Annotated in this window: 55 protein-coding genes (2 of these 55 cut by a window edge); 27 read left to right on the plus strand and 28 right to left on the minus strand. The window is 65.9% G+C overall.

What is annotated here, in order from left to right:
* The 3 genes from E2481_RS10440 to E2481_RS10450 form a co-directional block, all read left to right on the plus strand.
* Nucleotides 1-264 carry the 3' portion of a dihydrolipoamide acetyltransferase family protein gene (locus E2481_RS10440; RefSeq protein ID WP_136717079.1) on the plus strand. Its footprint begins 1,284 nt before the window's first position, so the window shows 264 of its 1,548 coding nt (coding positions 1,285-1,548); its start codon lies beyond the left edge, outside the window; it ends in the stop codon at nucleotides 262-264.
* Nucleotides 265-390: 126 nt separating this feature from the next.
* Nucleotides 391-675, plus strand: a complete 285-nt coding sequence (locus E2481_RS10445) for a HalOD1 output domain-containing protein (RefSeq protein ID WP_136717080.1) — start codon at nucleotides 391-393, stop codon at nucleotides 673-675.
* A 381-nt stretch (nucleotides 676-1,056) separates the two neighbouring features.
* Entirely contained in the window at nucleotides 1,057-1,875 is an 819-nt protein-coding gene (locus E2481_RS10450) for a TrmB family transcriptional regulator (RefSeq protein ID WP_136717081.1), read from the plus strand.
* A gap of 15 nt (nucleotides 1,876-1,890) precedes the next feature.
* Here E2481_RS10450 and E2481_RS10455 read toward each other — a convergent pair whose 3' ends face one another.
* Nucleotides 1,891-2,124: a YgaP family membrane protein gene (locus tag E2481_RS10455; RefSeq protein ID WP_136717082.1), complete on the minus strand. Its 234-nt coding sequence runs from the start codon at nucleotides 2,122-2,124 to the stop codon at nucleotides 1,891-1,893.
* A gap of 190 nt (nucleotides 2,125-2,314) precedes the next feature.
* Between E2481_RS10455 and E2481_RS10460 the strand changes: the two genes are divergently transcribed.
* The 11 genes from E2481_RS10460 to E2481_RS10510 all read left to right on the plus strand — a co-directional run bounded on the left by E2481_RS10460 (nucleotide 2,315) and on the right by E2481_RS10510 (nucleotide 16,116).
* Nucleotides 2,315-2,782 carry a hypothetical protein gene (locus tag E2481_RS10460; protein ID WP_136717083.1) on the plus strand — a complete coding sequence of 156 codons (468 nt, stop codon included), beginning with the start codon at nucleotides 2,315-2,317 and terminating at the stop codon, nucleotides 2,780-2,782.
* A gap of 43 nt (nucleotides 2,783-2,825) precedes the next feature.
* Nucleotides 2,826-4,250: a dihydrolipoyl dehydrogenase gene (lpdA, locus tag E2481_RS10465; protein WP_136717084.1), complete on the plus strand. Its 1,425-nt coding sequence runs from the start codon at nucleotides 2,826-2,828 to the stop codon at nucleotides 4,248-4,250.
* Nucleotides 4,251-4,592: 342 nt separating this feature from the next.
* Nucleotides 4,593-5,219 (plus strand): hypothetical protein, encoded by a 627-nt coding sequence (locus E2481_RS10470; protein ID WP_136717085.1) that lies wholly within the window; start codon nucleotides 4,593-4,595, stop codon nucleotides 5,217-5,219.
* Nucleotides 5,220-5,266: 47 nt separating this feature from the next.
* Nucleotides 5,267-6,073, plus strand: a complete 807-nt coding sequence (pheA, locus tag E2481_RS10475) for a prephenate dehydratase (RefSeq protein WP_136717086.1) — start codon at nucleotides 5,267-5,269, stop codon at nucleotides 6,071-6,073.
* Between the two features lie 96 nt (nucleotides 6,074-6,169).
* Complete coding sequence (locus E2481_RS10480; protein ID WP_136717087.1) at nucleotides 6,170-6,598, plus strand: Hsp20/alpha crystallin family protein; 429 nt, start codon at nucleotides 6,170-6,172, stop codon at nucleotides 6,596-6,598.
* Between the two features lie 45 nt (nucleotides 6,599-6,643).
* On the plus strand, nucleotides 6,644-7,138 hold the full coding sequence (locus E2481_RS10485; protein ID WP_136717088.1) for a peroxiredoxin: 495 nt from the start codon (nucleotides 6,644-6,646) through the stop codon (nucleotides 7,136-7,138).
* A 199-nt stretch (nucleotides 7,139-7,337) separates the two neighbouring features.
* Nucleotides 7,338-10,541 (plus strand): PAS domain S-box protein, encoded by a 3,204-nt coding sequence (locus tag E2481_RS10490; RefSeq protein WP_169302418.1) that lies wholly within the window; start codon nucleotides 7,338-7,340, stop codon nucleotides 10,539-10,541.
* A 49-nt stretch (nucleotides 10,542-10,590) separates the two neighbouring features.
* On the plus strand, nucleotides 10,591-10,995 hold the full coding sequence (locus E2481_RS10495) for a DUF7344 domain-containing protein (protein ID WP_136717090.1): 405 nt from the start codon (nucleotides 10,591-10,593) through the stop codon (nucleotides 10,993-10,995).
* Between the two features lie 154 nt (nucleotides 10,996-11,149).
* Complete coding sequence (gene leuS / locus E2481_RS10500; protein WP_136717091.1) at nucleotides 11,150-14,098, plus strand: leucine--tRNA ligase; 2,949 nt, start codon at nucleotides 11,150-11,152, stop codon at nucleotides 14,096-14,098.
* 231 nt (nucleotides 14,099-14,329) lie between these two features.
* Entirely contained in the window at nucleotides 14,330-15,799 is a 1,470-nt protein-coding gene (locus E2481_RS10505; RefSeq protein WP_136717092.1) for a methyl-accepting chemotaxis protein, read from the plus strand.
* A gap of 101 nt (nucleotides 15,800-15,900) precedes the next feature.
* Complete coding sequence (locus E2481_RS10510) at nucleotides 15,901-16,116, plus strand: DUF7535 family protein (protein ID WP_136717093.1); 216 nt, start codon at nucleotides 15,901-15,903, stop codon at nucleotides 16,114-16,116.
* Here the strand turns inward: E2481_RS10510 and E2481_RS10515 are convergent.
* Nucleotides 16,113-17,105, minus strand: a complete 993-nt coding sequence (locus E2481_RS10515; RefSeq protein ID WP_136717094.1) for an ornithine cyclodeaminase family protein — start codon at nucleotides 17,103-17,105, stop codon at nucleotides 16,113-16,115. The two genes, E2481_RS10510 and E2481_RS10515, sit on opposite strands and share 4 nt — an antisense overlap.
* A 176-nt stretch (nucleotides 17,106-17,281) precedes the next feature.
* Here E2481_RS10515 and E2481_RS10520 point away from each other — a divergent pair, with 176 nt between their 5' ends.
* Complete coding sequence (locus E2481_RS10520; RefSeq protein WP_136717095.1) at nucleotides 17,282-18,751, plus strand: sensor histidine kinase; 1,470 nt, start codon at nucleotides 17,282-17,284, stop codon at nucleotides 18,749-18,751.
* Between the two features lie 277 nt (nucleotides 18,752-19,028).
* Here E2481_RS10520 and hisG read toward each other — a convergent pair whose 3' ends face one another.
* The 5 genes from hisG to E2481_RS10545 all read right to left on the minus strand — a co-directional run bounded on the left by hisG (nucleotide 19,029) and on the right by E2481_RS10545 (nucleotide 23,123).
* Nucleotides 19,029-19,877, minus strand: coding sequence for an ATP phosphoribosyltransferase (gene hisG, locus E2481_RS10525; RefSeq protein ID WP_136717096.1), 849 nt, complete (start codon nucleotides 19,875-19,877; stop codon nucleotides 19,029-19,031).
* Between the two features lie 66 nt (nucleotides 19,878-19,943).
* Nucleotides 19,944-20,936, minus strand: a complete 993-nt coding sequence (locus E2481_RS10530; RefSeq protein ID WP_136717097.1) for a CapA family protein — start codon at nucleotides 20,934-20,936, stop codon at nucleotides 19,944-19,946.
* A 73-nt stretch (nucleotides 20,937-21,009) separates the two neighbouring features.
* Nucleotides 21,010-21,399, minus strand: coding sequence for a helix-turn-helix domain-containing protein (locus E2481_RS10535; protein WP_136717098.1), 390 nt, complete (start codon nucleotides 21,397-21,399; stop codon nucleotides 21,010-21,012).
* Nucleotides 21,400-21,437: 38 nt separating this feature from the next.
* On the minus strand, nucleotides 21,438-22,466 hold the full coding sequence (rtcA, locus tag E2481_RS10540; RefSeq protein ID WP_136717099.1) for an RNA 3'-terminal phosphate cyclase: 1,029 nt from the start codon (nucleotides 22,464-22,466) through the stop codon (nucleotides 21,438-21,440).
* Between the two features lie 48 nt (nucleotides 22,467-22,514).
* Nucleotides 22,515-23,123 carry a stage II sporulation protein M gene (locus E2481_RS10545; RefSeq protein ID WP_136717100.1) on the minus strand — a complete coding sequence of 203 codons (609 nt, stop codon included), beginning with the start codon at nucleotides 23,121-23,123 and terminating at the stop codon, nucleotides 22,515-22,517.
* Between the two features lie 143 nt (nucleotides 23,124-23,266).
* Between E2481_RS10545 and E2481_RS10550 the strand changes: the two genes are divergently transcribed.
* From E2481_RS10550 to E2481_RS10560, 3 genes are all read left to right on the plus strand, one after another.
* The gene (locus E2481_RS10550; protein WP_136717101.1) at nucleotides 23,267-24,304 is read left to right on the plus strand and encodes a PAS domain-containing sensor histidine kinase; all 1,038 of its coding nucleotides are present in this window, start codon (nucleotides 23,267-23,269) and stop codon (nucleotides 24,302-24,304) included.
* Nucleotides 24,305-24,414: 110 nt separating this feature from the next.
* On the plus strand, nucleotides 24,415-24,792 hold the full coding sequence (locus E2481_RS10555; protein WP_250137792.1) for a CBS domain-containing protein: 378 nt from the start codon (nucleotides 24,415-24,417) through the stop codon (nucleotides 24,790-24,792).
* A gap of 211 nt (nucleotides 24,793-25,003) precedes the next feature.
* Nucleotides 25,004-25,465 (plus strand): hypothetical protein, encoded by a 462-nt coding sequence (locus tag E2481_RS10560; RefSeq protein ID WP_136717102.1) that lies wholly within the window; start codon nucleotides 25,004-25,006, stop codon nucleotides 25,463-25,465.
* 208 nt (nucleotides 25,466-25,673) lie between these two features.
* Here the strand turns inward: E2481_RS10560 and argF are convergent, their stop codons facing one another.
* From argF to E2481_RS10620, 12 genes are all read right to left on the minus strand, one after another.
* Nucleotides 25,674-26,564 (minus strand): ornithine carbamoyltransferase, encoded by an 891-nt coding sequence (argF, locus tag E2481_RS10565; protein WP_136717103.1) that lies wholly within the window; start codon nucleotides 26,562-26,564, stop codon nucleotides 25,674-25,676.
* Between the two features lies 1 nt (nucleotide 26,565).
* Entirely contained in the window at nucleotides 26,566-27,651 is a 1,086-nt protein-coding gene (locus tag E2481_RS10570) for a [LysW]-lysine hydrolase (protein WP_136717104.1), read from the minus strand.
* Nucleotides 27,648-28,787: an aspartate aminotransferase family protein gene (locus tag E2481_RS10575; RefSeq protein ID WP_136717105.1), complete on the minus strand. Its 1,140-nt coding sequence runs from the start codon at nucleotides 28,785-28,787 to the stop codon at nucleotides 27,648-27,650. Before E2481_RS10575 ends, E2481_RS10570 begins: the two co-directional genes overlap by 4 nt.
* Entirely contained in the window at nucleotides 28,784-29,677 is an 894-nt protein-coding gene (locus E2481_RS10580) for an acetylglutamate/acetylaminoadipate kinase (protein ID WP_136717106.1), read from the minus strand. Before E2481_RS10580 ends, E2481_RS10575 begins: the two co-directional genes overlap by 4 nt.
* 18 nt (nucleotides 29,678-29,695) lie before the next feature.
* On the minus strand, nucleotides 29,696-30,751 hold the full coding sequence (argC, locus tag E2481_RS10585) for an N-acetyl-gamma-glutamyl-phosphate reductase (protein WP_136717107.1): 1,056 nt from the start codon (nucleotides 30,749-30,751) through the stop codon (nucleotides 29,696-29,698).
* A complete protein-coding gene (gene lysX, locus E2481_RS10590; RefSeq protein WP_136717108.1) occupies nucleotides 30,751-31,611 on the minus strand; it encodes a lysine biosynthesis protein LysX in 861 nt (286 codons plus the stop codon). Before lysX ends, argC begins: the two co-directional genes overlap by 1 nt.
* Before the next feature lie 104 nt (nucleotides 31,612-31,715).
* Nucleotides 31,716-31,880, minus strand: a complete 165-nt coding sequence (gene lysW / locus E2481_RS10595) for a lysine biosynthesis protein LysW (RefSeq protein ID WP_136717109.1) — start codon at nucleotides 31,878-31,880, stop codon at nucleotides 31,716-31,718.
* Between the two features lie 197 nt (nucleotides 31,881-32,077).
* Entirely contained in the window at nucleotides 32,078-33,625 is a 1,548-nt protein-coding gene (gene argH, locus E2481_RS10600) for an argininosuccinate lyase (protein WP_136717110.1), read from the minus strand.
* A gap of 3 nt (nucleotides 33,626-33,628) precedes the next feature.
* The gene (locus tag E2481_RS10605) at nucleotides 33,629-34,876 is read right to left on the minus strand and encodes an argininosuccinate synthase (protein ID WP_136717111.1); all 1,248 of its coding nucleotides are present in this window, start codon (nucleotides 34,874-34,876) and stop codon (nucleotides 33,629-33,631) included.
* A 246-nt stretch (nucleotides 34,877-35,122) separates the two neighbouring features.
* Nucleotides 35,123-35,794 (minus strand): DUF7345 domain-containing protein, encoded by a 672-nt coding sequence (locus tag E2481_RS10610; protein WP_169302419.1) that lies wholly within the window; start codon nucleotides 35,792-35,794, stop codon nucleotides 35,123-35,125.
* A 111-nt stretch (nucleotides 35,795-35,905) separates the two neighbouring features.
* A complete protein-coding gene (locus tag E2481_RS10615; RefSeq protein WP_136717113.1) occupies nucleotides 35,906-36,754 on the minus strand; it encodes a hypothetical protein in 849 nt (282 codons plus the stop codon).
* Nucleotides 36,755-36,909: 155 nt separating this feature from the next.
* The gene (locus E2481_RS10620; RefSeq protein ID WP_136717114.1) at nucleotides 36,910-38,007 is read right to left on the minus strand and encodes a helix-turn-helix transcriptional regulator; all 1,098 of its coding nucleotides are present in this window, start codon (nucleotides 38,005-38,007) and stop codon (nucleotides 36,910-36,912) included.
* Between the two features lie 88 nt (nucleotides 38,008-38,095).
* On the opposite strand from E2481_RS10620, the gene E2481_RS10625 reads away from it, so the two are divergent.
* From E2481_RS10625 to E2481_RS10635, 3 genes are all read left to right on the plus strand, one after another.
* Nucleotides 38,096-38,278, plus strand: a complete 183-nt coding sequence (locus E2481_RS10625) for a DUF7554 family protein (RefSeq protein WP_136717115.1) — start codon at nucleotides 38,096-38,098, stop codon at nucleotides 38,276-38,278.
* A gap of 112 nt (nucleotides 38,279-38,390) precedes the next feature.
* Complete coding sequence (locus E2481_RS10630; protein WP_136717116.1) at nucleotides 38,391-38,576, plus strand: hypothetical protein; 186 nt, start codon at nucleotides 38,391-38,393, stop codon at nucleotides 38,574-38,576.
* A gap of 50 nt (nucleotides 38,577-38,626) precedes the next feature.
* Nucleotides 38,627-39,133 (plus strand): 2'-5' RNA ligase family protein, encoded by a 507-nt coding sequence (locus E2481_RS10635; RefSeq protein ID WP_136717117.1) that lies wholly within the window; start codon nucleotides 38,627-38,629, stop codon nucleotides 39,131-39,133.
* Here E2481_RS10635 and E2481_RS10640 read toward each other — a convergent pair.
* The 3 genes from E2481_RS10640 to E2481_RS10650 form a co-directional block, all read right to left on the minus strand.
* Nucleotides 39,112-41,721 carry a PAS domain S-box protein gene (locus E2481_RS10640; RefSeq protein WP_136717118.1) on the minus strand — a complete coding sequence of 870 codons (2,610 nt, stop codon included), beginning with the start codon at nucleotides 41,719-41,721 and terminating at the stop codon, nucleotides 39,112-39,114. The genes E2481_RS10635 and E2481_RS10640 overlap by 22 nt on opposite strands.
* Nucleotides 41,722-41,803: 82 nt before the next feature.
* On the minus strand, nucleotides 41,804-43,633 hold the full coding sequence (locus E2481_RS10645) for a PAS domain S-box protein (protein ID WP_169302420.1): 1,830 nt from the start codon (nucleotides 43,631-43,633) through the stop codon (nucleotides 41,804-41,806).
* Nucleotides 43,634-43,752: 119 nt separating this feature from the next.
* Nucleotides 43,753-45,951, minus strand: a complete 2,199-nt coding sequence (locus tag E2481_RS10650) for an ATP-dependent DNA helicase (protein WP_136717120.1) — start codon at nucleotides 45,949-45,951, stop codon at nucleotides 43,753-43,755.
* 107 nt (nucleotides 45,952-46,058) lie between these two features.
* Here E2481_RS10650 and E2481_RS10655 point away from each other — a divergent pair, with 107 nt between their 5' ends.
* Entirely contained in the window at nucleotides 46,059-47,255 is a 1,197-nt protein-coding gene (locus tag E2481_RS10655; RefSeq protein ID WP_136717121.1) for a hypothetical protein, read from the plus strand.
* Here E2481_RS10655 and E2481_RS10660 read toward each other — a convergent pair.
* On the minus strand, nucleotides 47,252-48,202 hold the full coding sequence (locus E2481_RS10660; RefSeq protein WP_136717122.1) for a cation diffusion facilitator family transporter: 951 nt from the start codon (nucleotides 48,200-48,202) through the stop codon (nucleotides 47,252-47,254). The genes E2481_RS10655 and E2481_RS10660 overlap by 4 nt on opposite strands.
* A gap of 112 nt (nucleotides 48,203-48,314) precedes the next feature.
* Here E2481_RS10660 and E2481_RS10665 point away from each other — a divergent pair, with 112 nt between their 5' ends.
* From E2481_RS10665 to E2481_RS10680, 5 genes are all read left to right on the plus strand, one after another.
* Nucleotides 48,315-48,824 (plus strand): metallophosphoesterase, encoded by a 510-nt coding sequence (locus tag E2481_RS10665; protein ID WP_136717123.1) that lies wholly within the window; start codon nucleotides 48,315-48,317, stop codon nucleotides 48,822-48,824.
* 289 nt (nucleotides 48,825-49,113) lie between these two features.
* Nucleotides 49,114-49,278: a DUF6757 family protein gene (locus E2481_RS18700; protein ID WP_169302421.1), complete on the plus strand. Its 165-nt coding sequence runs from the start codon at nucleotides 49,114-49,116 to the stop codon at nucleotides 49,276-49,278.
* Between the two features lie 152 nt (nucleotides 49,279-49,430).
* Nucleotides 49,431-49,898 (plus strand): cupin domain-containing protein, encoded by a 468-nt coding sequence (locus tag E2481_RS10670; protein ID WP_136717124.1) that lies wholly within the window; start codon nucleotides 49,431-49,433, stop codon nucleotides 49,896-49,898.
* Between the two features lie 226 nt (nucleotides 49,899-50,124).
* Nucleotides 50,125-51,387: a HEAT repeat domain-containing protein gene (locus E2481_RS10675; protein WP_136717125.1), complete on the plus strand. Its 1,263-nt coding sequence runs from the start codon at nucleotides 50,125-50,127 to the stop codon at nucleotides 51,385-51,387.
* 2 nt (nucleotides 51,388-51,389) lie between these two features.
* Complete coding sequence (locus E2481_RS10680) at nucleotides 51,390-52,214, plus strand: DUF7504 family protein (RefSeq protein WP_136717126.1); 825 nt, start codon at nucleotides 51,390-51,392, stop codon at nucleotides 52,212-52,214.
* A 19-nt stretch (nucleotides 52,215-52,233) separates the two neighbouring features.
* Here the strand turns inward: E2481_RS10680 and E2481_RS10685 are convergent, their stop codons facing one another.
* The 5 genes in view from E2481_RS10685 to E2481_RS10705 are tightly spaced (at most 58 nt apart) and all read right to left on the minus strand, a layout consistent with a single transcriptional unit that may run on beyond the window.
* On the minus strand, nucleotides 52,234-52,953 hold the full coding sequence (locus tag E2481_RS10685) for a type 1 glutamine amidotransferase (RefSeq protein ID WP_136717127.1): 720 nt from the start codon (nucleotides 52,951-52,953) through the stop codon (nucleotides 52,234-52,236).
* 58 nt (nucleotides 52,954-53,011) lie between these two features.
* Nucleotides 53,012-54,274, minus strand: coding sequence for an outer membrane protein assembly factor BamB family protein (locus E2481_RS10690; RefSeq protein WP_136717128.1), 1,263 nt, complete (start codon nucleotides 54,272-54,274; stop codon nucleotides 53,012-53,014).
* A complete protein-coding gene (locus E2481_RS10695) occupies nucleotides 54,271-55,476 on the minus strand; it encodes an outer membrane protein assembly factor BamB family protein (RefSeq protein WP_136717129.1) in 1,206 nt (401 codons plus the stop codon). Before E2481_RS10695 ends, E2481_RS10690 begins: the two co-directional genes overlap by 4 nt.
* Before the next feature lie 7 nt (nucleotides 55,477-55,483).
* The gene (locus E2481_RS10700) at nucleotides 55,484-56,005 is read right to left on the minus strand and encodes a PH domain-containing protein (RefSeq protein ID WP_136717130.1); all 522 of its coding nucleotides are present in this window, start codon (nucleotides 56,003-56,005) and stop codon (nucleotides 55,484-55,486) included.
* A 1-nt stretch (nucleotide 56,006) separates the two neighbouring features.
* Nucleotides 56,007-56,178, minus strand: the end of a protein-coding gene (locus E2481_RS10705) for a hypothetical protein (RefSeq protein ID WP_136717131.1). Its footprint extends 626 nt past the window's final position; the window shows 172 of its 798 coding nt (coding positions 627-798); its start codon lies beyond the right edge, outside the window — the gene reads right to left on this strand; it ends in the stop codon at nucleotides 56,007-56,009.

Genomic DNA, 56,178 nt, shown 5'->3' on the forward strand with positions numbered 1-56,178 from the left:
GGCGGCACCTTCACGATCACCAACTTCGGGGCCATCGGCGGCGAGTACGCCACGCCGATCATCAACTACCCCGAGACTGCGATCCTGGGCCTCGGAGCCATCAAAGAGCGTCCGTGGGTAGTCGATGGGGAAGTCGAAGCCCGCCACGTCATGACGCTCTCGCTGTCCATCGACCACCGTGTCATCGACGGCGCGGAGGCCGCCCGCTTTACCAACACGCTTAAAGAATATCTGGCGAATCCGACGTTGCTATTGCTCGAATGACTCCTGTCGTAACGGGAATAAAACAGGCCACAGAGCGGCTATAACGGTTGTTACTCACATAATAAAAATTCGAAAGGACGTGAATATACTAACGGTTTATCAGATGTGGTAACCTCGGTGTAGCTAATGACTACCGAACAGCCGAGGACTGTACAATACGACTGGGAGGCGACGGAACCGAGCACCGCCATCGTAGAGACCGTCGCTGCTGTCAAGGGAGACGAAGCGAGTGAGATGAGGCCGCTGTTCACGACGATCGATCCGGACGCGGTCGATTCACTGATCGCGACCGACAACGACGCTCAGCGCTCCGAGGTCAGCGTCTCGCTGACTCTGGCCGGGTGTGAGGTGACGGTGTGGGGGCACGGCAAAATCTGTATTTTGGAGTCCGTGTCCGAATCTACGCGGTGAGCGAGGTCGGTTCTCGGCCGAATCCTGTTCGCACGTCACTCTCAGAGCGAGGTCCGGAAACCGAACGGTGAAGCGGGAGTCGGTAGCGACGAGCGAACTGAGTTGTAAACGGTGAGGAGACAGATTTGTCACGACACATGTTGGTAAATCCTCAAGAACGACCCAGTAAATCCACCGTGAGGGTGGACCGGCGCGCAACAGTGGGTGGTTGGGACACTCAACGATTGCGCGCCATGAGCGCGTTTACCCTCCCACAGTATAGTGCTTGTGTGATTAACTGAGTTACAGCGAAGTGGGGGTCGTGGAAACGTCACTGTCTTTTGGATAGGGTTCGTATTTCTCAGGAACTGTCGGGTTCTGCCCGACAGATGGTTGGGACACATGCACACGGACGAGACACAGGAAGAAGCCGTCGAGATGCTTCAGCAACTCGGGCTGAAGGAGTACGAAGCGAAGTGCTTCGTCGCACTGTCGCGCGTACCGAAAGCGACGGCGAAAGAAATCAGCACTGTTGCCGACGTACCCCGGACGCGGGTGTACGACGCGAACCGTATCCTCGAAGCCAAGGGCCTGGTGGAGGTGCAACACACCAACCCACAGCAGTTCCGGGCCGTCCCTATCGAGGAGGCCATGGCGACGCTCCGAGACGGGTTCGAATCCCGGATGGAGACGCTCCAGCAGACCCTCGAAGACATCGAACCGGCCGAGATGGAGGGCGAGTCGCTGGGCAACGAAGTGTGGTCGCTCACGGGCCAGCAGGCCATCCAGAACCGGACCCAGCAACTCATCGACGACGGGACCGGCGAGGTGGTGCTGGTCGTCGGGTCCGAAGAGGTACTCTCCGACCCACTGTTCGACTCCCTCCGCGAGGCCGTCGACCGAAACCTCTCCGTCTTCGTCGGGACGCTGACGTCGGAGCTTCAGGCACACGTCGAACGCGAAGTGCCCGACGCGACCGTGTTCGTCTCCGGGTTGGAGTGGTTACGCGGCGGCGGACCCAGCAGCCACGGCGCAGACGACACCGCCATCGGTCGACTCCTGCTGGTCGACCGCCAGGCCATCCTCGTCAGCTCGATCGACCCCGAGAACGCCGAGGAACACGTCGTCTTCGGCCGCGGCTTCGGGAACGGACTCGTGGTCATCATCCGCCGACTCATGTCGACGGGCCTGTTCGAGGGGCTCCAGAAAGCCGACGACTGACCCGGCGCGACCGACTCAGCTGACCGGGCAGGTGTCGATGCCCAGCAGCGAGTTGAGCGGGCATTTCTGCGTCAGCGCCGTTCCGAGGAACACGACGCCGATCAGCAGTGCGATCACGGCCAGTGCCGTACCGACGGTCCCTTCGGCGAGCGTCAACATGCCGGCCAGCGCTGCGATACCCAGGACCAGCAAGATCGGTCCGGCGACGAGTCGTGCGATTCGGTCGTATCCCCCAACGTTCTTGTCCATGATTGTGCCTCGTGTACACGATAGTGTGCATGAAACGTAAAGCTGTCTGCCATTCGCAGCTTCTGAGAGCGCGAGATTGCGACTCGTTGCCAACACTCGGGCCAGACAGCGTTCCAGGTCGTCGTCACTGCCCGTTTCGCAGACGGAACGGATCGGTACTGTTTAGCGTATTGTCACGAATGAATTTGGCATGCCCTCTCCACTGGACGCGCGCCGACTCGTCGAGGAGAGCGTCCCTGCTGGGGTCGCCCTGGTGTTCTGGAGTCTGCTGGCTGCAGTCCCTCGGGACTGGATCGCCCTCGGACTCAGACTCGCCGGCGTCGTCATGGCGCTTTCGTACGTCGTCGTCCGCGCCGTCGCGATCGCCGACTCACTCTCCGACGACGGGCAACCGGTCGACCCCGGCCCCGTCCTGCGAGAGAACGTCCCGGTCGCGCTGGCTGCCGGCGGCTGGTTCCTGGCGGCGATCATCAGCGGCGTCTTCTCGGGACTCCTCGCATCGTTGTTACAGGTCCCGTGGTTTCGGGAGATCTTCGATGCACTCTCGTTCGCACTCGCTGCTACCGGCGTCCTGACTGTCGTCTTCTACGCCGTTGCGGTCGGTACCATCCGGCTTCGCGGGCAGTCCGAGTCGACGAGTCAGCCGGTGGCGGAGTGACCAACCCGCACACTCAAAGCCCCGGCACTCGATTGGCTCGTGTATGGTCGTCGGCGACATCGCAACCGGGACGGACGTACTCGTCGTCGGCGCGGGGCCGGGCGGGTACACCGCCGCCATCCGCGCCGCACAGCTCGATCTGGACGTGACGCTCGTCGAAAAGGACGCCTACGGCGGGGCCTGCCTCAATCACGGCTGCATTCCCTCGAAGGCACTCATCTCGGCGACGGACCGCGCCCAGCAGGCCCGCGAGGGCGAGCACATGGGGGTCCACGCCGACCCCGCCATCGACATGGCGGGGATGGTCGCCTGGAAGGACGAGGTGGTCGACCAACTCACCAGCGGCGTCGAAAAACTCTGCAAGGGCAACGGCGTCAACCTCATCGAGGGCACCGCCGAGTTCGCCGACGAGCACACGGCCCGCATCGCCCACAGCGGGGAGGGCCAGGGCGCGGAATCCGTCGAGTTCGAACACGCTATCATCGCCACCGGGAGCCGTCCGATCGAACTCCCTGGCTTCGAGTTCGACGGCGAGCGGATCCTCTCCTCGCGGGAGGCGCTGGCGATGGACCGGGTCCCCGACCGGTTCCTCGTCGTCGGCGCGGGGTACATCGGGATGGAACTGGCGACGGTGTACGCCAAGGCCGGCAGCGACGTGACCGTCGTGGAGGCGCTCGACGGGGCGCTGCCGGGCTACGAGGCCGACGTGACACGCGTCGTCCGCAAGCGCGCCGAGGAGTTAGGCATCGACTTCCAGTTCGGTCAGAAAGCCGCCGAGTGGACCGAAACCGACGACGGCCTCACCGTCGTCACCGAGAGCGAGGACGGGACCGACGCCGAGTTCGACGCCGACGCCGCGCTCGTGGCGGTCGGTCGCCGACCAGTGACGGACACGCTCGCGATCGAGGACGCAGGCATCGAGACCGACGAGCGGGGGTTCATACGGACGGACGACCGCGCCCGCACCGACCAGGCGCACGTCTTCGCCATCGGCGACGTGGCCGGCGAGCCGATGCTCGCGCACAAAGCGATGGCCGAGGGCCACGTCGCCGCCGAGGTCATCGCCGGCGAACCCGCGGCGCTGGACCACCAGGCGATCCCGGCGGCGGTCTTTACCGACCCGGAAATCGGGACCGTCGGACTGACCGAGAGCGAGGCCGAAGCGGAGGGGTTCGAGCCGGTGGTCGGCGAGTTCCCGCTGCGGGCCAGCGGACGCGCGCTCACGATGGACGAGACCGAGGGGTTCGTCCGAATCGTCGCCGACGCCGACAGCGAGTTCATCCTCGGGGCCCAGATCGTCGCCCCCGAGGCCTCCGAGTTGATCGCCGAAGTCGGCCTGGCCATCGAGATGGGCGCGACCCTGGAGGACGTTATCGGGACGGTCCACACCCATCCCACCCTCGCGGAGGCCGTCATGGAGGCCGCCGCGAACGCCCGCGGGCAGGCCATCCACACGCTGAACCGGTGAGTACGTCACACGAGAGTGGACACGGTCTTCCAGCCAGTGGGGGCGAACCTCGCTTCCAAGGGTAACTGAGCGTTCTTGGCCGTCGATATCGTACCGCACGGACTGTCCCGACGCGGACGCCGACGGGACCGACGCGGACCCGACGCCCATTCGGAGGGCTAATCCGTTCGCGACTCCGTGCCGGTCGTGGCCAGATCGTTGCGGTATTCATCCGGGTATTTACCTCTCGAATCCACCTCCGTGCGGGTAAGCGAACGTTTCGCTGTCGGGTGGTTTGGTGTGGCGCGACGACCAGAAGAAATATACACCTAATTTGGAAAGAGCGGGGTAACTTGGTCGAGCATGACAATGGAAGAGGAGCACACTGACGACCGAATCGCCGATGCCGTCCTTTCGGGGTCGGCCTACGAGCGGCTTCGACTGCAGCGGCCGACGTACTTCACGCAGTCGGTGCCGAAAAAGCTGACCTGGCAGAGCGTCCTGCTGGGAGGGTTGGCCCTGCTGTTGCCGCTGTATCTGCTCTTCCCGGCGACCGTCGCGGAGTACCTCCCGACGACCGATCCCGTCCTGGCCTCGCCGAAGGTCATCGTGCTCGGACTGGTCGGGGCCGGCATCGAACTGTTCGCGGCGACGCTGCTCGTGGGAGTGACGCTGTTTCGCCTCCGTCACCATCCGCTGTCGGAGCCCCAGGCGCGAACGGTCCTCAACGTCGAGGACTTCGCGTCCTACGTGGGCTTTGGAACGGGCGGGATGGCCATCGCCATCACGCTCCTGTATTTCGCCCTCGGGCTGGCAGGCGGGGACGCCATCGCGAGTTACGTGACGACGATGGACGGCATCAACCCGTTCGTCGACTCCGGACTCGGACTCTCGGTCGCCGAACTCGCGGTGGTGTCCTTTCTGGGCTGTCTCGGTCTCCTCGGCGCGGGTCGGTACCTCCGACGGCGGCTGGTCGCACTGACGGCGTAGCAGCGACACCGCGGCGCTTTTCACGGCCTGGGGAGTTACCCGAAGGCATGGAGACACTCACGCTCGGTCCGGCTGGGACCTACTCCCATCGGGCGGCCACGGCCGTCTCCGACGACGTGGCCTTCACCGAATCGGTGACCTCGATCGTCGAGTCGGTCGCCGACGGGGAGTACGACCGCGGGGTCGTCCCCGTCGAGAACAGCATCGAGGGCAGCGTCACGGAGTCGCTCGATGCCTTCACGGAGCACGACATCGCCGTCGTCCGGGAACTCATCACGCCCATCCGCCACGCCTTGCTCGCCCAGGACGAGGAGTTCGACCTGGTCGTCAGTCACGCGCAGGCGCTGGCCCAGTGCCGGGGCTATCTCGACGAGAACTACCCCGAGGTGGCCATCGAGGCGGTCGCCTCGACCGCACGAGGTGTCGAGCGCGCACGCGAAGACCCGTCGGTCGCGGGCATCGGCCACCCGGACACGGCCGGTGACACCCTGAACGTCGTCGCCGAGGACATCCAGGATCAGGCCTCGAACGCGACGCGGTTCGTCGTCGTCGCGCCCGCCGCCGAACGCTCCGAGGCCGGCGGGAAGACCTCCCTCATCGTCTACCCGAACGTCGACTACCCCGGCCTGCTGCTGGAACTGCTCGAACCCTTCGCCGACCGGGACATCAACATGACCCGCGTCGAGTCCCGACCCAGCGGCGAGCGCCTGGGCGACTACGTCTTCCACATCGACATCGCCGCCGGCCTCTACGAGGAACGGACCCAGGCGGCACTGGCCGACATCGAAGCCATCGCCGAGAAGGGATGGGTCCGCCGACTCGGCTCCTACGACACCGAACACGTCGTCAACTGATCTGACCGGGCGGTGACCTGTCGGGAACGCCACCTACGTACAGCATTTTACCGTCCCCGTGGTAGCCACGGGTGGGACAGTCTCCCGTGAACCGTCATGAACCGACAGAACCCTTTCAGTGAGATCGAACGGATGTTCGACCAGCTCAGCCGCCAGATCGGCGAGTTCGAACCCCAGGGCGAGACTGGGGGCACCATCGCCATCGACGTGGCGGACACCGGCGACGCCTTCGAGGTAACCGCCGACATGCCGAGCTTCGAGAGCGACGATATCCAGGTCACACTCCCCGACGCGCGGACGGTCCGGATCGACGCCAGCCGCACGTCCGAAACCGAGACCGAAGAGGGGGACGACGAGATGCGATACATCCGCCAGGAGCGCCGCGAGCAGTCGATCAGTCGGTCGATTCCGCTCCCCGAGGACGTCGACGAGGCCGAGGCGTCGGCCGACTTCGACAACGGCGTCCTGACGATCCACCTGCCCAAGATGACCGGTGGCGACAGCACGAACATCCCCCTGAGCTGACGGCGAACCCGAACCGTGTTCCGGGCCGCCCGCGAACACCCGGCCATGCTCGCGGCAGGCGACCCCGCACCCGACGTAACGGCACGGAACCAGCACGGCGACCCCGCACCCGACGTAACGGCACGGAACCAGCACGGCGACCCCGTCGCTCCCGCCTTCGCGGAGCCGACGGTCCTGTACTTCTACCCCGAGGACGGGACGCCCGGCTGTACGACGGAGGCCCAGCAGTTCGAGCGCGAACGGGACGCCTACGCCGACGCCGGCGTGACGGTCTACGGCGTCTCGACGGACTCAGTCGAGTCCCACCGGGCCTTCGCCGAGGCCGAGGACATCGGGTTCGACCTGCTGGCCGACCCCGACGGCGAGGTCGCCGACGCGTTCGGCGTCGACCGAACCGCCCCCGCTGATTCGGCGCCCCGGACCACGTTCGTCCTCGAATCGGGCACCGTCCACCGCGTCTACACCGGCGTGAGCCCGGACGGACACGCCCGCGACGTGTTGCTGGACCTCCTCGACGACCAAATCGTATCGCTCGACTAACGATCGGTTTCGACGCGGCGGCCGAGAACTCCGGGCCGTCCTCGACGCGGAGACTGTCGATCCGGACAGCCACGCCGAGACGGTGCTGTCGACGCTTCGGGACTGCTTCGGGACGGACCGCCACCCGGGACTGATGGACGAGACGAATATACTATCAACTGACAACTATTTATTGTTGGAGAGTGAACAGGCGAACGAAATGACGCTGGAGCCGGATGGTGGGCCGTCGGGTGGGGCCGACGGAACTGGCGAACTGGACGGGAACGGAGGTGAGGAGTCGACAGCACACGGCCAGCCCCGGTATCAACTCGACGGCGACGGGCGGTTCGTCGACGTCAGTCCCGGGTTCGCGTCCCTCGTGGGGTGGGATCGCGAGTCGCTGCGTGGGGAACACGTCTCGACGGTGCTCGCCGACGGGGAGGCCGAGCGCTACGAGGTCGCCGTGGGGAGACTTCGAGAGGCCGGGCCGCTGTCCGAGATCGAACTGGCGGTGACGCTTCGGGGGTCGACGGGCGACCGACTGCCGTGTACGCTACAGTTCACGGGACTGGCCGGCGACGGGAGCGGCTGGGCGACTCTCACAACGGTGACGCCGCAGCCGTCGGGGAGCGATGGGGCGGCCAGCGAGTACGTGCGCGCACTCGGCGACGTGCTGGGGGGTGACGCGGACGTGGGCGTGTTCCTGGTCGACGAGTCCGCGACGGTTCAGTGGGCCAACGACACGGTTGCGGACTTTTTCGGCCTCGATCGCGAGCACCTGCTGGGCGCGGACAAGCGACGGCTCGTCCGCGACCGGCTCGGCGAGTCGGTCGCCGACCGTGAGGCGTTCGTCGAGACGGCACTGGACACGTACGACCACGACGAGAGGGCCGTCAGCTCCGAGTGTCGGATCGAAGTGGGACCCGACCGATCGGAGCGGTGGGTCGAACTCCACAGTCAGCCCGTCACGGACGGTCCGTTCGCCGGGGGCCGCATCGAACTCTACTGCGACATCACCGAGCGGAAACGCCGCGAGAAGACGCTCCTAGAGTACGAGTCGATCGTCGAGAACGTCCGGGATTTCGCGTTCACCATCGACGCCGACGGCCGGGTCTCCTACGTCAGTTCTCACATCGAGGACATGATGGATATCACCCCGGAGGGGTTCCGCGGGGAGCCGGTCGAGGTGGCGACTCGCAGGGTGTTCGCGGACGAGCGGGACCTGGAGACGTATCTGGCACTCGTCGACGACCTGCTCGCCGGGGAGCGCTCGGAGGGACGGGTCGAAGCCGCGCTGGCGACACCGACCGACGAGGACCGGATCGTCGACATTCGCCTGTATTCGGTCAGCCGGGGCGGCGAGGTCGAACTGCTCGTCGGGATGGTCCGGGATATCACGACGAAGGCCAGACAGCAGACCGAACTCGAGTACGAGCGGGACCTGTTCGAACAGTTGGTTCAGACTGCCCCGGTCGGCATCACGGTCCACTCTGCCGACGGGGAGATCGTCCGGGCGAACGAACGCGCCGAGACGGTGCTCGGACTGGACACCGAGGACCTGCTGGGTGTGGGGAGTGCGGACCTCGACTGCACGTTCGTCGAGGCGGACGGGACGGAGATCCTGCCGAGAGACCTGTCGTGCAGACGCGTCCTCGACACCGGTGAGCCGGTGTACGACGACGAGTGTGCCGTGGTCCGGCCCGACGGGGAAAAGCGGTGGCTCTCGGTCAACGCAGCACCGGTGCGGGGCGCTGACGGATCGATCGAACGGGTCGTCGGTGTCTTCGTCGACATCACTGAACACCGCGAACGCGAGCGCGAACTCGAAACGGAGCGGGCCTTCACCGAAGCCATCCTCGATTCGGTGCCGGACATGGTGTACGCCTTCGACACCAGTGGCCGGTTCATCCGCTGGAACGACCACGGTCTCGAGGTCAGCGGCTACGACGAGGACGAACTCGCGGGCAAGCACGTCCTCGATTTCGTCCCCGACGCGGACCAGGAGCTGATCTGGGACGCGATCGAGGAAGTCTACGACGACTCGGTCGAACGACGTGAGACGCGACTGGTGACCAAGGGCGGCCGGGAGATTCCCTACGAGTTCAGCGCCGCGCCGATCGTCGACGAGGGGGGCGAACTGTTCGGGTTCGCCGGCGTCGGGCGGGACATCTCCGACCGGAAGGCACGCGAGCGCCGACTCAGGGAGCAAAACGAGCGGCTGGAGCGACTCAACCGAATCAACGCGGTCATCCGCGACATCGACCAGGCGCTGGTGAGCGCGTCGACGAGAGACGAGATCGAACGGACAGTCTGTGAACGACTGGCTGCGGCCGACACCTACCGGTTCGCCTGGATCGGACGCGAACAGCAGACCGACGGGACCATCGCGCCGAAGGCGACGGCCGGCCAGGCCGACGGCTATCTGGACGCGGTCACCGACCGGACCGACGGCTCGGTCCCCCGACAGGGGCCAGTCGGGCGCGCCCATCGGACGCGCGAGATACAGGTCTGTCAGAACGTGACCGACGCCCCGGCCTTCGAACGCGACCTGATCGATGCCTACGACTTCCGGTCGGTCGCGTCGATCCCCATCGTCTACGAGGACACGCTGTACGGCGTCCTCTCGGTGTACGCCGCCGAGCCGTTCAGCTTCGGCGAGATCGAACAGGCCGTCCTCGCGGAACTCGGCGAGACCATCGGGCACGCGATCAGCGGGCTGCAGGCGAAGCGGGCGCTGGTGACCGAACGCGTCACGGAACTCACCGTCGAGATCCGCGATCCGGATCGGTTCGTCTTCGCGCTCTCCGCGCGAGCAGACTGTACCCTCTCGTTCGAGGGCGGGGTGTTCCAGTCAGACGGCGGCCTGCTGTACTACATCACCGTCGACGGTGTCGACGCCGACCGGATCCGCGAGGTGGCCGCCGACTTCGAGTACGTCGATCACCTGCGGGTCGTCAGCGAGTACGACGACGTCTGCGTCATCGAGATGCAGCCGCCGATCCCGTCGACGCTCGAAACGGTGACCGACCACGGCGGGGCCATCACGGACGCGACGGCCAGCGACGGGACGGTCACGGTAACCATCGAACTCCCGGGTGCGAGCGACGTACACGAACTACTGGACTCTCTCGAAGGCCGGTTCGACGAGGTGGAACTGCGGTCCCAGCGCGAGACCGAACAGTCGGTACAGACGCGCCACCAGTTCCGGGAGACGCTGACCGAACGATTCACCGACCGGCAACAGGCGGCGTTAGAGATCGCCTACTACGCCGATTACTTCGACTGGCCGCGGGGCAGCACCGGCGAGGAACTGGCGAACGCGCTGGACGTCTCCGCGCCGACGTTCCACAAACACCTCCGACTCGCCGAGCGGAAACTCGTCGGCGCTATCCTCGACGACGGTCGTCCGGAGCGTCGGGATTAATTCTTTAGCCATCTAGCTCATGGGAGTAGGCGCTCAATATATAGCTGCAATGACTGAAAATGGGGGGCTACGGAGTTGCGGCGAATCGACCGGCGGAACAGCGCAGCTACGGCTGGAGGGGCCGTCACGCGACGATCTGTTCGAATCACTCGCGGACGCTCGACGACGGCGGAGCCTGGCGTACCTGCGGGCCGAGGAGGGCGTCGTGTCGGTCGAGGAACTCGCGAAACACGTCGCAGCGGCCGAGCGCACCGGGGGGGAGCGCGTGTCGCCGTCCGATCGCAAACAGGTCGCGACCTCGCTGTACCACGTCCACCTGCCGAAGCTGATCGACAGCGGGCTGGTCAGCTGGCAGGACCCGAACGAACGGGAGATGGTCAGAGCGACCGATCTCGGCCAGTCGCTCTCGACTGAACTGTCCTGGATGCCGACGAACGCGACGGGCGACGACTGAGCGCGCCTTCGGGGGTGAGACCACGACGCTACGGAATGTATCCGGGGTCGACGGGCCAGCCGTTGGGGGCGGCTGGCTGACGAGCGGTGCACGGGTCAGTCCTCGCGCAGGCGGGATGGTAGTTATTTTAGGCAGCCGTCCAGAACCGACTACTATGGATTACGAGCCAGGGGATCTGGAGGAATCGTGGCGACAGCGGTGGGCCGAGGAGGGGCGCTACGAGGCCGACCCGTCCGACGACGACGCGACCTTCATCACAGTGCCGTACCCGTATCCCAGCGGTGGGATGCACATCGGCCACTGCCGGACCTACACCGTCCCGGACGTGTACGCCAGGTACCGGCGACTGCAGGGCGACAACGTGCTCTTTCCCATCGCCTGGCACGTCACCGGGACGCCCATCATCGGGGCCGTCGAGCGCCTGAAGAAAGGCGAAGAAGACCAGTTGTCGGTCCTGCAGGACACCTACAACGTCCCCGAGGGCACCCTCCAGGACCTGGAGACGCCGATGGGGTACGCCCGCTACTTCATCGAGAACCACTACAAGAGCGGCATGTCCCAGCTCGGCCTCTCCATCGACTGGCGGCGTGAGTTCACCACCAACGACGAGCGCTACTCGAAGTTCATCACCTGGCAGTACGAGACGCTCAGAGACCGGGGGCTCATGGAGCGGGGCCTCCACCCGGTCAAGTACTGCACCGACGAGGAAAACCCGGTCACCACCCACGACATCCTGGAGGGCGAGGAGGCCGAGTTCCAGGAGTACACCCTGGTGAAGTTCGAAACCGAACTCGACGGCGACGCCGTCACCGCCCCGATGGCGACGCTCCGCCCCGAAACCGTTCGGGGCGTCACGAACGCCTACGTCAACCCCGACGGTGAGTACGTGCGCGCAACCGTCGACGGCGACGAGTGGGTCGTCTCCACCGAAGCCGTCGAGAAACTCCGGCTGCAGGACCGCGAGGTCGAGGTCACGGCGGAGTTCACCGGCGAGAAACTCGTCGGGGAGACGGTCACCAATCCCATCACGGGCGACGAGGTCATCGTTCTGCCCGCAACCTTCGTCGACACCGACAACGCCACGGGCGTCGTCATGTCCGTGCCCGCCCACTCGCCGGACGACTACCTCGCCCTGCAGGAAGCGAAAGCCGACGACGGGCGCATGGAGCAGTACGGCATCGACCCGGCCGACGTGGCGGCCATCGAGCCGATCCCGATCCTCGACATCGAGGGCTACGGGGAGATCCCCGCGAAATCGGCCGTCGAGGAGGCCGGCATCGAGTCCTCCGAGGACCCGGATCTTGAAGACGTGACGGCCGACCTCTACCAGGCGGAGTTCCACGACGGCGTCATGCACGACGACTACGGCGAGTTCGCCGGCATGACCGTCGAGTCGGTTCGCGAGGAGTTCCGCGCCCACTACCAGGGCTCGGGCGAGTTCGACGAGATGCACGAGTTCACCGAGGAGGTCGTCTGCCGCTGTGGCGGCGACGTGGAGGTGGCCAAACAGGACACCTGGTTCCTGCGGTACAACGACGAGGACTGGAAGGCAAAGGCCCACGACGCCGTCGCGAACCTGGAGGCCATTCCCGAGAACACCCGCGAGCAGTACGACCACACCATCGACTGGCTCAACGAGTGGCCGGCCATCCGCAACTACGGGCTGGGCACGCGACTGCCGTGGGACGAGGACTTCGTCATCGAGCCGCTGTCGGACTCGACCATCTACATGGCGTACTACACCATCGCCCACCGGCTCGACGAGATCCCGGTCGAGGAGCTTACGCCCGACTTTTTCGACGCGCTGTTCTATGGCGAAGACGCGGTCGACGAGCCCGACGAGCGCGCGCTGGAACTGCGCGAGGAGTTCGAGCACTGGTACCCGGTCGACTTCCGCTGTTCGGCCAACGACCTCATCCAGAACCACCTCACCTTCTTCCTGTTCCACCACGCCGAACTGTTCGACCCGGACAACTGGCCAGAGGGCATCACCATCATGGGCATGGGCCTGCTCGAGGGCCAGAAGATGTCCTCCTCGAAGGGTCACGTGGTCCTGCCCTCGAAGGCAATCGAGGAGTTCGGGGCCGACACGGTTCGCTTTTTCCTGTTGAACTCCGCGGAGCCGTGGCAGGACTACGACTGGCGGGCCGACGCCGTCTCCAGTACTCGGGACCAACTGGAGCGGTTCTGGTCGCGCGCCCAGGAGGTCATCGACTACGACATCGAAGAGATGGTCGAGATCACGCTGGAGGTCGAGGGCGAGGAGAGCGAGGCACGGAGTGCCTCGGAAACCAAGACCGACGTGGCGGTCGACGAGGACGCCCGTCCGGACCTCGAACACATCGACCGCTGGCTGCTCTCGAAGCTTCAGGGCACAGTTCGGGAAGCGACCGAGGCCATGGAGGGCTTCGAGACCCGTACCGCGAGCCAGACGGTCTTCTATGGGTTCGAGGAACACCTCAAGTGGTACCGTCGCCGGGCGGACCTCTCTCGGGAGGGTGCGAAGTGGACGCTGCGAGAGGTCCTGCGGACCCGGCTGCGCCTGCTCTCGCCGTTCGTGCCGTTCATGACTAACGAACTCCACGAGCAGTTGACCGGCGAACCGGCCGAGGACGCCGCCTGGCCCGAGGTAACTCCCGAGTTCGAGGACGAGGCGACAGAACGCGAGGAGCAACTGATCGAGCGGCTAACCGACGACGTCCACGACATCGTCGACGTGACGGGGACCGACCCCGACACCATTCGGGTGTACGCCGCGGCCGACTGGAAACGCGACGTCTTCGACACCGTCCGGGAGACCGGCACGGACATCGGGGCGGTCATGGGCAACGTCATGGAGGACCCGGACCTCCGCGAGAAGGGCGACGCCGTCAACGACCTCGTCCAGGACCTCGTGGAGGTCGTCCGCGAGCGCGACGAGGCGGAACTGCAAGCCCTGTCCGACATCGACGAACTGGCCGTCTACGCCGAGGCCGAGGCGTTCCTCGAACGCGAGTTCGACGCCGACGTCGAGGTGTACGCCGAGGACGACGCCGACATCACCGATCCCGACGACAAGGCCGACAGCGCCGTCCCCTTCCGTCCGGCCATCCACCTGGCGTAACTGTCCCCCGTTTTCGACCGAGTTCGTCGCTCGCTGACCGGCAGGGCTGTCCGGTGAGACTATCTTACCTCGAAGAAACATAAATGAATAAAACAACAGTTTATATAAGATACGTCTCCGTTCTTCGAACAGTCCAGACGCGAGGGACGTGTCGTCTCCGGCCCAACGGGGCCGTACGATAGATTCGGGCACGATGTGGCACGCGGACGGCAGACCCAGTGAGGAGAACACATGACAGCACAAACCGACGGATCGACCGGAGAACCGAACGAGTTACAGACGGAGTTCCCGTTATCCTTTCGGCCACTGTTCGACCATCTCGACGTATCGATATTCGTCCTCGATACGAACCACGACATCGTCGCCTGGAACCGGGCACTCGAACAGTTGACCGGCCACTCGGCGGCCGAGGCCAAAGCCATGGAGATGTCGAGTCAGGCGTTCTATCACGACGGCCGGCGCGGGAAGACGCTCGCGGACAAGGTCGTCGACGCCCCCGAGAGCGCCGACGACGAGTACGGCGTCCCCCGGATCGACGACGTGGAGTACACGTTGTACGGGGACACGAGTACGATGCTCGGGGCCAACGGCGTCGAGCGCCATATCCGGTTCACCGCCGCACCGCTGTACGAGGACGGGGACCTGGTCGGTGCCATCGAGATGGTCCAGGACCAGACCGAGGAAGTCGAAAAACGCGAGCAGCTTCAGGACCTCGTGGTCGAACTCACCACGACGATGGAGGAGATGGCGGCGGGCAACCTGAGCGCGCGGGCGACCGTCGAGGACGACTCGTATCTCAGCGAGGAGATCCTGCTGGTCGTCGACGAGATAAACGAGATGGGCGAGCAACTCGAGAGCGCGGTCGGGAACATCGAACGCAAGAGCGGGAACCTCGAATCGTCGGCCGAAAACGTCGCCGAGAGCGCACAGCAGATCAGCACGCTCGCGGATTCACAGACGGAGGACATCGAGGCGGTTTCGGCGGAGATCGCGGACCTGAGCGCGACCATCGAGGAGATCGCGTCCACCTCCGACGAGGTCGCCGAGACCAGTTCCCACGCGGCGGACCTCGCCGAGGAGGGACGGGAGACCGGCGAGCGAGCCATCGACATCATGGACGACGTGAACCAGTCCGCGGACGCGGTCACCGCCGAAGTCGACGACCTCGAGAACCGCATCGAGGAGATCGACGCCATCGTCGAGGTGATCAACGACATCGCCGAGCAGACGAACATCCTCGCACTGAACGCCTCCATCGAGGCCGCCCGCGCGGGCGAAGCCGGCGAGGGCTTCGCCGTCGTCGCCGACGAGGTGAAATCGCTCGCGACCGAGTCACAGGACAACGCCAGCGAAATCGAGTCGATGGTCCAGGAGATTCAGACGGACACCGAGGAGACCGTCGAGAGCCTCCAGCGGATGACCGAGCAGGTGGCGACCGGTATCGAGCAGGTCGACGAGACAATGGGAAAGCTCGACGAGATCGTCACGACGGTCGAGGAGGCGGCCAAAGGCATCCAGCAAGTCGCCGACGCGACCGACGAGCAGGCGACAAGCACCGAAGAGATCTCCAGCATGGCCGAACAGGCCGTCGAGAAAGCCGAGGACGTGTCCGCGGAGATCTCCGACGTCGCCGCGGCCAACGAGGAACAGACCGAAACCATCGCCGAAATCCACGACGCCCTCGGCGAGTTACGACGCTGAGGCCACCTGGCGAGACAGCGGTATCCAGTTCGTAACGAACCCGTAGAGAAACTCGAGCAATCGGACCAGTCGCTTATTCGTCCGTGCGTGGACAACCCAGCATGAGCGAGAGCGAGGGCACCGGCGACGAGCCACCTCACCAGGAGCTTCAGACGGTGACGCGGTCGTATCTCGGCCAACCAAACATGGCGATGGACGTCGTCGGCTGGGTCATCTTCCTGCTATTGCTCGTCGTCATCCTGCCGTTGTTGCCCTTCTTCGTCCTGTTCTGGCTGATCTCGAAGACGTTCGAGTTCCTCCGCCGCCAGACCGGCTAGGCGTCGGTCCCGACCAGTTCCATGGCCGTGCCCACGTCGTGGTCCTGGGCGTACTCGTAGACGACGTGTGCGCTGGCCACGTCCTGGATGGCCAGCCCCGTGCTGTCGAAGACGCTGATCCCGTCTGCGTCGGTCCGGCCCTCGGCGTCGCCGACCACGACGTCGCCCAGTTCCGCGTGGATGTCGGCGTCGGTCAACGTGCCCGCGGCGTAGGGGACGTTGATCTCCCCCGAATGGGTGCACTGGGCGTGGTCGTCGATGACGAGTTTCGCGTCCAGTAGAATCGCGTCGTCGAGTTCGTGTTTGCCCTCGGCGTCGGCCCCCATCGCGTTGATGTGAGTGTGTTCGCCGACGGCGTCGCGGGGCACGATCGGGTCCTCGACGGGCGTCGTCGTCGACACCACGTCACAGCCGACGGCCTCGGCGATGGATCCCTCGCGAACGTCGAACGCGTCGCCGTACTCGCCCTCGAAGTCGGCGATGGCGTCGGGGTCTTGGTCGGCGACGACGACGGTCTCGATGTCCCTGACCGCGGCGATGGCCTCCAGCTGGGCGTGCGCCTGGACGCCCGCACCGACCAGCCCGAGCGAGGTGGCGTCTTCGATCGCGAGGTGTTTCGTCGCGACGGCGGCGGCCGCGCCCGTCCGTTTCCTGGTGAGAGTGGTCCCGTCGAGGATGGCCAGCGGCACCGCCGTCTCCGGGTCGGAGTAGATCATCGTCCCCATGACGGTCGGCAGTCCGTGGTCCTCGGGGTTGCCCGGGTGGGAGTTGACCCACTTGATGCCCGCGCCATCCCAGTCGTCGCTCTGGATGTAGGCGGGCATCGACCGGAAGTCCCCGTCGTACTGGGGCAGGTCGATGTAGGATTTCGCGGGCATCTGGGCGTCGCCGCCCGCGTAGGCGGCGAAGGCGTCCTCGACGGCGGACACGACGGCCGGCAACTGCGTGGCTTCCTCGACGGCCGCGGGGTTCAACAACAGGGTCTCCATGGCGGCAGATGTCGCTCGGCGGACTTAGTTCCAACCCCACTCTGCAAAACCCGGACGAAAACTGCCGGACGCTCACTGCGTCGCCGGCGCGACGTGCGCGGCTGCTGGTCTACACAGTGTATCAGTTTACTAACTCGGTCCATGGAGATTTAAACACACGCTGCCAATTATGTTCGATGTCCGACCCGAATCGGGGTGATGACACGCTCTCTGGCCTCCACCAGAAACTCGTCGAGCAGTCTGCGGATATCGCGACTATCATCGATCCCGACGGGACTATCACGTACGTGAGTCCGTCCGTTCGCCGCATCCTTGGCTACGAACCAGCGGATTTGGTCGGCGACCGCGGCTATGAGTACGTTCATCCGGACGACCGCGAGGTAAATGCCCGCGCAGTCGAGCGTGCCCAGAACCGACCCGACGGATCGGCGGTCGTCGAGGTTCGGTTCCGGCGGGCTGATGGGTCCTGGTGCTGGATCGAGGCGACGCTACGCGACCGCCGGGACGACCCAGTGATCGGTGGTATTCTCGCCACGAGTCGGGATATCTCCGACCGGAAGAGCCAGGAGCAAGCGTACCGCCAACTCGCCGACGAGTACGAAACGTTCCTCAACAACGTAGAAGACGCGATCTTTCTCCTCAACGTTCGGTCCACGGAGACGGACACGACCTTCGAGTTCGAGCGGCTGAGCCCGTCATACGAGACGCAGACTGGATTCACAAATCAGGAGGTGCGGGGAAAAACCCCATGCGAGGTGTTCGGGGCGGACCGCGGTGCCGAACTCGAGGCGAACTATCACCGGTGTGTACGCGCCCGAGAACCGATCTCGTACGAAGAGGAGTTACCCGTGGCTGAGGATGCACGCTTCTGGGATACGAACCTCGCCCCGGTCATTACCGATGGTGAAATAACCCGGATCGTTGGCATCACACGGAACGTAACGGAGCGAGTCAGGAGAGAACGGCAACTCCAGAACCAGAACGACCAGTTGCAGGAGTTCGCCAGCGTCGTCTCCCACGATTTGCGAAATCCACTCAACGTCGCGATGGCTCGGATCGAATTCCTGAGCGAAGACGTCGAAAGCGAACACATCGGCCCGACGGAACGAGCCCTCGATCGAATGGGTGAAATCATCCAGGACACACTCACGCTCGCCAAACAGGGACAGGTCGTCTCGGAGATCGAGGAAATCGAGTTCGCTGAACTGATCGGCAGTTGCTGGCAGACGGTTGCCACGGACGACGCGACGCTCGACCTCGCCGATCACCTGACGATCCGCGGCGACCGGAGCCGGTTACGGCATCTCTTCGAGAACCTGTTCCGGAACGCTGTGGAACACGGTTCCACAAGCAATCGGACTTCGTCCGATGACGCAGTCGAGCACGGCGGAACCGCCGTGACTGTTCGCGTCGGCCAACTCAACGAGCACGGCATATACGTCGAGGACGACGGACCGGGAATCCCCGAGGAATCACGCGAGGAGGTCCTCGAGCCGGGCCAGTCGTCGACAGCTGACGGGACGGGATTCGGCCTCGCCATCGTCAAGCGTATTGCAGACGCTCACGGATGGACACTGCAGATCCGGGACAGTGCTGACGGCGGGGCCCGGTTCGAGTTTCGAGAGGTCAACATCGCCCAGCAGTGAACGACGTGCCGTGGCTTTTGCTCCGACTCGCTCGTTCCCTGTGGTCACTTACGGGCCACCGGCCCGTTCGTTCGTGGCGGCTTCGCCACGTTACTCACGAAGGCACCTGAAGCCGCTTCGCGGCTTCCGAGCCATTCGCTCGTTCCCTGTGGTCACTCGCGAAGGCACCGGACGCGAGCCATCGGCGAGCGTCCGGCTTTTTTAGCGTAGATTTCTTGGACGGGGTTCCCGCAGCGCGCGAAGCGCGCGAGGAAACCCCCGTCGAAAAAAGGTACTACTACTGGACCATCCGCTCGATCTCGGTGACGAGGATGCCGGTCGCGCCCTCGGCCTTGAGGTCGGTGATGGTCTCGAAGACGCGGCGTTCGTCGACGACGGCGTGGACCGCGACCATCTCCTCGCCGGCGATGTCCATGACGGTCGGCCCGCCCAGGCCGGGGATGACGTCCTCGACTGCCTCCAGTTTCTCCTCGGGGACGTTCATCATCAGGTAGCGTTTGCCCTCGGCGGATTTCACCGAGCGAAGCGCCGTCGTCACCTGCTGGACCTTCTCGTCGTCGACCACGTCTTCGCGGGCGAACAGTCGGACCGAACTCTCGAGGACGTCGTCGATGACGGCCAGGCGGTTCATCCGGAGCGTCGTCCCGGTGCTCGTGATGTCGACGATTGCGTCGGCGATGTCGACGTGGGGGGTCAGTTCCGTCGCGCCCGAGACCTCGGCGATCTCCACGTCGATGCCCTGCTCGGCGAAGTAGTTCCGGGTGACGTTCGGGAACTCGGTGGCGACGGTCCCGCCGGCGAGGTCGGCGACGGACTCGATCGCCCCGTCTTCGGGTGCGGCGAGGACGAGTTTACACGCCCCGAACTCCAGGTCGAGCTGGTCGACGAGGTCGCCGGTTTCGGCCTCTCTGACCTGGTCTAGGCCGGTAATGCCTACGTCGGCAGCCCCGTCGCTGACGTACTCGGGGATGTCGGCGGCGCGGGCGTAGAGGATCGTCACGTCGGGATCGACGGTGTCGGCGTACAGTTTCCGGTCGGCCCCGTCGACGACGTGGAGGCCAGCCCTATCGAGCAGGTCGACGGTCGGCTCGTGGAGGCGCCCCTTGTTGGGTACGGCGATGCGCATGTCGGTTCCTCGTCGCGCGTCCGGAACTGCTTTTCCATCGTTTTCGGCGGGCGCAGGCCGACGCCGTCAGGCCACCGGCAGCGCCAACCCGTTCCCGGCCCGCTCGAAGTCGTCGTCGGTCCCGAAGGGTCGGGAGCGCTCGCGCATCCGGTCGCGGCACCACCGCGCTGCGTCGTCGTCGGCCCAGTGAACCGCACAGTCGGCGATCTCGACAGGCCGGAGTCGGAGCCGAGTCACCGCTCCGTCCTCGACCGTGACCTCGAAGAGGAAACTCCGGTCGTTGCGCAGGTCCCCGTCGACCCGGTAATCGTCGACGAAGTCCCCGCAGTCGTAGCAGATGGGAACGCCGTCGGACACCTCGATGCCCTGGAAGACGTGGGCGCTGTGGCCGTGGATCAGATCGACACCCTCTTCGACGAGGAAGCGACCGAACGCCCGGAAGTTCTCGGCGGGCTCCGTGACCATGTTCGGTCCCCAGTGGAGCGAGGCGACGAGCAGGTCCGGATCCGCCCGGCGAGCGCGGTCGAGTATCGCCCGGACTGTCTTCCGTTCGGACTCGTCCAGTTCCATCGGGAGGTGGGCCACCCCCGGACTGGTCCGATCGGCCGCGAACTCCGGCGTGTTGTCGGTGAGCGAGACCACCGCCACGTCCAGGCCGTCGATCGAGAACAGCGCCGGCTCCCGTGCGGCCGCGACGGTCCGACCGGCCCCGGCGTGTGCGATGTCGGCCTCGGTCAGCGCGTCGACCGTGTCCAGCAGCGCCTCCTCCTCGAAATCCAGGAGGTGATTGTTTGCCAGACTGGCGTAGTCGACGCCGGCTTCGAGGAGTGCCGGAATCGCCCAGTCGGGGTCGGCCCGGAAGTGGAAGGGCCGACGGGTGCGCTGCCAGGGGCTGCCGCGCGTCGAGAGACAACACTCCAGATTGATGCACAGCCCGTCGAGCGACTGCAGGTGCGAGCGCAGGTCTCCCCACACGGCGTCGACCGGCCGCTGTCGCTGGGACTCGTCGACCTTTCGCCCGAGCATGACGTCGCCGGTCAGGCCGATGGTCGTGGTCATGGCAAAATCTACCACGGTGAGGCTGAAAAACGATACCGTCGACCGGCCGACACGCAGAGAGAACGGTCGCGAATCAGTTCGCGCCGAACCCGAAATCGTCGATGCGTTCGTGGACGTAGGCGGTCCACTCGTCGAGGGTCTCGTGCATCAACTCGCGGGCGTCTTCGAGGGGCGTGGCGGTGTACTGGTAGACGTGGCCGCCGCCGTCGAGGAGTCGTCGCTCGCGGGTGGCCAGCCCCTTCTCGCGGAGCGTCGACAGCGACCGGTTGACGTTGCTCCGGTCACGGTCGAGACTGTTGGCCAGTTCTTCGACGGTACTGCCCGGCTCGTCCAGGAGGACTTTGTAGGTCCGCGCTTCGTGACGCTGGACGCCGAACACGCAGGTCAGCACCTCCTCGAATCCCGGCTCCCCGTCCACCATGAGGTCCCGGAACCGGTCGGGCTGTGGGTCGACCACGGTCATACCAGCGGATTGTGCTGCCACCGGAATAAAGGGAGTCGTTACCTCGGACTCACCGCGTGCGTGTCCGAACTCCGGAGGACGACTGCCGTTTCGCCCTCCTCGACAGTGATCTCGTATCCGAACGCGTCGAGCAGTGACAGGCTCGTCTCGACGTGGTCGGTCATCGCCGGCACCGCTACCGTCCCACCCGCGACTGCCAGTAGTTCGAGCAACTGATCGGCCATGTGTGCGTCCACGACTGCTCTTGTTCCCTCGAAGGAATCTAACTGCTCGGCGGCCGCTCGACCGACCTGCTCGGCCGGTTTCCCCTTTTCGCCGAGGGCATCGAAGCCTGCCAGTCCCGACTCGTAGTCGGCGCGGACACAACAGACCGTTCCCGGCGAGTCGCTGTCGACGTAGCTGACGGTCCGTTCGAGGACGTCCCGGTCGTCCAGTTCGTCGACGGCGGCGTCGGCCTGGCGCTCGGCCACGTCGGCGTCGGCGAGGTCGGTCGAGGCTTTCGAGTAGACGCGGACGCCCTCGGGGTCGCCCCGGTCGGCCAGCGCCAGCGGTGACGGGGTAGCGGGGCCGACGCGGAGCGTCGCCGCGCCGCCACCGACCGGATAGAAGCCAGTTCGGTCGACGTCGACGGCGATCTGGACGCCCGACTCGCGCAGTAGCGGGAGTTTCACGCGCCGGTACCAGAGCATCGGCGGCGACCACGTCACGTCGGTCCCACCCGTCGCCCGCACGGTCAGCGGCTCCTCGATCCGGAGCGCCAGCGGGAGGAGCGTATCGAACACCAACGTGACGCTCCCCGCCGTCTCGATGTCGACGGTAACCGTCCCGCCCGACAGCGACCCCGGTTCGAAGCCGACGGTCTCGGACCCGACTCGTGCGCCGTCGACGCTGCCGTCGCAGGCCTCGGCCGCAGCCTCGACGGCTGCGAGGTGCTGTGGTTTCAGTCCCGGATCGGGACGGGAGCCGCGAACGCCGTCGACGGTCACCGGGGTCTCGGTCAGGATCGACAGCGCCAGCGCCCGGCGAAGGAACTGGCCGCCCGCGTCCGACCCGTCGAGTTCGAGCATGGTCCCCCTACACCCGCACCGCTGAAAAGCACCCGTCTCGTCGGCGGCTCATCCGTTCAATCGACCTTCGAGCAGCGTCGTCGTGATCTCGGCCTCGATGTACGCCGCGATGGGGATGAGTACCAGCGCCAGGGCGATCATCACGACGGCCTCTCGAAGTTCACGTCCCGTCATCACGTCCTCACGCCGGCCCAGCGCCGCCCCGATGACCTGGTGGGTGAAGCGGAACGCGACCGCGCTGGCGAAGAGGAAGGCCGGGATCTCGATGATCCCGTGGGGGGCCAGCCCCAGTATCACGACGCCGAGGCCGGCCTCCCGGGCCACCGCCGTCGCGACGTAGCCGACGATGACCCCGTTGTACACGAGGATTCCGACCGTCAGGAGGCCGAGCGTCAGGCTGCTGAGCACCAGAACGAGGATGACGATACCGTTGTTGACGACCAGGAGGCCGACCGTCGGCTCCGGGAACGCGCCGCCGAGGTCCCGACCGCCGAACAGCGCACGGAGGCCGATGACGTCGACCAAGAGGGCACCGGCCACGATACCGAGGGCGAACACTGCGCCCGACAGCACGACGTACCGCCAGTAGTCCGCCCAGAGTCGGCCCGGGAGCGGTCGCTGGCGACCCGTCTGATCCGGAGGCGGGGAGGGACTCATGTACCTGCACTAACGGGAACCGCGGGTTTCAGCGCGGCGGTATCGGCGAACCGTGATCTGTCACCTGCCTGCCGGACGAAAATCCAGAGAAAAAGGCGGGATGCGCGATGGTTTCATATGGACGTGGGTGTAATTAACGTGCGATGATGTCGCAAGGTGCGGGGGAGGGTGGGGAGTTACACCACCTGTTGGCGGAGCTGCCGGTGTTGTCCGTCCTGACACGGACGGAGGCGGGCGAGCCGGTCGTCGACGGGTGCAATCGACAGTTCGCCGACCGGTTGGGGTACGACCGATCGCAAGTCGTCGGCCGACCGCTGGCGGAGTTGTACACGCCGGCGTCGGCCGCAGTACTGCAGGACGGCGGCTACGAGCGGGCGCTCGCCGGTGCGTTCGGGACCGCGGACCGCGAGCTCCTGTGTGCCGACGGGACCGTCGTCCTGACGCGGATGCGTGCCGTCCCACGGACCGACGGCGACGGGACCGTTATCGGGACCCGCGCGCTGTTCGTCGACGTGACCGCCCGCGAGCAGCGCCGCCAGCAGGTCGCCGTGCTCAACCGCCTGCTCAGGCACAACCTCCGGAACGACATGACTGTCGTGCTCAACCACGCCTCGATGCTCGCCGACCGCCTCGACGACGCCCAGCGCGACCCCATCGAGCACATCCGCGAGACGGCCCAGCGCTGGGACCGTCTCGTCGGGAAGGTCCAATCCATCCGCCAGGTGGTCTCCGCCGAGACCGACTGGCAACGGGCCGACCTCGCCCGAACGCTCGACCGCGTCGAGGCGCAACTCAACGAGCACTACCCCGACGCCCGCATCCGCGTCCTCCGCCCGTCCGAGGGTATCGCCTCCATCCGCCCCGAAATCGAACTCGCGCTCGTGGAACTCTGCGAGAACGCCATCCACCACGCCGCCGAAACCGCACCCGAGGTCGTCGTCACCGTCGGCACCCCGCCCGACGAGCCCTGGATCAAACTCACCGTCGCCAACGACGGCCCCGCCATCCCCGAGAGCGAACTCCTCGCGCTCGGGAGCGACGAAACCACCCCGCTACTCCACGGCACCGGCCTCGGCCTCTGGCTGGTCCGCTTGGCCGTCGACCGCGTCGGCGGCGACGTCTCCGTCGTCGAGAACACCGACGCGGGGACCGCCGTGACGATCCGCTATCCCGATACTTGACACCCGCGCTGACTCCCCGAACCGCCGTCGACCGGTTGCGCCGCCAACCCACGGTTCGGTGTGACGCGGATTTGGAAAGAACATTAACACCGGCCGTCGCTGATTGGAGTATGAGTTCCGACGATCAGCTCCGTGTCGCCGACATCATGACGACGCCGATCGAGACGATTTCGGAAGACGTGACCCTCGTCGAGGCCGCGGCCGCGATGCGCGAAAAGGAGATGAGCGCCCTCCTCGTGACGACCGCGCCGCCCTCGATCGTGACCAGCACCGACATCCTCGACACCGTCGCCCAGGGGAAAGACACCTCGGCCCTCGACGTGACCGACGTGATGACCGAGTCCGTCGAGACCGTCCCGCCGAGCCTCCCCATCAACGAAGCCGCCCAGATGATGACGACCTTCGGCATCAGCCACTTGCCGGTCGTCGAGGACGACTACATCGGTATGGTCTCCTCGACCGACATCACGACGCATCTGTCCGACTAAATTTTTACTTCGGGGGGATTCGCCTTCGGCGAACCCCCCTCGCAAAAATTTAGTACAAAAACTGCTCGGCGCTCGACCGCCGGTCTCGCGCCGAGTGAACCGCGCTCACTGCGTTCGCGCGGATGCTTGCCCAATCTCAGCACCGCTTGCTGCTACTATCATTTCGTGATGAGCAGAAGACATTTCCCGACAGCCCGGAGAACTGGTTCGTATGGACCTCGACAGGAGTCGTCTCTTCCTGGTGCTCGGAACCGTATTGCTGCTCGGGTCCGCGTGGGGCGGTTACCAGGTGTGGGACGTGGACTACACACACTCTCTGAGGGACGACGAGGACGTCACGTTCAATGCATCCCGTATGGGGCACGTTTCCTACGAAAACCTCTCAGACCACGATCAACAGGTTATCGACCGAACCATCACGCGTGGGAAGTACACCGTCGAAACCGAAGATGCGACAGTGTCGCGGTTCACGTACACGACGGACAGTTCCCACCTCGGTTCCGGTTGGTACGTCGTCCAGCGGCACGGACAGAACTACACCATCCTCACGCACAAGAACACTCCCGGACTCAGTGGCGTTCTCTTCACGCCGGTTCTATTCGCGGTCGGAATAGTCGGGCTGCTGCTCTGTATCCTCGGTATTCTCTTCCGTGATCCGTCCGATCGAGAATAGTACGCTCCGCAAGATTGCGACTCGCTTTTGCTCGCCGTTCTATTCCTGCTCAGCCAACCACGTCAACAGCCCGTTCTGGGCGTGCATTCGGTTCTCAGCCTGGTCCGGCAGCCACCTTTTTCCGCTCGGGTCCATCGCTTCGCTCTGGACCACTCGCGAAAAAATCTGGACCAAAAAGACGACCACTCACTTCGTTCGTGGTCGTGCTTCACTCCTGCTCAGCTAGCCACGTCAACAGCCCGTTCTGGGCGTGCATCCGGTTCTCGGCCTGGTCCCAGACGATGGCGTTGTCGCTCTCCAACACGTCGTCGGTGATCTCCTCGCCGCGGTGGGCGGGTAGACAGTGCATCACTGTCTTGTCGCCCACGAGGGAATCGTCGACCTGGAACCCCTCGAAGTCGGCGAGTTTCTGCTCGCGCTGGTCTTCCTGGCCCATGCTGACCCACACGTCGGTGTAGATAACGTCCGCGTCGGCGACGGCGGCTTCGGGGTCGTGTGTCGTCTCGGGTTCAGTGCCGAGGGCGGCCGCGCGTTTGCGGACGTTGTCGGCGATGCCGTAGCCCTCCGGCGTGGCGACGGTCAGGTCGAGGTCGGCCATGGCCGCACCGACGACGAACGACTGGCAGACGTTGTTGCCGTCGCCGACCCACGCGACCGACACGTCGTCGAACCCGCCGAACCGCTCGCGGATCGTCAGCAGGTCTGCCAGGGTCTGGCAGGGGTGGGCGTCGTCCGTGAGTCCGTTGATCACGGGAACCGTCGCGTACTCGGCCAGTTCCACCACGTCGGCGTGGTCGAACACACGGGCCATGATGAAATCGACGTACCGGGACACGGCCCGCGCGGTGTCCTTGATGGGTTCGCCGTGGCCCAGGTGGATGTCGTCGGGGCCGAGGAAGATGGCGTGGCCGCCCAGTTGGGTCATCCCCGTCTCGAAGGAGATGCGGGTCCGCGTCGAGGGTTTCTCGAAGATCATCCCCAGGGTCTGGTCTTCGAGGGGCTGGCCGTCGCCGTGGGCCTTCAACTCCGCCGCGCGGTCGAGGACGGTGTCGAGTTCCGTCGCCGTCAGATCGTCGACGTCGAGCAGTGACCGGACCATCTCAGTCCTCCAGAAGCCGCTCGGCGACGGTTTCGAGCACCTCGACCGAGCGGTCGTACTCCGAGAGCACGAGGTGTTCGTTGGGCGCGTGGTCGAGGTCCGAGTCGCCGGGGCCGTAGGTCACCATGGGACAGTCCCACTCCTGGGCGTAGACGTTCATATCACTTGTGCCGGTCTTCCGGAGCAGTCGGGGGTCACCGCCCGCCTGCCGGATGGCGACCCGGAACGCCCGGGCCACGTCAGTCCGGGGGCTCTCCATGACGGGTTCGACCCTGTCTTTCCAGTGGACGCGGTCGGCCACGTCCAGATGCCCCTCCGTGATCTCGATGACCTCCTCGGTGTTCATGCTCGGGGGGACGCGCAACTGGATCTCCATCGTCGCCTCGACGGAGAGCCCGTCGCCCGTGAGTCCGCCCTCGATCTTCGTGGGCTTGGGCGTGACGCGCTCGAAGACGGCCTCCCACTCGTCGTTGGTGAACTCCTCCTCGACGGCGGACCACCAGGCGATGGCGTCCTGGATGGCGTTGTTCTCCGGGCGCGAACTGTGGCCGGACTCGCTCGTCGCGACGTACGTCCCGGCGACCAGTCCGCGGTAGCCCAGTGTGATGCCCTCCCAGCCGGAGGGTTCGCCGTTGACGACGGCGTCGGGCGCGGTGTCGCGGTCCTCGACGAGGTAGCGGCCGCCCTTGGAGTCGACCTCCTCGCCGACGACGCCGACGAACGACGCGCCGGTCCTGACCGCCGCGACGGCCATCGCCGCCAGCGGCCCCTTCGCGTCGACGCTGCCGCGACCCCACAGCGCGTCTTCGTCGCTCTCCTCGGCCTCGCGGATCCGGACCGGGATGTCCCCGGGCACGGTGTCGATGTGGGAGGTCAGCAGACAGCCGTCGTCGGCGGGCGCGCGGACGTTGCCCACCTCGTCGATCCAGACCTCGCGGTCGTGGCTCTCGAAAAACGAGCGCAGGACCTCGGCACACGCCCGCTCCTCGCGGGTGACCGACGGCGTGTCGACGAGGTCGACCAGCAGTTGCCGCGCCTCGCCTTCCACGTCGATCGTACTCGTGCTCGTGAACTGTGTCTCGCTCATGTGTCGTCCTCCGCGATCACGTCCGTCAGCGCCGCGACCACCGCATCGGCTTCCTCCTCCTCGATGGTCAGCGGCGGGAGCAGGCGCACCACCGTCCGCCCGGCAGGTAGCGCCAGCACGCCGTGGTTCAGGGCCAGTTCCTTCAGCGCCTTGTTGGCACCGCGACCGACCTCGACGCCGATCATCAGGCCCTCGCCGCGAACCTCACGGACCTCGTCACCGATGGCGCTCTCCAGTTCCGTCAGGATGTAGTCGCCCATTTCGGCGGCGTGACCGGGCACGTCGTCCTCGACGATGGTCGAGACGGTGGCGTTCGCTGCCGCGGACACCACGGGACCGCCCGAGAACGTCGAGGCGTGCGAGCCGTAGTTCTCGGCGATCCACTCCCGACAGAGCGTCGCGCCGATGGGGAACCCGTTACCCAGCCCCTTGGCACTCGTTATCATGTCCGGGACGACGCCGGCCTGCTCGCAGGCCCAGAGCCGCCCGGTCCGGCCCATGCCGGTCTGGACTTCGTCGAAGATGAGCGCCGCGCCCGCCTCGGCGGTCGCCTCGCGAGCGGTTTCGAGGAACTCGGCGGAGGCGGGGTTGATGCCGCCCTCGCCCTGGACGGGTTCGACGATGACCGCGGCGGTCTCGTCGTCGACAGCGTCGGCGAGTTCCTCGGAGTCGTCGTAGGGGACGAACTCCACGTCGCCGATGAGCGGCTCGTACATCTTCTTGTACTTCTGCTTCCACGTGGTGGCGAGCGCACCCATCGTCCGGCCGTGGAACCCCTGCATCGTCGCGATGATCTTCGAGTTCCCCGTCGCGCTCCGGGCGAACTTCAGGGCGGCCTCGTTGGCCTCGGTCCCGGAGTTACAGAGCCACGTCTTGTCGATGGGGTCCGGCGCCGTGGCGGCCAGTTTCTCGTACAACTCGGTCCGGGCCGCGTTGGGGTACGAGGCCTGCACGTAGGTCAGATCGTCGAGCTGGTCGCGGACGGCCCCGTCGACGGCCTCGTGACCGTGCCCGAGCGGGACGCAGGCGTAGCTCGCGCCCATGTCCAGGTACTCGGTCCCGCTGTCGTCGTACAGATAGGGTCCGTCGCCGGACTCGATCTGGATCGGCTTCTCATTAAATACGAATCCGCTCATGCTGAATCCTCCAAAGCTTCCTGATACAGGTGCGTCCCGCCGCCGTCGAGTGCCGACAGGATGGGGTCGTCGGCGTTGGCGTCGGCGATGACGACTTCTTCGGCTCCCTCCGAGAGCGCCTCCTCGGCGGCCATGATCTTGCGGCTCATGAAGCCCTCGGCGGCGTCCTCCAGGGCGTCCCACTCCTCGCCGGTCTCGACGGACTCGATGAGCGTCGAGGGGTCGTCGGGGTCGGCGTAGACGCCTTCGACGTCCGTCAGCAGGACGAGCGTCCCGTCGAGCGCGCCGGCGATGGCGGCCGCCGACCGGTCGGCGTCGGTGTTGACGGGAATGATCTCGCCGTCGTCGGCGCCAGCCATCGGCGGGCTGGCGACCGGGACGTAGCCGTCCGAGAGCAGCGACTCCAGTAGGTCCTCGTTGACCTCCTTGATCGTCCCGGAGTGGTCGCCCCGCTTGATCTTCTTCTTGCCGTCCTCCTTGACGCGCACGGCCGACTTGCGCGGGCCGTGCAGCAGCTTCCCGTCGACGCCGTTGAGTCCGACGGCATCGACGTCCAAGCTCTGGAGGCCGGCGACGAGCTGTGTGTTGAGGTGGCCGAAGACCATCTCGAACACTTCCATCGTCCGCTCGTCGGTGAAGCGACCGACGACGCCCGACGGCGTCTCGACGTACTCCGGTTCCATGCCGAGGTGTTCCAGCGTGTCGTCGACGGCGGTCGAGCCGCCGTGAACCACGGCAACCGACTCGCCGTCCTCGTCGTCTCGCGGGTCGCTCTGCTCCCCGCTCGACTGTTCGGAGGGACTGCGTCCCTCCACTAGCGTTGCGACGTCCGAAAGGGCACCCGCCGGGTCAACGGCACGGGCACCACCGACTTTGATTACGATTGTCATATAAAAATCACTCCGAAGCTATGGGGAGCCGACGGGATGCAGGCCGGCGAAGTCCAGGCCGGCGGTCTCGTCGAGACCGAGCGCGACGTTGGCCGCGTGGACGGCCTGTCCGGCCGAGCCTTTCATCATGTTGTCGATGGCCGAGAACACGACCAGCCGCTTGTTCGCGGGGTCGAGTTCGAAGCCGACTTCGGCCTTGTTCGTCCCGGCGACGGCCTTGGGCTCGGGGTAGCGATACACCCCGCCGCCGCCCGCGACGAGTTCGACGAACGGTTCGTCCTCGTACTGCTCGCGGTACGCGCCCCAGAGGTCGCCCTTCGAGACGGGGCCGTCGGGGAAGACGTGGCAGGTGGCCGAGGCACCGCGGATCATCTCCACCGCGTGAACGGTGAAGGACACGTCGGCACCGAGGAACTGCTGGATCTCGGCCTCGTGACGGTGGCCCGTGGGCGCGTACGGGCGGACGACGCCCGAGCGCTCGGGATGGCTGGAGGCCTCGCCGCCGCCAGCGCCGCCCTCCGAGGAACCGACCTTCACGTCGACGACGATCTGCTCGTCACCGCTCAGGATGCCCTCCTCGAACAGGGGCAACAGGCCCATGATCGTCGCCGTGGCGTTACAGCCACCCGACGCGATGAGGTCCGCACCCTCCAGGTTCTCCCGGTTCAGTTCGGGCAGGGCGTACTCGCTCTGTTCGAGCAGTTCGGGCCGGTCGTGGCCGTCGTACCACTCGTCGTACTGTTCCTCGGTGTCGAGGCGGAAGTCCGCCGAGAGGTCGACGACGGTTCCGGCCGCGTCCTGGAACTCGTCGATGTGCTCCATCGAAACCCCATGAGGCGTCGCGGCGAACAGTACGTCCACCGAATCGAGGTCCTCGGGGCTGGAAAAGCGCAGGTCCATCCCGCGGAGGTTGGGATGCTGGTGGCCGACGGTCTTGTTCGCGTACGAGCGACTCGTCGCCTGGGTCACCTCGAACTCTGGGTGCTGATAGAGCAGGCGCAGGAGTTCGCCGCCGGTGAAGCCGGACCCGCCGACGACGGAGGCCGTCAGCGACGGTTCGCCGTTCGCGGACATCAGGCAGTCACCTCCTGCTCGACTTTCGTCTCCAGCCAGTCGACGACCGTCGCGGGCACGTCCACGTCGGTCGCGTCGTTCAGGGCCTTGAACTCGACGTTGTGGTTGACCTCGTGGACGGTGTACCCGTCCTCGGTCCCCATGAGGTCGATGCCGAGCAGGCCGCCGCCGACGGCGTCGGAGGCGCGCTCGACGAGGTCCAGCGCCTCGTCGTCGAGTCCGAACGCGTCGGTCTCGGCACCCTTGGCGGCGTTGGTGATCCAGTGGTCCGAGGAGCGGACCATCGCGGCGACGGGTTCGCCGTCGGTCGCGAGCACGCGGATGTCCTCGCCGCCTTTCTCGACGTACTCCTGGACGTAGAACACCTTGTGTTCGTAGTGACCCAGGGTCTCCTTGTGTTCGAGGATCGCCTCGGCGGCGTTGCGGTTGTCGATCTTGGCCATCAGCCGGCCCCACGAACCCACGACGGGCTTGATGACGCAGGGGTAGCCGAAGTCCTCGATGGCTTCCAGGGCCGCGTCCTTGGTGAACGCGACCGTCGTCTCCGGCGTCGGCACCGCACCCTCGACGAGCGCGAGGCTGTTTTTCGCCTTGTCGGCACAGACCTCGGCGGTGTCGGGGTGGTTGACGACCGGGATGTCGTACGACTCGATGAAGCGCGTTGCGTAGACGCTTCGGCTGGTCGCCAGACACCGGTCGACGACGACGTCGACGCCCTCGAAGTCCGGCGGTGCCTCGTCGAGGCTGAACTGCTGTTTGCGCACGTCGATCTTCGTCACGTCGTGGTCGCGCTCGCGCAACTCCGAGAGCAGGAGCTTCTCGTCTTTGCGGATGCGCGAGTAGAGGATTCCGATATTCATTATTGTCCCCGCGTGGTCGTCCAGGCGGCACGGAGCGCTCCCGAGAGCCTCGCGGTGACACCGTTCGTTTTCGTCGCGGGAGCCGCTCCGACCGCCCTCACCGCTTATTCACCCCAGTCCTCTTCGAGCTCGGGCGCCGAGTCCAGTTCGACGGGGTCGGCGCTTACGACCTCGAGTTCCGCACCGCAGGTCGCACAGTCAACGATCTCTCCGACTTCCAGGTCGTCGTGCAGGGACACTTCCGCCCCGCACTCGATGCAGTCCGTCATTGTACCTCTATCTCCCTTTCGGATGTACTTAAACGCTTCGGACTTGTCGGACAAAATGAACGTCACAAACTACCGTCTAACGGTGCGAATCCGAACAATACGGCGTTTCACGATTCCAGTATCATGAATTTGGTATATTTTCCCCTCGCGGGGATGGGAACGTCGGGCGTCGCGGTCGTCGCAGCCGGGTCAACTGCCTACACATAGCCGGCTCCCTCCGTCCGAAGCTCCGTTTCGGCTGCCGACAGCGCGTCGCGTTCGGCCGCCAGCGACTCCCTGTCGGCTGATAGGTCGTCGTCGGCAGCAGCGAGTTGCGTCGCGACTGCCTCGGGCGCGGGGCCGCCGGCCGAGTCGCGACTCGCCACGCTCTGTGCGGGGTCCAGCGCCGCCTCGACGGCCTCGCGGCTCGCGGCTTCGCCGCTCGCGTCTTCCGAGGCCTCGCTTCGCTCGGCCTCGCGGTCGACGTGAGCCGACAGCGACTCGCCCAGGACCTCCTGGGCTGCACTTTCCAAGGTCTCGTAATCGGGGTCGTCGCTCTTCTCGGCTGCCAGCGCGACCATCTCGTGGGCCGTCCGGAACGGGACGCCCGACATCGCCAGCAGGTCCGCGACGCCCGTCGCCGTCGAGAACCCCTCGCCGGCCTCCCGAGCGAGCAGGTCGGCGTTCCACTCGGCGGTCGCCACCGCGCCGGCGGCGACTTCCGTGGCCTCGATCACCGAATCGACGGCGTCCCAGCCGTGGCCGGTCGCCCGCTGGAGGTCGCGGTTGTACGCCCGGGGCAGTCCCTTCAGCGTCGTCAGCAGCCCCGAGACCGCGGCGTGAGCGTCGCCCGCCCGCGACCGGACGAGTTCCAGCGTGTCCGGGTTCTTCTTCTGGGGCATGATCGACGAGGTCGAGGAGTAGTCGTCCGAGAGGTCGACGTAGCCGTCGTTGGCGAAGATCACGAAGTCCTCGCTGAGTCCGGACAGCGTCGTCGCCAGGTTGGAAAGGGCCGTCGTCGCCTCCAGCAGGTTGTCGCGGGCAGAGGACGCGTCCATGGAGTTCGAGAGGACCGAATCGAACCCGAGCAGCTCGGCGGTGCGCTCGCGGTCGATGTCGAAGGGCGTCCCCGCGAAGGCCGCGCTCCCCAGCGGCGAGCGGTTCGTCCGCTCGTAGGCCCCGAACAGCCGTTCGGTGTCGCGGGCCAGCGCCCGCTCGTAGGAGAGCAGGTAATGTCCCACGGTCGTCGGCTGGGCGTACTGGAGATGAGTGAAGCCGGGCATCAGCGTCTCGGCGTGCTCGCGGGCCGTCTCCAGCAGTTGCTCGCGCGCGCCGATCACCGTCTCGATCGCGTCGAGCAGGTCTTCCCGAAGCCGGTAGCGGATGCAGGTCGCGACCTCGTCGTTCCGGGAGCGGGCGGTGTGCATCCGCCCACCCTCCGGGCCGACCCGTTCGATCACTGCCGTCTCGATGGCGGCGTGGATGTCCTCGCCGTCGGGCAGGTCGCCGTGGCCGGCGTCCTCGATGTCGTCGAGTGCGTCGAGGATCGCCCCCGCGTTCTCGTCGTCGACGATGCCCTGTTCGGCCAGCATCACGACGTGGGCGCGGTCCACGGCGAGATCAGCCTCGAAGATGCGTTCGTCCGCCGCGAGCGACGAGAGGAACCCACGCGCGGGGCCGCCGCTGAAGCGGTCCCGGCGGACGACGTCACCCTGGCTGTCGCCTTCGGCGTCCGCATTCGCCTCGTTTGTGGGTTCCTCTGTCATGATCTAATCGTCGTCTGAAACTGCCTTGTTCGCGGCCTCGGCGTCGGCGGCCTCGCTGACCTTGTTCGCCAGGCGCTCCTGGAAGCCGTGGTACTTCGCGACGCCCGTCGCGTCGTCCTGTTCGATGTCGTCGGTGACCGCCTCGGTGTTGAACGAGGCGTGGCCCTCGGCGTAGCAGGCGTAGGGGCTCTCGCGGCTGACCGGGCGGGCGTGGCCGCCTTCGAGTTTCACCGTGACGGTGCCAGTGACGCGCTGCTGGGTCTCGTCGATGAACCCTTCCAGCGCGCGGAACAGCGGTGCCTTGACGAGGCCCTGATACCCCTTCTCGGCCCACTCCTGGTCGATGCCTTTCTTGAAACTGCGCTCCTCCTTGGTGAGGACGAGCCCTTCCAGGGCCTCGTGGGCCGTCAGCAGGACCGTCGCCGCGGGGTGTTCGTAGTTCTCGCGAACCTTGAGCCCGAGCATGCGGTCTTCCATCGTGTCCGTGCGACCCACGCCGTGGGCACCGGCCTGCTCGTTGAGCGTCGCGATGAGGTCGACGGGGTCGAGTTCCTCGCCGTCGACGGCGACGGCCTCGCCCTGCTCGAACTCGATCTCGACCAGTTCGGCCTCCTTCCCGCTCGGACTCTCCGTCCAGTCGTAGATCTCGTCGCCGGGGATGTAGGAGGGGTCTTCGAGTTCCGAGCCCTCGACCGAGCGGCTCCAGATGTTCGTGTCGATGCTCCAGCGGCCGCCGTCGCCGCCTTCCACGGGAAGATCGCGTTCCTCGGCGTACTCCTGTTCCCACTCGCGGGTCAGGCCGAGTTCACGCACGGGCGCGTGGACGTTCAGGTCCGAGTCGCGCCAGACCGTCTCGAAGCGCAACTGGTCGTTGCCCTTCCCGGTACAGCCGTGAGCGAGTGCGGTACACCCCTGCTCTTCTGCCACGTTCAGGATGGCCTCGGCGATGACCGGGCGTGCGAGCGCGGTCCCCAGGGGGTAGCCCTGGTAGGTCGCGTTGGCCTTGACGGCGTCGAGACAGAGGTCGGCGAACTCGTCTTTCGCGTCGACGACGAAGTGGTCGAGGCCGAGCGCCTCGGCGGTCTCTTCGGCTTCGTCGAACTCGGGTTCGGGCTGGCCGACGTCGACGGTGACGCCGATGACGTCGTCGTAACCGTACTCTTCTTTCAGTAGCGGGACGCAGACTGTGGTGTCGAGCCCGCCGGAGAAGGCGAGCGCGACCGTTCCGTTCGTGTCGTTTGGGTTTGGCATGTGTGTGGTGAGTGTCGAAGTCGGGACAAAACCGCTCCGGAACCAGCCGGTGTGCGGTTCGTGGCGAAACAACCGTGAATGAAGTGGGATGTAGGTGGGCCTAACGGCCCGGTCGTCGTCGGAGTCGGAGAAGTCGGACGGACCCGCCACTCGCGACGGCCCGCGAGCCATTCCGGCGTGTCCGTGTCATGTACTCGGTTCTATTCGGAGACGCGTATTAAAAAGTTCCGAGATGGAAATCCCCGTCTAGCGCCGTCGTCGGGCGAGGAATCCGACTCCCAACAGCGCGGTGATCGTCAGCCCGATACCGAATCCGGGGCCGTCGCCGCTACTGTCGTCGGTCGTCGATGCGCTGGTGGGTTCCGATGCACCACTCTCGCTGCCGCCGTCAGTCTGCTCGGCCGTCACGGCGAACCCATCGAGCGAGGTTCCCGCGTTCCAGGTGAGCGTCCCGTCGGCGCGACTGTCCGCGCTGGGCGAGACGGTCGTCGCCTCGTATCCGTCTGGAACGTGGAGGGAGAACGCACGGTCCGGCGTGAAGCTGCTCGCGAACGGCTCCGAGACGGTGAGCTGATTACCATCGACTGCTGCCAGCCCGTCCCAGGTTACCGACAACTCGACGATGCCGGTGTCCCCGTCCGTTCGCAGGTCGATCGTCGAATCGCTGATCGACATCTCACGGCCCGTCTCGTTCGAGGCATCCGACGCGACGCCAGCCATTCGGTTGCGGAAGTTCGTCTCGAACCGGTCACGTGCCTGCTGGTCGTTCGTGAGCTGCTCGAAGGCGTCGGTCTCGTTCTGGTCCGTCAGGTCGAACGTCGTGGTCACCGTCACCGTCGCCGACCCATCCTCCTGCAGGTCGACGACGAACGACCGTTCAGTCGTGTCCTGTGCCGTCGCGCTCGCCACTGGTGTCACTGTACTGAGTACTAGGAGTGCAACCAACGAAGCCGCTACTCCTGCTTTGACCTTCATTTTTGAAGAGAGTGTCGTGGTAGTGATAAAAATGCTCTGGCCAGCTATCGTCGATTACCGGTCGGACGCGTTACCGGAGCCGCTACTGCCGGCGGAGCCTCCCGAATCAGTTGTGCTATCGGTGGACTCGGTGTCGGTCGTTTCAGTATCCTCGGTTGCGGTTGTGGTCGTCTCCTCGTTCGTCTCAGTTTCGTCAGTCGTCTCGGCGTCGCTCTGTCCGCCGCGGTTTTGGCCGCGTTCGCGAGTGTCGGTCTGGTTGCCGTCGCTCGGTCGCTGGTCGCCGCCGCGGTCACCGCCGCGGGCCTGGTTACCCGCGTTCCCGGCGATGCTCCGGGCGATCTCGGAGACTTCCTGGCCGGTCATGTTGTTCGCCTGCGTGCGGAGCGTCTGGATGGCCGTCGCGTTGATGCCCTTCGATTCCAGCAGGTCCGCGGGCAGGCCCTGCGAGGCGTTGGCGGAGTCGTTCGCCGTCCGCTTGACGTTCTGTGACCGCGCGGAGAGTTCGGCCATGCGCGCTGCGAACTGGCCCTGACTCATCGACCCGTTCTGTCGCGCTTCCCGAAGCTGTTCGCGCTGTTCGCTGAGGTTCCCGAGTTCCCGCTCGGTCTCGTTGACTTTCGCCGCGATGAGTGCGGCCTTCGACTCGTTGCTCGCCGCGCGAGCGACCGCCAGGCCGAAGCTTCGCGATTCGACCTCGCCGTCGAGTTCGGCTTCCTGCACGCCGACCACGCCGGAGAGGCGCTCACCCGGCGCGATACTCTCGTTCGATTCGTTCGTCGCGTTTGTCTGTGCGTTGTTCGCGTCCGCGGTCGCCGTCGAGGGAACCGCACCGAGCGCCGTGCCGGCACCCAGCGTGCCGACGACGACCAGTGCAGCCATAATCACGGTCAGTGTTCGTCGCATTGTACCTCCTCCTTGGCCCCATACCTCCATATAAATGGACGATAGCTGACCAGGTTCAACGACGATTAAACCGGATTAAGCCGGATTTCGGACCGCCGCAGTCCTGCGGTTTCTGGAAAACAGTCCCGGAGCGGGTCGCTGAACCGTCGGTGGGTTTAAATACTATCGTCGTCGGGGTGGGAGAGGACGTTCTCGCGGCCGATGCGGAACACCTCGATCTCCTCTTCCTCCCTGAGCTTCGAGACGACCTGGCTGGTCTTGGCGTCGGTCCAGTCCAGCTGCGCGGCGACCTGCTGCTGTTTGACGCGGCCCCCTTCCGATTCGAGGAGTCTGAGGACCTGTTCCTCGTTGCTCAGGAGTTCCTCGGGCGGTCCGTCGTCGCCCTCGTCCCGGTCGGCGACGTCGTCGCTCGCCCCGGCCGCTGCGCCGGCGTCACCGGCTGCGGTCTCCGTCCCGTCGGTGCCCGACTGGCCGACCAGCCCCTTCCGACGCGCCAGGAGATAGCCGCCGACGCCCAGTACCAGCGCGACGACGGCGACACCGGCGAGCGTCGTTCCGGCGATGGTGCTGCCCGTGTCGGTCGCGGATTCGCTCGTGGCCACGACGCGGGGTCCCTCGGACCCGAAGTCGCGGCGGCCCTCCCAGACGACGCCGCGGTCGAGTCGCTCGCTCGCGTTCGGCGAGACGCTCACGGCCCGATACTCCTCGGGCCAGTCGATGCGTAGCTGGGACTCCCCGTCGAGGTAGAACCCGGCCAGCGCGTCGCCGGCTTCGACGTGGGTCTCGTTCGCGGTGGCGAACCCCTCCCAGGTGAACCGGTACCGGACGATCCCGTAGGACTGGCCGAGGTTCTGGCGCTCGGTCTCGACGCTGACGTTCCGGAGCGCCATCTCCCGGCCGGTGGCGTTTGCCGCGGTGCCGACGGTCCCGCCCATTCGGTCGGTGAACCGCGCGGTGAACGGTGCCGAATCGTTGCGGATGTCGGCGGCGACCGACTCGAAGGCGTCGGTCGTGTTCCGGTCGTCCAGCAGGACCCGGTACTCGATGGTCCAGTCGGCCGTCCCGTCGGCCCGCACGTCGGCTCGCAGCAGCACCCTGTCGGGGTCGACCGCAGTCTGCGTGCCCGTGATGTCGTCCGGGAGTGCGCCGGAGCGGTGCGTCGGCGTCTCGGCGGTCGCACCGCCGACGGCGACGAGACTCGCCGTTCCGAGAAGGACCAGTGCCAGTAGTGCGACCGTGCCCGCGCGTGCCATCGATGCGCCGTTTACGCGGCGCGTTGAAAGCCTTTGTTGCCACCGCCGGGCCACAACCCCTATGTGTCAGCCCCGGGCATCTCTGCCTATGACTTCCCGCGCGGCACTCGACGTCGAAGACCTCCTCAAGATCATCCTCCTGCTCGTCGTCGTCTGGATCGTCGTCGAGATCGTCGCCGAGTTCATCAGCGCCGTTCTCGGGCCGTTCCGGCCCGTCATCGGACTCGTCATCGTCGTCCTCATCGTCCTCTACCTGCTCGACCGGATCTGAGATCGGACCCGACACTCCCTTTATATGCTACCTGCCGAGAATGCGAGGTTCGGACGGTAATTCTGTCGAAACCCGTGGTTTTATACTGAAACCAGTGGAAATTACCGGTAGCATGGGGGAAGTCACGAAGCAGAAGGTCAGAAACCTCTTTATCTTCCTGGGGCTGGGACTGCTCCAGATCATGGTGATACTGGAGGGACTGGCCAACTACTACAGCATCACGGTGCCGCTGTACCCGCTGCAGTTCATCCTGCTCGGGTTCGTCTCCGTCGGGTTGTTCTTCATCGCGAAGTTCTGACGGGACGATCAGCACGCTTATTCGCGGTCCCGTCGTGAGCACCGCCTGTCGTGTACAGCCTGAACGCGCCCGTCCCCTCGTCCGTCGCCGCCCTCGCGACCGATCTGGCGAGCGACCTCGTCGGTGCACAGGCCCGGACCCGCGGCGGTCACACGCTCGTCGTCAAGCGACTCGCCGGCGACGACGCGGACTACGCCCACCTGGAGGCCCGCGCCCGTGACGCGCTCAGGGGAACGCCCGCCTGTGAGGCCCGCGTCGCCGGTGCCGAGGTCTTCGAGTCCGTTCCCTCCGGAACCGCGCCCGTCGTCTACCTCCGCGTCGAGAGCCCCGGGCTCGTGGCGCTCCACGACCGACTCTGCGATCGGTTCGACCCGGTCGACGACATCGAGGGGGAGAACTACGTCCCCCACGTCACGGTCGCTCGCGGGGGATCAATCGAGGCCGCACGGTCGCTGGCCGAACGGGACGTCGAGCCGGTGGAGTGGGTCGTCGACGACCTCGTCTTCTGGGACGCCAGGCGCGACCAGCCCGCAACTCACGTGTCGCTGCCGGCCTGATCGTCGGTGGCGTCGGGTGGGACCGTCGGCGGTTCGACTCCCGACAGTTGCTGGTCCGTGTGGGTCTTCGGGAGGGTCAGCCGGACGAGACTACCACGCGGGTCGTTTTCCTCGAACGTGAGCGTGCCGTCGGAGTGCGTGACGATCCAGTTGACAAGCCACAGCCCCAGGCCGCTGCCGTGGTACAACGGGTCGATCTCGTCTTGTCCGGCCAGGACGGTCTGTTCCTGGGCGGGAATCCCCGGCCCGTCGTCCGCGATGTCGATTACGACGGTCTCGGGACGGGACTCGACGGTGACCGTGATCGTCGGTTCCGCGCGGTCGCTGTGGTCGATGGCGTTCTCGAGCAGTTCCCTGATGGCCTGCTCGATCTGCGGGATCGTCGCGGCGTGGACCTCGTCGGGCATCGTCAGGTCGATGGTCGCCTCGGGCGCTCGCTGGCGCAGTTCCCTCACCGGTCGCTCGATGAAGTCGGAGATCTCCAGCGGGCGGACGAGCCGCACCTGCGAGAGCACCTCGACGATCTTCCGCTCGCGTTCGGTCACGCCGAGCAACTGCTCGCCGGTCTCGATGATGCTCTCCGCGAGGTCGCCAGCCTCTTCGCCCGCTTCGGCGGCGATCAGTTCTGCGTTGCCGATGATGACGCTCATCGCGTTCCGGAGGTTGTGTCGCAACACGCGGTCGAGGACGTCGAGCTGGCGTTCCCGGTCTTTCTGGGGCGTGACGTCCCGGAGCGTGGCGACGACACCCTGGACCTCGCCGGTGTCCCCGTCTTCGAGCGGATAGTACCGGACGTCGAAGGTCCGGTCGGACCGGTCCGGTCGCGAGCGTTCCATCCGATAGTGAACGGAGTCCCCGTCGAGCGCCCGGTCGAGATGCGGCTGGACGGTCTCCCACACGTCCGGTCCAAGGACGTCCTCGGGCGTCAGGTCAGTGACGTCCGCCTGCTCGATGTCGTGGTACTCCCGATAGCCCCGATTGGCGAACAGGTAGTTGTGGTCCGTGTCCGTCGCACAGATGAGGTCGTTCGCGCCTTCGATCGCCCGCTCGTACTGCTGGAGTTGCCCTTCCCGTTCTTTCTGTTTGGTGATGTCGGTCTGGATGGCGACGAAGGCCGTCACCTCGCCCTCGTCGTCGGTCAGCGGCGCGATCGTCTCGCGGGCGTGGTACAGCTCCCCGGATTTGCGCTGGTTGACGATCTCGCCGTTCCAGACCTCGCCGGCGAGGACGGTCTCCCAGAGGTTCTCGTAGTATTCGTCGGACATCTCCCCGGAGCCGAAGAGCCGTGGCGTCCGACCGATGGCTTCCTCGCTGCTGTACCCCGTGACGGACTCGAACGCGGGGTTGACGTACTCGATCGTGCCGTCCGTGTCGGTGATGATGATGACGTTCCCGGCGGATTCGACGGCGCGGCGGAACCGGCGCAGCGACCGTTCGTGCTCCCTGTGTTCGGTGACGTCCTCCTGGAAGCCGACGTATTGGGTCACCTGGCCGCTGTCGTCCACGATCGGCGCGACCGTCACGCGATTCCAGAACTCGGTGCCGTCCTTCCGGTAGTTCGAGAGCTCGACTGTGACGGAGGCTTCGGTCTCGATGGCCTCCCGCAACTCGGCGACTCGGTCCCCGTCCGTCAGTGCTCCCTGGAGCATGCGCGGGTTCCGCCCGACGAGTTCGTCCTCGCGATAGCCGGTCAGTTCCTGAAACCGGTCGTTGGCGTACACCAGCGGGTGGTCCTCCTGGGTAGCGTCGGCGATCGTGATGCCGACCGGGGCGTCGTCCATCACCCGCTCTTTCAGCGCGAGTTCCCGTTTGCGGGCTTTCTGCCGGGTGATGTCTCGGACGACCAGGATGATCGCCGGCTCGTCCGACCACTCGATCCGTGTGGCCGTGACCTCGACCGACGCGTAGTTCCCGTCCAGGCCGACGAGCCGAGTCTCGCTGCGGTCGAGGCTCCGATCCCCGGTCTGGATGTCCTCGAGTTGGTCCGTCGAGAGCAGGCTGTCCTCCGGGATGGTGTCCGCGACGGGCATCCCGACGACGGCCGCGCTCGACGCCGCGTTGAGCAGTTCGACGCCGGCGTCGTTGACGAACTCGTAGTGGCCGTCGCGAACGATGGCGATCGTGTCGTGTGCCGCGTTGAGAACGTCTTTCGCCCGCGTCTCGGACTCGACGAGATTGCCCTGTGCTCGGGTGTAGGTGACCGACGCGTCGATCAGGTCAGCGAGTCGGTCCCACTGGTCCCGGTGGCGCTCTTTGACGAGATAGTCGGTCACGTCGGCGGAAATCGCGCGGCTGGCGATCCGTTCGTTCCCCTCGCTGGTAAACAGGATGAACGGCAGGTTGGGTGACTGGGCACGGACCGCCTCCAGAAAGGCGACGCCGTCGGTGTCGGGCAGGTCGTGATCGCTGACGATGCAATCGACCGGTGTGTCGGTCGCGAGGTACTCGAGTGCCTCCTCGACGGTGCGGACGGTCTCGAGCGAAACGTCACCGTCGGACGAAAGCCGTGCACCGATCCGCTCGGCGTACTCGGTATCAGCAGTGACTGCAAGCACGTGGACATCGCTTCGGTCCCCGTCAGGTGGCATTCTGCTAGCTGGTTTCTCCGGGGCTGTACATATATATATATCTCGTCTTCTGACCTTGCTATTGCCCGATCGTGTAACGTCGCTATCCAATCTGCTGGCGCTCCAGTTCGATACCGAAAACGGTCCCGTATGGGTCGGCGTCGTCGGCCGGGGGCTGGGTGTCACCGGACCGCCGGTCCGTTCTGTCCTCGACCCACACGTCACCGCCGTACTGATCGACCAGCGTGTTGACGAGATACAGCCCGATCCCGGTCCCGTTGCTTTCGAGTCCCTTCTCGCCTTTCCCGAAGATCTCCGTTTTGCGGTCGTCGGGGACGCCGGGGCCGTTGTCCGCGATCCGGACGACCACGCGGTCGCCGTGGTCGGTCACGGCGACCGTCACCTCCGGAACGTCGGCGTCGTTGTGCTGAATGGCGTTTTTCAGCACGTTCCGGAACACCGACCCCAGCATCTCGTTGGCCAGGACCGTCACCGCCGGTATCGGTCCCTCGACGGCGACGACTGCGTCCTCGTACGTCGAGCGAACCTCCTCGATCTGTGCCGCCAGCGACTCGTTGAGCGACACGGGTTCGCGCTCGGCGTCGGTCTGGAGCACCGTCTCGGCGAGATCGCGCGCCGTCTTCGTGAGTTCGATGGCGTTACTGGCGCTCTCGGCGATCGTCGAGAGATGTGGTTTGCCCGCCGCATCGACGTGGTCTTCGAGGAGTTCGGTGTAGGCGACGACCAGTTGCAGGTCGTTGCGGATGTCGTGGCGGACGACCTCGTTGAGCAGTTCGAGTTTGTCGCGCTGTGCTTCGAGTCGCTGTTCGTACGCTTTCCGCGTCGAAATGTCCTGAACGACCCCCTCGAAGTAGACCTCGCCGTCGTCTTCGACGACCACTGCCGTGGTTTGCCCCCAGAACTGCTCGCCGTCGACCCGCCGGAAGCGAAACTCCTGCTGGGCGAGTTCGCCCGCCGCCCGCAGTTGCTCGCTGAACGTCTGGCGGTCCGCCCGGTCGCAGTACAGCTCGCTCACGTCGCGCGCGAGGAAGTCCGCTTTCGAGTCCGCACCGAACATCGACACGAGCGCCGGGTTCGCTTCGAGGAACTCGCCGTCGGGACCCGGCGTGCTACGGAACACCCCGACTGGCAGGTGGTCGACGAGTCGCTCGAACCGCGCCACTTCCCGTTCCCGCTCGACGCGTTCGGTGACGTCCTCCTGGAAGCCGACGTAGTTCTCGACGGTGCCGCTCTCGTCCCGGATCGGCGCGATGGTCACGCGGTTCCAGAACTCGGTACCGTCTTTTCGGTAGTTGCGGAGTTCGGCGGTCACCGGCTCCTCGGCGTCGATACCCTCGCGCAACCGCCCGACCGGCTCCTCGTCGGTCCCTTCGCCCTGCATGAACCGGCAGTTCCGTCCCTGCACCTCGGCCTCGGAGTAGCCGGTCAGGCGCTCGAACTCCGCGTTCGCGTAGACGACCGGATTGTCCGCCTGCTGTGGGTCGGTGATCGTGATGCCGACCGGTGCCTCCTCCATGGCCCGCGTTTTCCACTGGAGCTCCGACTCCCGCGCGCTCGCCTCGGTGGCGTCGGTAACGCGAACGATCACCGCCGGGCCGTCGTCGACCTCGACGTCCGAGACGCCGATCTCGACCGGAAACGCCGACCCGTCTCGGCGCTGGTTGCGCCACTCGAACGGCTCTCCTGCCTCCGCTGCCCGCCCGAGCGCGTCGACGACCGACTCCTCCGACGCCCGATCGTCGGCCGTGAGCGTTCCGATATCGCGGTCGAGCAGTTCCCCCTCCGAGTAGCCGTGTAACTCGCAGTACCGCTGATTGACGTCGAGATGCGCGCCCGTTTCGAGGTCGACGACGGCCATCCCGTCGGGCGCGTGCTCGAACAGTGTCCGATAGTACCCGACATCCTCGGACATCGTGATTCCCGGAAGTTCACACCCCACGTATATAAGATAGTGCACTCCGCGCACAGTTCCGGCCGGGGTCGAGGCGCTCCCTGCAGCTGACGGCAGTTCGGCTTTCGCCGGCGCATCCATCAGGACGGCGTCGGCGGGTCGCCGTCCCAGGCGTCCATGTCGGCGTAGAAGTTCAGCATCGCGAACTTGAGTTTCTCGGGGTCGATGTCGATCATCTCGTTGCGCTGTTCGGCCGGGAACGTCTCCCTGACCGTGTAGTCGCTCATCTCGCGTTCGCCCTTGAGGGTGTAGCGCTTGTCGACGAGCACCCGGGCCCCGAAGTCCTCAGGGGAGCGAACCACGCGGCCGAGCGCCTGGCGGGTCTTCCGTACGGTGGGAATCTCGACGGCGTAGGCCCAGCCGGCGTCCTCGGTGCCCATCCACTCGTTGCCCCCGTCGCCGAACGCCGCGTCGTAGGCCGCCTGGACGGCCTCCATCCGGTCGTCCAGATGCGGATAGGGGACGCCGACGACCACGACGGTGCGGGCGTCGTCGTCGTCGAAACTGACGCCCTCGGCGAGGGTGCCCCACAGCGACGTGAACAGCGCCGCGTCGTCGCTGTTCGTGAACCGCTCCCGAAGGGACTCGGCTCGGGTCGCGGGTTTATCGAGCAGCAGCTCCGAGTCGGTGCGGACCTGCCCGTGATATCGCTCGGCCTCGCCGTAACTCGGGAAGAAGACGAGCGTGTTGCCGGGCGTGAAGTCGACGGCGTCCTCCAGGATGCCCGTGATGGTCCGCTGGACCGTCGGATCGTCGCGCTTGCTGGCGAACAGCGCCGGCGCTTCGACGGTGTAGGTGCGCCGGCGGTCCTCGGGGAACTGCTCGCCGTAGGCCAGCGTCGCCGGGTCGTCGAGTCCGAGCACGTCCTCGGCCACCTCGAAGGGGCGCAGGGTCGCGCTCATCAGGACGCTGGCGTGGAGTTCCTCGAACAGCGAACTGGTGACCTGCTGGGGGATACACCGGTACAGTTCCGCCCGGCCGTAGATGTCGCCGGTATCGTCCTCTCGCCGAACGCTGACGACCGGGTACTGCCCCTGCTGGGCGCTCTCGTCCATCCAGGTCGCGATGAACTGGGCGGCCTGTTTGGTCTGGCACTCCTGGCGCGTGCTGGCGTCGCCGTTCTTGTAGGCGTCCTCGTACTCCTCGTCCAGGATGCGGCCGTAGGTGAGTGCCTTCTCCAAATCCTGGTCGATGCCCGGCCCGGTGTACTGCTTGAGGAAGGCAAGCGTCAGGTCGTCCCGGCCCGTCTCGTTCGCGACCGTGAGGTCGTACCAGTTCTCGCCGACTTTCTCGCGTTCGCCGAAGTCGAAGGCGTCCTCGTAGGTATCGGCCAGCGCGATACGGAACGCCCGAATGACGTTCGCCGCGGCCTCGGCGCGCCCGTCGTCGCGCTCGGCGAGTTCGTCCAGTGCGCTGTCGAGCGTGTTCTCGGTGAGGGTACGGGTCGCGTGGTCGCGGGCGGCCCCCTCGACGTTGTGGGCCTCGTCGAAGACGGCGATCACGTCCTCCGGATCGCGGCCGAGCCACCGGAAGAAGTGCTCGCGAGTCATCGGGTCCAGCAGGTGGTGGTAGTTACACACCACCAGGTCGACGCCCTCCATGCCTTCCTTGAGCAGTTCGTAGCCACAGAACCCCTCCATCTCGGCGTACTCGTAGATGTCGTCGGGCTCGCGCACGTCCGCGAAGAGCCACTCGTAGAACGCGTCGGTGTCGGCGGTCAGGTTGTTGTAGTAGTACTCGCAGGTGTTCTCGCCGTCCTGGAGGTCGGCGAGGTCCGCCTCTACGCCTTCGAGTTCCTCCATCACGGACTGGCGGGCCTCGGCCGCCCCCTCGGTGCCCGCCTGACTCTCCTCTAAGAGCGCCTGTTCGCGTTCTTCGAGGTCGGCCTTGTCCTGTTCCGTGTCGACGAGGTCACGCGTGGTGTCCCGCAGCGCCTGACACTCCTCGTAGCCCACGTCGATGTGACACATCGAGCCTTTCCCGCGGAAGACGACGGCACGGATCGGTTCCTGGTCGGTGATGGCGCGGGCGTCCTCGACGAACTGGCGCATCTGCTGGTGGACGTTCGTCGTGATGACCACCGTCTTCGAGTGTTCGCGGGCGTACTCCAGCGCCGGGACGAGCGAGGCCAGCGTCTTGCCGGTCCCCGTGGCCCCCTCGAACAGCACGTCGTCGCCGTCGCCCAGCGCGTCGTGGATCTTCGCCATCGCCTCGCGCTGGTGGTCGTACGGCTCCTCGTAGGGGAAAAACCGCGTGTAGTCCGCGCCCTCAGTCGCCACATCTCCCGTTGTTCCCTCTGGAACAAAAAGTCTCGGCGTGGAACCCGTTTCCGAACGACCCTCCGGTTGCCGGAACACTTACAATCTGACTGTCAGATACGCGGCGTATGCGCCGGTCGTTCGCGTTCGTCTGTTGTGCAGTGCTGGTGGTCCTCGCCGGCTGTTCCGGCGGCGGGCCGACGACCGAGACGGCCGCGTCGACGGCGTCACCGACTGCCACACCCACCGCCGAGGCGACCGACGCCGAGCCAGGCTCGGACCTGAATCTCTCGGTGGGCGTGACCGTGACCGGCGACCAACTGGCGCGAGCGCACGCGGCGACGCTCAGAAACGAGAGCTACACGCTGGTCAGCGACTTCGGGGGTGGCTCCACGGTGACCCGTGTCGACGGGACGGGACTGGCGCGTATCGCACCACCGCACCGCAGCTTCGTCTATCGAGCCGCGGGCGTCACCTACCGCAACCGAAGCACGCTGGTCGAACGGCGGTATCTCGCCCGGCCGACGCGGGCGAACGTTTCGACCGGTGCGGGCGTCCTCGGGGATTTCTCGATACGCTTCGAGGTCGTCGAGACGACCACGGTCGACGACGAGCGCCGGGCCATCATGCGCCGGGCCGCAGCCCGGGCCAACGCCTCGGACCCGCGACCGTACTATCGGCTGGTCGCGACCGACTCCGGCCTGGTCAGGAACTACACGCACGGGGTGTCCCGGCCGGACCACGGCCTGGCGGTCACGGAGTCGTTCACCGTCTCGAACGTGGGCGAGACGACGTTCGAGCGGCCCGACTGGCTCACGCGGCTCCGGGAGGCGCCGGTCGACGGGGCCACCGACACCGGGACCGTCGTCGTCGAACGGCCCGAGTTGGACGCCCGGTTGCAGGTGGTCGGCGCGGTTCGCAACCTGCGTGACGTCGGCTTACGGGAGAACTGGGACGACTGGCTCGCGGAGGGGATCGTCGCGGAGGCGGGTGTCTCTCCCGTCGTCAACCCCGTCGTCCGCGACCGGTCGGCGAACGCCACCGTCACCGTGGGGTACGACGAGTCCCGCCTGCCCGACGGCGCGAGCGAGCGAAACGTCTCGCTGTTCGTCTACAACGAGTCGGTCGGGACGTACGTTCAGATGCACACGACGGTCGATACCGGGGCCGACACCGCGACGGCGACCCGGGCACACGAGGTCACCTACTCGTCAGGCGGCGGGCCGGAGGAGACGGTTCGGCCGACCATCGCCCATCCGTTGGGGCGGCCGGTCGTCGTCGCGATGCACGTGCCGACGTACTACGAGGCCTGGCGGGGCGGCTAATCTTCGGGTTCGATGTACACCTTGAACACGTGTGAGTCCTCGGCTTTGAGCGCGTCCTCGATGGCAGTGATGCGCTCGTCCATCTCCTCGGTGCCGATGCCGTTCTCGAAGGCCACGTCGGCGGTGACGAAGAGCTTCCCCGGACCGAAATACACCGTCCGGAAGTCGACGATGTCGCTGACGCCCTCACTGCCCGTGACGATGTCCCGGAGTTGCCCCTCGCGGTCGGCCGAGAGGCTCTCCCCGATCAGGAGCCGTTTGTTCTCCCAGGCGAGCGCGACGGCAAACCCCATCAGCATGAGGCCGATGAGCAGTGCCGACCCGGCGTCGTAGATCGGGTTCCCGGTGTAGTTCGTGAGGAAGATGCCGAACAGCGCGATGCCGGCACCGCTCAGGGCGATGAAGTCCTCGGTGAGCGCGGTCAGCGTCGTCACGTCCGAGGTCTTCGTGAACGCCTCGCGGTAGCCGTCCCAGTCGTGGATTCTCATCTGTCGCTTTATTTCTGTGTTGGCCTTGTGGAACGCGTAGAGCTCGAAGACGATCGCGCCGAGCAGGACTACGTAGTTGACGTAGACGGCGTTGAAGGTGATGTCGAGCACCGGGAGCGTGGCCTCGCTGGCCCGGTGGACCCCGCCCTGCGTCAAGGCGTTGTAACCGTGCTTCGCCGACTCCCAGCCCGCGATGCCGAAGAGCATCACCGAGACGAGGAAGCTATAGAAGAACTGCGCCTTCCCGTAACCGAACGGGTGGTCTCGGTCGGCCTCCTGTGCCCCGTATCTGATGCCGATCAGCAGGAACACCTGGTTCCCGGTGTCGGAGATCGAGTGATAGGTCTCCGAGAGCATCGCCGCGCTCCCGGTCAGCAGGAAGCCGACGAACTTCAGTATCGCTATCGCCCCGTTGGCGATGAGCGCCGCGATAACCACCCCTTTGCTGTTGCCGGCCATTACGTAGCCGGTCCCCCGGCAGCGGGAAAGGTGTTCTGCTCCCGCGGGTTTCCGCCCGGTTTTCCGGGGCCGAGTCGGCGTCGCTTTTGGTCCCCGTCACCTACCGGGACTCATGCTCACCGTCGTCTCCGACACCCACGCCAAGGACGGCCATCGCCTGACGGGCCGAACCCTCGACGCCGTCCACGACGCCGCGTTCGTCGTCCACGCGGGCGATTTCATGACCGAAACGGTCCTCGACGCGTTCGTCGACGAGGCCGGGACGTTCGCCGGCGTCGTCGGCAACAACGACACACCCGCCGTCCAGGACCGGCTCCCCACGAAACGCGTCGTCGAGAGCGAGGGGATCCGCCTGGTCGTCGTTCACGGTCACGAACACTCCGAGACTGCGCTGTCCATGCTCGGTCGGCAAGAGGCCGCGGATCTCGTCGTCTTCGGTCACTCCCACCGGCCGGGCGTCCACGACGCCGGCGAGGTGACGCTGCTCAATCCCGGGAGCCACGCCCAGCCGCGGCGCTACCGGCCGGCACACGCCGAACTGGAGCGCGAGGGGAATCGGATTCGCGGCCGACTGGTCCAGCCGGACGGCACCGTCTTCGAGGAGTTCGAGATCGAATCGTAGCAAACAGTTCGCGAGCGCGGGATGATCGTGGAGAGCCGACAGCGGGTCCCGTGGCGGAGGGCCGAAGCGTGCGGGGCACTACCGACTTGGGACCGTACTTGAAAGTAGCCGACGGAGAGTCAAAGAGCGGTTTTAGCTATCGGGGACTGTCCACCGGTCCCGGGCGTCCGTCGGCGGTTCGGGGCCTGTTTCGAGTCGACGCGGGCCGGTACCGACCCGTCCGCCACCCGTTCGCCGCTCGTCAGACGCCGCCGCAGGGTTCAAAGTAACTGAGGTTCTAGGGACGGGTATGCGGTGTCACTACTGCGACCGCAACGCTGAAGTCGCGGTCGAGAAAGACGGCGTCAAGGTCGGTGTCTGCCAGCGGCACTTCCGCGAACAGATGGAACAACTCGCGGACAGCGACGCCCTCGCGAACCTCGAGGAGGAACTCGATATCGACGGCCCCGAGTAGGGGCTCCGACCCGGCGATCGACCGGGACGACGAGAGACGTGTTTTCAGTTCGTTTTACCGGCTGCAGCCGTCGGTTCAGGTTCCGGGACGACGTTCGCGTGACCCGACCGCGTTCCCCGACGCTTTTGTTCGGGGGTCGATAACAAGCGGCCATGGACCAGACGAACGTCGACGACGTCGACGACCGGATGGGACCGGCCGACGTCAAGCGCCCGGTCTCGGACGCGCTGGGGACGACCGACATGGTGTTGAACTACTACGAACTCGCACCGGGGGAGAGCCTCGGCTTCGGCTATCACCGCCATTCCGACCAGGAGGAAGTGTTCTACATCGCACAGGGCACCGTCACCTTCGAGACCGAGGAGGGCGACGTGACCGCGACCGAGGGGGAGTGTGTTCGCTTCGAACCCGGCGAGTGGCAGCTCGGAACTAACGAGGGAGAGGAACGCGTGGTCGCGCTCGCGATGGGCGCGCCCGAGGAGATGGGCGACACCGAGATGCTCCGTGAGTGTACCGACTGTGGCGGTCGGACCGAACAGGAACTGGAACTCACCGACGACCGCGACGCCATTCTGACGCTGTGTGTCGAGTGCGGTGCCGAAACCGGCCGGTTCGAGTGAGCGTCTGCGACACGTCCATCCTCGAATCCAGTTACCACAGTCGCTCCGCGTGACTCGGTTCGGGAAACGCTCGAAAAGTATATGTCGTCTAAAATACAACCTCGTCGTACAGTGGTTACACGAGTTGGCGTTGCTGTTTTCTCCGTCTCACAACGTGACCGGGTCGCCGATCACGGTGTGGCTGGCAGTGGCGCGACGCTTCCGGCACTCGCACTGAGGTGCAACGATGTCCGATAACCGAAAGCGATGGGACTCGTCTGCGATTCACCAGTTGTCGGGCGACGTCGATACGGACGAACTGTACAAACGACTGGAGTACAGCGAGACCGTCGAAACCAGACGACGGACGGCGGAACTGCTGGGAAACTTGGCCGACACGGACCTCGAATACGAGGAGGCGACACTCGTCCAGAACCTGACGAACGCCGTCCTGACCGACGACGACGTCGCCGTTCGGGCCCGAGCGATCAACGCGCTGTACTTCCACGGCGACGAGTACATCACAGAGCTAATAAACGAAGTCGCGAAGTCGGTTCGAGACGGCGAGCGGACCGATGACGTGACGCAGTTCTTTCTCGGGTGGCTCGACGCCGAGTATCCGGAGTTCAGGATGGTCGCGGCCTCTGCGCTGCGGCGGTTCGGCGACGAGCGCGTCGTCCCGTCACTCAGGAACGTGTTCGACGATACGGACGCGAGGGTTCGGGCACGGGCCGTCCGTTCGTACAGTCTCGTCGACGGTTCGGTCAGGGTCGAGCCGATCCAATCGATGCTCCGCGACAGCGCCCCGCGCGTTCGCCGTGCGGCTGCGACCGCGCTGGGACGTATCGGGACCGAAGACGCCGTCGAGGGGCTTGTGCCTGCCGCCAGGGCCAGCGACGAACAGCTCCGGCGAATCGCCGTCGAACACCTCTACCAATTGGACACCGAACGAGCAGCGAAAGTGCTGTTGCAGGCCCTTTCGGACCGCTCTCGAACGGTCCGAAGCGAAGCACTCGAATCCCTGCTCCGTCTCGTCGCGACCGGTGACTCGGTCCGTGCCGCGGCAGTTCGGGACGCACTCATCGAGGACACCGGCACGCCCGAGCCGACCGACATCGTAGACGTTCTCCGCGACGTGCTGGCCCGAGCGGATAGAAACGATGTCCGATGCCACGCAGTGTGGCTGCTCGGCGAGTTCGTCGGGGCGGTCGCTGGCGGCGACGTTCGAAACGCCCTCGTCGAGCGACTCGACGACGGCGATCCGGTCGTCGCCGACATCGCGGCGGCCTACCTCCGTCAACTCGAAGGCGAAGCACTCGAAAAACGCCTGCGTCGGCTGGTCCAGAGCGACGACACGTCGCTCGACGGAAAGGAGCGAGCGGCGTCCATACTCGAAAAGATCGAGAACGATACCGCGACACGAATCGAAGCGATGGACATCGAGTACACGTACGTCAGTGAACCGTCGGACTACACGGCGAAACGAACTACCGACGACGTCTCGGAGTAATCATGGTCTACAAATGGCACTGCCGGCGCTGTCGATTTACCATCTGGTCTCGCAGTCACGCGAAACTGGCCAGCCAGTTGAAATCACACCTTCTGGGCCACTACACCGACAGCGTCTCGAAGAAGAACTTCCGGCTGGCCTGGGAGTGCCCACACTGTGAGATGGAGGGCCAGACCCACGACAAAGAGACCGGTGTCCAGGAGTTCAAGGACCACCTCTACGGTCACGTCGAGGAGCGAATCCAGTCTGGCATCCACATCGCCGACGACATCGGTGGCAGCGGGAACGTGCTGGTGAAAGCCCCCATCGAGAGTACCGGTGCTGACAACGCGCGCACTCACTTCCTGTCCGTGGGTGATATCGTCGTCATCGTCACGAACCATCCGGAATCACGGCTCCGGTTGCTCGACGAGAACCTGAACCAGTGGCCCGAGCGGACAGTCGTGATAACGACGAAGCGTCGACCACTGGAGGACCCGCCGGACATCGATTTCTCCGACGTGCCGGTCGAAGTCGTCAAACTCGACCCGACGCTCGGCCCGACCGGTCTGGGCGAGACGATCTCCCGCGTCATCGAGGAACAGCACACGTCGGGAAAGCGCATCGCCTTTGGGTTCGACATCCTGCCGGAGATCATCGAATCCTTCGACGTGAAACGGTCCTATCGGTTCCTGTCGATGCTTTCGGCACGCCTGAAGGAAGTCAACGCGCTCGCCCAGTTCTACATCAACCCGCGGCCACAGTCGTCGAGCGTCCTCAACGTCATTGACGACGAGTTCGACCTGGAACTGACCGCGGAGAACTCCGTGTTCATCGCGCAGACGTGAGCCGCTCTGACTGTCCGTATCAGTCGTCGGCCGCGTTCGTCGCGCCCGTCGCGTCGTCCAGACTGACCTGGCGGACGTATTGCGTGTAGTTCTCGAACAGCTGTTTGGTCTCGCAGGCGGCCGTGTAGTTCTCGGGCGTGATGCCGTCGACGACCGACTGGATGCGCTCCTCGGAGAGTTCGTCCTTGCCTCTGGTCACGGACTCGGCGGTGTCCATGTCGTACTCGGGGTGGAACTGGACGGCGAAGGCGTGGTCTTTCCGGAAGCCGTGGATGCCGTAGTCGTTCTCGGCGAACACCGTCGCGCCCGGCGGGGCCTCGGCGACCCGGTCCGAATGGGTCGTGAAGGCGGTGAACTCGGGGTCGACGCCGGAAAGCAGCGGGGACTGGCCGTCGTGTTCGACGGTGCGGTACCCGATCTCGTACTCGCCCATGTCCTCGACCTCGCCGCCGAGGGCGTCGGCGAGCAGCTGGTGGCCCCAACACACGCCCAGGCACGGCAGCCCCGCGTCGACGGCCTCGCCGACCCACTCTCTGACCCCGTCGATCCACTCGCGATCCCAGTAGACGGAGGCACGAGAGCCGGTGACGAGACAGCCGTCGAACGCGTAGGATCGAGGGACCTCGCCGGATGGACAGTGGTACTCGACGAGGTCCGCGTCGAGTTCGCGACGGAAGTTCCGCCGGGTGTCGTCCGGTTCGTGGGCTGCGTTCAGCAGGGCGATGCGTGGCCGTGTCATCGAGCTAGCTCAGTGGCTCGCCGCTGAAATGGCTCCCGGTTCGCCAGCGCGTACACTCCTACGCGGTCCGTATCTCGAAGCCCGTGATGCCGTTCGGCGACGAGTACACGAGCCACCGACCGGCGACGGCCACGTCGGCAGTGACCCCGTCGGATATCGACTCGCCGACCGTCTCGCTGAACGCCACCTCGCCCGAGGCCGCGTCGATAGCCGTGACAGTGCCTGTCTGGTCGCTGCTCCAGAGATATCCATCGGCGAGCAACACGGCCGTCGACCATCCGTCCAGTTGAACGCGCCACTGCTGGGTGCCGTCGGCGGTATCGACCGCGTAGACCGCGTTGTCCGCCGCACTGCAGTACACCGTGCCGGGTCGGTGCTGGAACCGCAGTGACTGGTCGAACGGCTCGAAGGTCCACCGGTGGCTGCCGTCGTGTGACACGGACGCGACGTAATCCTGCGTGAGCAGGTGGACGCCCTCGTCGTCGGCGGCGACCCGGTTCGAGTAGTACGTGCTTTGCATGGGGTTGAGGGAGTCCCACTGTACGTCGTGGACGCCCACGCTCGCGTCCCGTTCTGTCCCGTCGTCTACGTCGTACGTGTCGATGCGGTTCGTGGTTCGGACCCACACCACGTCGTCGTGGACCGCGGTTCCCGTGACCGGGTTCCCGTCTTCCGTCTCGACGGTCCAGACGCGGTTCCCGTCGGTATCGAGCCCGTACACGTAGGTCGGGTCGAACTCCGAGTCCCCGACCGAGCCGACCTGGACGCCGTCGCTTTTGCCCGCCCCGACGACGATTCGGTCTCGGTCGGGCGCAGCTATCGGGATAGTCGTCAGCCCGGTGTCTCCCTCGAACGTCCACCGGACGCTGCCGTCGTCCCGTGCCAGCGCGTAGAGCGTGCCCTCGCTCCCCGCGACGTAGACCGTCTCGTCGGTCACCGTCGGCCTGGTTCGCACCCGCTCGGTCTCCAGGGACCAGCGGACGGTCCCGTCGGCCGGTTCGACCGCGCTGACGTCCGCCCTGGAGCCGGCGAAGACCGCGCTCCGGTCCGGCGAGGCGCGCAACACGGCGTATTTGGTCTCGAGCGTCCACGCCTCGGTCAACCCTGTCGGGGGCGACTGCAATCCCGGACGGGGCGTCGCGGTCCCCCGCGACTGTCCGGTTGCGTTCGACTGCCCGTCCCCCGTCGCCGTCCCCTGTATGTCGCTTCCTGCTCGCAGACAGCCGGCGGCCGCGGCAGTCAGCCCCGCCCCGAGCAGTCCGCGCCGCGACAGCCGTCGTCGAGATTCGACTGGCTCGTCCGCTCGGTCGTGTTCTGTCATGTTCGGTCGAGTGCTCTGAGCGTGGCGTCTTCGGTCGTGACGAACACTGTCTCGTCGGTCACGGCCAGGTCGCCGGTCAGCGACGTGTCCCCCAGTTCGAGTGCCTGTACCTCTCGCACATCGCCCGACGGAACGTCGGCCCTGTAGAGCGTGTCGCTGTCGTCCACGAACCACAGCGTCGATCCGTCGAACGACAGCGTGTCGTGGGCCGGTGTTCTGTCGGACCGCCAGCGCGTCTCGCCGGTCGCGACGTCGACGCCCTGGAGTTCGGCGCGGTTGGTCAGGACGACCGTGCCGTCGGCGGCCCCGTAGATCGTTCCGACACCCGAGTCGGCTACCTCCGTGCGGACCTCGCCCGACCGAGCGTCGATGCTCATGTAGTGGTCCCAGCCGCTGTACCCGAAACAGACCCCCTCGGAGACGACGACGGACGGGTTCGCGTGGTCTACGTCCGAATCGCGCTCGTGATACCACAGTTCCTCGCCGCTCGCGGCGTCGTAGCCGGCGAAGCCCCACGGTGGCCCCCCGTGGCGGCCCTCGGGGTTGATACCGACACAGACCGTCTCCCCGTCGTGGTCGATCCCTGGTCTCGACGTTGAACTCTCACTTTCGCTTTCGTCGATCTCGCTCGACCACGCGATCTCACCGGTCGCCGGGCGAACTGCGCGGACGCCGCCGTTGAGGAACCCGGACTGGAACACCAGTTCGTCGCCCGCCGTCTGCGCTCGACTCCCGTACTCGAAATCGACGTGCTGGTAGCGTTTCGAGCCGTCGCTGACACCGACTCCGACCTGTTCTTCGGTCCCGGCCGCGACCGTGACGCCGTCGACCACCGTTAGGCCGTTTTCGAGGCTGGTCTCGGTCCCGGCGGCCCACTGCTGGTCGCCGGTCGCCGCGTCGACGCCGTAGACGTGTCTGTCGACGCTGGTCGCGACGACGGTTCCGTCGACGTGGACGGGGCCGGCGACGAACGGTGCCTCCGCGTCGACGGTCCACCGAGTCCCCGGTGGGAGCGACTCGGTGTCGGCTTCGGCCGTCGATTGTGCTGTCGTCTGCGGGGTCGGCGTCCGGGTTCCGTTCCGGGTCGGTGACGCGGTATCGCCTCCCTCCGAGAACTGCAGACAGCCGCTGAAACCGACGACGCCCGCCAGCGCAGCCAGATACCGCCTGCGACCCGCGCTCCGGGGCTGTTCGGTTCGCATAGCGGTTCTATTCGGCTCCTCTGCTACACTGCTGAATCGTTCGATAGACGGACTCAGGGTCGTCGACGTTCTCCAGCCGTATCGGTCCGAGGCCACGATTGAGCGATATCGTCCCGAAGCCGAGCAGCGACTGGACGCGGTTCTGCGTCAGTTCGTGACTCCGGAGTTTATCGAACCGGACGCCCTTCGAGTGGACCCGGAACAGCAGCTCGTACCGTTGTTCGACCCGGTCGGTCGTGACGAGATACGTCGTCCGTCGGAGGATGATCGTCCGAACGACGAACCGAACCGTCAGGACCAGCGTGAGTAGCACCACGACCAGCGCCGCCGTGCTCGTGATGTCGGGCGACCCGAGCAACCCGGGGCTGGCCTGTAACAGCCCGAACACCGCCAGACCGACCACGAGGACGACGCCCAGCCGAATGAGCGTCGGCTTGACCGTCGGATGTGTTCGAACCAGTTCCGTTACTTCCTCGTCCGATTCGTTTCCGTTCGCTACCTCCGCCGTGTCTACCTGTTTTGCTGTCATGTTATGCAACTCCGATGAGGTACGCGACGACTGAACCGCCCACGTAGACGACGGGCGAGAGGGCAACTGCGACGATAGCCAGCAGCGCGTTGCTCCGGCTCGCGTGATGGTTGATGCGAGCGCCGAGATACAGCGAGAAGAGATAGTACAGGACAGCGACGACGAGGAGCGCT

The sequence above is a fragment of the Halorientalis salina genome (assembly GCF_005049285.1).
GTDB lineage: Archaea > Halobacteriota > Halobacteria > Halobacteriales > Haloarculaceae > Halorientalis > Halorientalis salina.

Bases quoted from the DNA above. Each gene is read 5' to 3' on its own strand.
- E2481_RS10580 (WP_136717106.1), bottom strand. From the start codon at position 29,677: ATGACAATCGTAATCAAAGTCGGTGGTGCCCGTGCCGTTGACCCGGCG.
- E2481_RS10570 (WP_136717104.1), bottom strand. From the start codon at position 27,651: ATGAGCGAGACACAGTTCACGAGCACGAGTACGATCGACGTGGAAGGC.
- E2481_RS10645 (WP_169302420.1), bottom strand. From the start codon at position 43,633: ATGTCCGAGGATGTCGGGTACTATCGGACACTGTTCGAGCACGCGCCC.
- E2481_RS10690 (WP_136717128.1), bottom strand. From the start codon at position 54,274: ATGACAGAACACGACCGAGCGGACGAGCCAGTCGAATCTCGACGACGG.
- E2481_RS10620 (WP_136717114.1), bottom strand. From the start codon at position 38,007: ATGGCACGCGCGGGCACGGTCGCACTACTGGCACTGGTCCTTCTCGGA.
- E2481_RS10675 (WP_136717125.1), top strand. From the start codon at position 50,125: ATGTCCGATAACCGAAAGCGATGGGACTCGTCTGCGATTCACCAGTTG.
- E2481_RS10450 (WP_136717081.1), top strand. From the start codon at position 1,057: ATGCACACGGACGAGACACAGGAAGAAGCCGTCGAGATGCTTCAGCAA.
- E2481_RS18700 (WP_169302421.1), top strand. From the start codon at position 49,114: ATGCGGTGTCACTACTGCGACCGCAACGCTGAAGTCGCGGTCGAGAAA.
- E2481_RS10630 (WP_136717116.1), top strand. From the start codon at position 38,391: ATGGGGGAAGTCACGAAGCAGAAGGTCAGAAACCTCTTTATCTTCCTG.
- E2481_RS10575 (WP_136717105.1), bottom strand. From the start codon at position 28,787: ATGAGCGGATTCGTATTTAATGAGAAGCCGATCCAGATCGAGTCCGGC.
- lysX (WP_136717108.1), bottom strand. From the start codon at position 31,611: ATGAATATCGGAATCCTCTACTCGCGCATCCGCAAAGACGAGAAGCTC.
- E2481_RS10485 (WP_136717088.1), top strand. From the start codon at position 6,644: ATGCTCGCGGCAGGCGACCCCGCACCCGACGTAACGGCACGGAACCAG.
- argC (WP_136717107.1), bottom strand. From the start codon at position 30,751: ATGTCCGCGAACGGCGAACCGTCGCTGACGGCCTCCGTCGTCGGCGGG.
- E2481_RS10605 (WP_136717111.1), bottom strand. From the start codon at position 34,876: ATGCCAAACCCAAACGACACGAACGGAACGGTCGCGCTCGCCTTCTCC.
- E2481_RS10670 (WP_136717124.1), top strand. From the start codon at position 49,431: ATGGACCAGACGAACGTCGACGACGTCGACGACCGGATGGGACCGGCC.
- E2481_RS10495 (WP_136717090.1), top strand. From the start codon at position 10,591: ATGACTGAAAATGGGGGGCTACGGAGTTGCGGCGAATCGACCGGCGGA.
- lysW (WP_136717109.1), bottom strand. From the start codon at position 31,880: ATGACGGACTGCATCGAGTGCGGGGCGGAAGTGTCCCTGCACGACGAC.
- E2481_RS10515 (WP_136717094.1), bottom strand. From the start codon at position 17,105: ATGGAGACCCTGTTGTTGAACCCCGCGGCCGTCGAGGAAGCCACGCAG.
- E2481_RS10665 (WP_136717123.1), top strand. From the start codon at position 48,315: ATGCTCACCGTCGTCTCCGACACCCACGCCAAGGACGGCCATCGCCTG.
- E2481_RS10555 (WP_250137792.1), top strand. From the start codon at position 24,415: ATGAGTTCCGACGATCAGCTCCGTGTCGCCGACATCATGACGACGCCG.
- hisG (WP_136717096.1), bottom strand. From the start codon at position 19,877: ATGCGCATCGCCGTACCCAACAAGGGGCGCCTCCACGAGCCGACCGTC.
- E2481_RS10530 (WP_136717097.1), bottom strand. From the start codon at position 20,936: ATGACCACGACCATCGGCCTGACCGGCGACGTCATGCTCGGGCGAAAG.
- E2481_RS10560 (WP_136717102.1), top strand. From the start codon at position 25,004: ATGGACCTCGACAGGAGTCGTCTCTTCCTGGTGCTCGGAACCGTATTG.
- E2481_RS10640 (WP_136717118.1), bottom strand. From the start codon at position 41,721: ATGCCACCTGACGGGGACCGAAGCGATGTCCACGTGCTTGCAGTCACT.
- rtcA (WP_136717099.1), bottom strand. From the start codon at position 22,466: ATGCTCGAACTCGACGGGTCGGACGCGGGCGGCCAGTTCCTTCGCCGG.
- leuS (WP_136717091.1), top strand. From the start codon at position 11,150: ATGGATTACGAGCCAGGGGATCTGGAGGAATCGTGGCGACAGCGGTGG.
- E2481_RS10490 (WP_169302418.1), top strand. From the start codon at position 7,338: ATGACGCTGGAGCCGGATGGTGGGCCGTCGGGTGGGGCCGACGGAACT.
- E2481_RS10545 (WP_136717100.1), bottom strand. From the start codon at position 23,123: ATGAGTCCCTCCCCGCCTCCGGATCAGACGGGTCGCCAGCGACCGCTC.
- argF (WP_136717103.1), bottom strand. From the start codon at position 26,564: ATGGTCCGGTCACTGCTCGACGTCGACGATCTGACGGCGACGGAACTC.
- E2481_RS10480 (WP_136717087.1), top strand. From the start codon at position 6,170: ATGAACCGACAGAACCCTTTCAGTGAGATCGAACGGATGTTCGACCAG.
- E2481_RS10700 (WP_136717130.1), bottom strand. From the start codon at position 56,005: ATGACAGCAAAACAGGTAGACACGGCGGAGGTAGCGAACGGAAACGAA.
- argH (WP_136717110.1), bottom strand. From the start codon at position 33,625: ATGACAGAGGAACCCACAAACGAGGCGAATGCGGACGCCGAAGGCGAC.
- E2481_RS10510 (WP_136717093.1), top strand. From the start codon at position 15,901: ATGAGCGAGAGCGAGGGCACCGGCGACGAGCCACCTCACCAGGAGCTT.
- E2481_RS10695 (WP_136717129.1), bottom strand. From the start codon at position 55,476: ATGCGAACCGAACAGCCCCGGAGCGCGGGTCGCAGGCGGTATCTGGCT.
- E2481_RS10655 (WP_136717121.1), top strand. From the start codon at position 46,059: ATGCGCCGGTCGTTCGCGTTCGTCTGTTGTGCAGTGCTGGTGGTCCTC.
- E2481_RS10615 (WP_136717113.1), bottom strand. From the start codon at position 36,754: ATGCGACGAACACTGACCGTGATTATGGCTGCACTGGTCGTCGTCGGC.
- E2481_RS10535 (WP_136717098.1), bottom strand. From the start codon at position 21,399: ATGACCGTGGTCGACCCACAGCCCGACCGGTTCCGGGACCTCATGGTG.
- E2481_RS10455 (WP_136717082.1), bottom strand. From the start codon at position 2,124: ATGGACAAGAACGTTGGGGGATACGACCGAATCGCACGACTCGTCGCC.
- E2481_RS10685 (WP_136717127.1), bottom strand. From the start codon at position 52,953: ATGACACGGCCACGCATCGCCCTGCTGAACGCAGCCCACGAACCGGAC.
- E2481_RS10460 (WP_136717083.1), top strand. From the start codon at position 2,315: ATGCCCTCTCCACTGGACGCGCGCCGACTCGTCGAGGAGAGCGTCCCT.
- E2481_RS10520 (WP_136717095.1), top strand. From the start codon at position 17,282: ATGTCCGACCCGAATCGGGGTGATGACACGCTCTCTGGCCTCCACCAG.
- E2481_RS10660 (WP_136717122.1), bottom strand. From the start codon at position 48,202: ATGGCCGGCAACAGCAAAGGGGTGGTTATCGCGGCGCTCATCGCCAAC.
- E2481_RS10470 (WP_136717085.1), top strand. From the start codon at position 4,593: ATGACAATGGAAGAGGAGCACACTGACGACCGAATCGCCGATGCCGTC.
- pheA (WP_136717086.1), top strand. From the start codon at position 5,267: ATGGAGACACTCACGCTCGGTCCGGCTGGGACCTACTCCCATCGGGCG.
- E2481_RS10550 (WP_136717101.1), top strand. From the start codon at position 23,267: ATGATGTCGCAAGGTGCGGGGGAGGGTGGGGAGTTACACCACCTGTTG.
- E2481_RS10680 (WP_136717126.1), top strand. From the start codon at position 51,390: ATGGTCTACAAATGGCACTGCCGGCGCTGTCGATTTACCATCTGGTCT.
- lpdA (WP_136717084.1), top strand. From the start codon at position 2,826: ATGGTCGTCGGCGACATCGCAACCGGGACGGACGTACTCGTCGTCGGC.
- E2481_RS10625 (WP_136717115.1), top strand. From the start codon at position 38,096: ATGACTTCCCGCGCGGCACTCGACGTCGAAGACCTCCTCAAGATCATC.
- E2481_RS10505 (WP_136717092.1), top strand. From the start codon at position 14,330: ATGACAGCACAAACCGACGGATCGACCGGAGAACCGAACGAGTTACAG.
- E2481_RS10445 (WP_136717080.1), top strand. From the start codon at position 391: ATGACTACCGAACAGCCGAGGACTGTACAATACGACTGGGAGGCGACG.